The 57,536-nt window shown below is 62.6% G+C and carries 50 protein-coding genes, 2 tRNA genes and 1 pseudogene (1 of these 53 running past the window's edge); 35 read left to right on the top strand and 18 right to left on the bottom strand.

Features of this window, described 5'->3' with window-relative positions:
• The 3 genes and pseudogenes from carB to A4C63_RS25335 all read left to right on the top strand — a co-directional run.
• Window positions 1–1,806 carry the 3' portion of a carbamoyl-phosphate synthase large subunit gene (gene carB, locus A4C63_RS05235; RefSeq protein WP_063911794.1) on the top strand. The gene continues 1,416 nt to the left of window position 1, outside the view, so 1,806 of the gene's 3,222 nt are visible here — the last part of the coding sequence; its start codon lies beyond the left edge, outside the window; it ends in the stop codon at window positions 1,804–1,806.
• Complete coding sequence (gene greA / locus A4C63_RS05230; protein WP_013974292.1) at window positions 1,803–2,285, top strand: transcription elongation factor GreA; 483 nt, start codon at window positions 1,803–1,805, stop codon at window positions 2,283–2,285. Before carB ends, greA begins: the two co-directional genes overlap by 4 nt.
• Window positions 2,263–2,637 (top strand): annotated as a pseudogene (locus A4C63_RS25335) (MFS transporter); the annotation flags it as partial. The gene greA and the pseudogene A4C63_RS25335, both read left to right, overlap by 23 nt.
• Before the next feature lie 42 nt (window positions 2,638–2,679).
• On the opposite strand, the gene yhbY reads toward A4C63_RS25335, so the two are convergent.
• Window positions 2,680–2,988, bottom strand: a complete 309-nt coding sequence (gene yhbY / locus A4C63_RS05225) for a ribosome assembly RNA-binding protein YhbY (protein ID WP_003249945.1) — start codon at window positions 2,986–2,988, stop codon at window positions 2,680–2,682.
• 102 nt (window positions 2,989–3,090) lie between these two features.
• Here yhbY and rlmE point away from each other — a divergent pair, with 102 nt between their 5' ends.
• The 16 genes from rlmE to A4C63_RS05145 all read left to right on the top strand — a co-directional run bounded on the left by rlmE (window position 3,091) and on the right by A4C63_RS05145 (window position 19,070).
• Window positions 3,091–3,717 (top strand): 23S rRNA (uridine(2552)-2'-O)-methyltransferase RlmE, encoded by a 627-nt coding sequence (gene rlmE / locus A4C63_RS05220; RefSeq protein WP_025340705.1) that lies wholly within the window; start codon window positions 3,091–3,093, stop codon window positions 3,715–3,717.
• 203 nt (window positions 3,718–3,920) lie between these two features.
• Window positions 3,921–5,825 (top strand): ATP-dependent zinc metalloprotease FtsH, encoded by a 1,905-nt coding sequence (gene ftsH / locus A4C63_RS05215; RefSeq protein ID WP_015271861.1) that lies wholly within the window; start codon window positions 3,921–3,923, stop codon window positions 5,823–5,825.
• 8 nt (window positions 5,826–5,833) lie between these two features.
• The gene (gene folP, locus A4C63_RS05210) at window positions 5,834–6,685 is read left to right on the top strand and encodes a dihydropteroate synthase (protein ID WP_063911793.1); all 852 of its coding nucleotides are present in this window, start codon (window positions 5,834–5,836) and stop codon (window positions 6,683–6,685) included.
• 16 nt (window positions 6,686–6,701) lie between these two features.
• On the top strand, window positions 6,702–8,042 hold the full coding sequence (gene glmM, locus A4C63_RS05205; RefSeq protein WP_063911792.1) for a phosphoglucosamine mutase: 1,341 nt from the start codon (window positions 6,702–6,704) through the stop codon (window positions 8,040–8,042).
• Between the two features lie 65 nt (window positions 8,043–8,107).
• Window positions 8,108–8,863, top strand: coding sequence for a triose-phosphate isomerase (gene tpiA, locus A4C63_RS05200; protein ID WP_063911791.1), 756 nt, complete (start codon window positions 8,108–8,110; stop codon window positions 8,861–8,863).
• Between the two features lie 4 nt (window positions 8,864–8,867).
• Window positions 8,868–9,266, top strand: a complete 399-nt coding sequence (secG, locus tag A4C63_RS05195) for a preprotein translocase subunit SecG (protein WP_015271857.1) — start codon at window positions 8,868–8,870, stop codon at window positions 9,264–9,266.
• Between the two features lie 21 nt (window positions 9,267–9,287).
• A tRNA-Leu gene (locus A4C63_RS05190) sits at window positions 9,288–9,373 on the top strand.
• Window positions 9,374–9,473: 100 nt separating this feature from the next.
• Window positions 9,474–9,550: transfer RNA gene (locus tag A4C63_RS05185), tRNA-Met, on the top strand.
• Between the two features lie 129 nt (window positions 9,551–9,679).
• The gene (rimP, locus tag A4C63_RS05180; RefSeq protein ID WP_003249960.1) at window positions 9,680–10,138 is read left to right on the top strand and encodes a ribosome maturation factor RimP; all 459 of its coding nucleotides are present in this window, start codon (window positions 9,680–9,682) and stop codon (window positions 10,136–10,138) included.
• 59 nt (window positions 10,139–10,197) lie between these two features.
• On the top strand, window positions 10,198–11,679 hold the full coding sequence (gene nusA / locus A4C63_RS05175; RefSeq protein WP_063911790.1) for a transcription termination factor NusA: 1,482 nt from the start codon (window positions 10,198–10,200) through the stop codon (window positions 11,677–11,679).
• A gap of 27 nt (window positions 11,680–11,706) precedes the next feature.
• On the top strand, window positions 11,707–14,247 hold the full coding sequence (gene infB, locus A4C63_RS05170; protein ID WP_063911789.1) for a translation initiation factor IF-2: 2,541 nt from the start codon (window positions 11,707–11,709) through the stop codon (window positions 14,245–14,247).
• A gap of 116 nt (window positions 14,248–14,363) precedes the next feature.
• Window positions 14,364–14,762: a 30S ribosome-binding factor RbfA gene (gene rbfA, locus A4C63_RS05165; protein WP_063911788.1), complete on the top strand. Its 399-nt coding sequence runs from the start codon at window positions 14,364–14,366 to the stop codon at window positions 14,760–14,762.
• 3 nt (window positions 14,763–14,765) lie between these two features.
• On the top strand, window positions 14,766–15,683 hold the full coding sequence (gene truB / locus A4C63_RS05160) for a tRNA pseudouridine(55) synthase TruB (protein ID WP_013974284.1): 918 nt from the start codon (window positions 14,766–14,768) through the stop codon (window positions 15,681–15,683).
• A 147-nt stretch (window positions 15,684–15,830) separates the two neighbouring features.
• On the top strand, window positions 15,831–16,100 hold the full coding sequence (gene rpsO / locus A4C63_RS05155) for a 30S ribosomal protein S15 (RefSeq protein ID WP_003249971.1): 270 nt from the start codon (window positions 15,831–15,833) through the stop codon (window positions 16,098–16,100).
• 250 nt (window positions 16,101–16,350) lie between these two features.
• Complete coding sequence (gene pnp, locus A4C63_RS05150) at window positions 16,351–18,456, top strand: polyribonucleotide nucleotidyltransferase (protein WP_063911787.1); 2,106 nt, start codon at window positions 16,351–16,353, stop codon at window positions 18,454–18,456.
• 263 nt (window positions 18,457–18,719) lie between these two features.
• Entirely contained in the window at window positions 18,720–19,070 is a 351-nt protein-coding gene (locus tag A4C63_RS05145) for a BON domain-containing protein (RefSeq protein WP_063911786.1), read from the top strand.
• Window positions 19,071–19,140: 70 nt separating this feature from the next.
• On the opposite strand, the gene A4C63_RS05140 is transcribed toward A4C63_RS05145, so the two are convergent.
• Complete coding sequence (locus A4C63_RS05140) at window positions 19,141–19,443, bottom strand: putative quinol monooxygenase (RefSeq protein ID WP_063911785.1); 303 nt, start codon at window positions 19,441–19,443, stop codon at window positions 19,141–19,143.
• A 59-nt stretch (window positions 19,444–19,502) separates the two neighbouring features.
• Here A4C63_RS05140 and A4C63_RS05135 point away from each other — a divergent pair, with 59 nt between their 5' ends.
• Window positions 19,503–19,916, top strand: coding sequence for a VOC family protein (locus A4C63_RS05135; protein ID WP_063911784.1), 414 nt, complete (start codon window positions 19,503–19,505; stop codon window positions 19,914–19,916).
• A 121-nt stretch (window positions 19,917–20,037) separates the two neighbouring features.
• On the opposite strand, the gene A4C63_RS05130 is transcribed toward A4C63_RS05135, so the two are convergent.
• From A4C63_RS05130 to dksA, 13 genes are all read right to left on the bottom strand, one after another.
• Entirely contained in the window at window positions 20,038–22,974 is a 2,937-nt protein-coding gene (locus tag A4C63_RS05130) for a DUF748 domain-containing protein (RefSeq protein ID WP_063911783.1), read from the bottom strand.
• 78 nt (window positions 22,975–23,052) lie between these two features.
• Entirely contained in the window at window positions 23,053–23,922 is an 870-nt protein-coding gene (locus A4C63_RS05125; protein WP_063911782.1) for an oxygenase MpaB family protein, read from the bottom strand.
• A 42-nt stretch (window positions 23,923–23,964) separates the two neighbouring features.
• Window positions 23,965–25,899: an acetate--CoA ligase gene (gene acs, locus A4C63_RS05120; protein WP_063911781.1), complete on the bottom strand. Its 1,935-nt coding sequence runs from the start codon at window positions 25,897–25,899 to the stop codon at window positions 23,965–23,967.
• 136 nt (window positions 25,900–26,035) lie between these two features.
• Complete coding sequence (pgi, locus tag A4C63_RS05115) at window positions 26,036–27,700, bottom strand: glucose-6-phosphate isomerase (protein ID WP_063911780.1); 1,665 nt, start codon at window positions 27,698–27,700, stop codon at window positions 26,036–26,038.
• Between the two features lie 227 nt (window positions 27,701–27,927).
• Window positions 27,928–28,791, bottom strand: a complete 864-nt coding sequence (gene panC / locus A4C63_RS05110; RefSeq protein ID WP_063911779.1) for a pantoate--beta-alanine ligase — start codon at window positions 28,789–28,791, stop codon at window positions 27,928–27,930.
• Window positions 28,788–29,588 carry a 3-methyl-2-oxobutanoate hydroxymethyltransferase gene (gene panB / locus A4C63_RS05105; RefSeq protein WP_063911778.1) on the bottom strand — a complete coding sequence of 267 codons (801 nt, stop codon included), beginning with the start codon at window positions 29,586–29,588 and terminating at the stop codon, window positions 28,788–28,790. Before panB ends, panC begins: the two co-directional genes overlap by 4 nt.
• A 262-nt stretch (window positions 29,589–29,850) precedes the next feature.
• Window positions 29,851–30,330 (bottom strand): 2-amino-4-hydroxy-6-hydroxymethyldihydropteridine diphosphokinase, encoded by a 480-nt coding sequence (gene folK, locus A4C63_RS05100; protein ID WP_063911777.1) that lies wholly within the window; start codon window positions 30,328–30,330, stop codon window positions 29,851–29,853.
• Window positions 30,327–31,715, bottom strand: coding sequence for a polynucleotide adenylyltransferase PcnB (locus tag A4C63_RS05095; protein WP_063911776.1), 1,389 nt, complete (start codon window positions 31,713–31,715; stop codon window positions 30,327–30,329). The genes folK and A4C63_RS05095 overlap by 4 nt, the downstream gene beginning before the upstream one ends.
• Window positions 31,716–32,559: 844 nt before the next feature.
• Window positions 32,560–34,002: a sigma-54 dependent transcriptional regulator gene (locus tag A4C63_RS05090; RefSeq protein WP_063911775.1), complete on the bottom strand. Its 1,443-nt coding sequence runs from the start codon at window positions 34,000–34,002 to the stop codon at window positions 32,560–32,562.
• A gap of 4 nt (window positions 34,003–34,006) precedes the next feature.
• A complete protein-coding gene (locus A4C63_RS05085) occupies window positions 34,007–36,982 on the bottom strand; it encodes a sensor histidine kinase (protein ID WP_172827485.1) in 2,976 nt (991 codons plus the stop codon).
• Window positions 36,966–37,142 (bottom strand): hypothetical protein, encoded by a 177-nt coding sequence (locus A4C63_RS26235; protein ID WP_003250005.1) that lies wholly within the window; start codon window positions 37,140–37,142, stop codon window positions 36,966–36,968. The genes A4C63_RS05085 and A4C63_RS26235 overlap by 17 nt, the downstream gene beginning before the upstream one ends.
• A 243-nt stretch (window positions 37,143–37,385) precedes the next feature.
• Window positions 37,386–38,273: a tRNA glutamyl-Q(34) synthetase GluQRS gene (gene gluQRS, locus A4C63_RS05080; RefSeq protein WP_063912399.1), complete on the bottom strand. Its 888-nt coding sequence runs from the start codon at window positions 38,271–38,273 to the stop codon at window positions 37,386–37,388.
• Window positions 38,274–38,337: 64 nt separating this feature from the next.
• Window positions 38,338–38,781, bottom strand: coding sequence for an RNA polymerase-binding protein DksA (dksA, locus tag A4C63_RS05075; RefSeq protein WP_012274224.1), 444 nt, complete (start codon window positions 38,779–38,781; stop codon window positions 38,338–38,340).
• A 210-nt stretch (window positions 38,782–38,991) separates the two neighbouring features.
• Here dksA and A4C63_RS05070 point away from each other — a divergent pair, with 210 nt between their 5' ends.
• Window positions 38,992–40,164 carry a pyridoxal phosphate-dependent aminotransferase gene (locus A4C63_RS05070; protein WP_063911773.1) on the top strand — a complete coding sequence of 391 codons (1,173 nt, stop codon included), beginning with the start codon at window positions 38,992–38,994 and terminating at the stop codon, window positions 40,162–40,164.
• The gene (gene sfsA / locus A4C63_RS05065) at window positions 40,164–40,877 is read left to right on the top strand and encodes a DNA/RNA nuclease SfsA (RefSeq protein ID WP_063911772.1); all 714 of its coding nucleotides are present in this window, start codon (window positions 40,164–40,166) and stop codon (window positions 40,875–40,877) included. The genes A4C63_RS05070 and sfsA overlap by 1 nt, the downstream gene beginning before the upstream one ends.
• Here sfsA and A4C63_RS05060 read toward each other — a convergent pair.
• A complete protein-coding gene (locus tag A4C63_RS05060) occupies window positions 40,867–41,184 on the bottom strand; it encodes a Rieske (2Fe-2S) protein (protein WP_063911771.1) in 318 nt (105 codons plus the stop codon). The genes sfsA and A4C63_RS05060 overlap by 11 nt on opposite strands.
• Before the next feature lie 148 nt (window positions 41,185–41,332).
• Between A4C63_RS05060 and A4C63_RS05055 the strand changes: the two genes are divergently transcribed.
• The 4 genes from A4C63_RS05055 to A4C63_RS05040 all read left to right on the top strand — a co-directional run bounded on the left by A4C63_RS05055 (window position 41,333) and on the right by A4C63_RS05040 (window position 45,040).
• Complete coding sequence (locus A4C63_RS05055; protein WP_063911770.1) at window positions 41,333–42,217, top strand: hemin ABC transporter substrate-binding protein; 885 nt, start codon at window positions 41,333–41,335, stop codon at window positions 42,215–42,217.
• Entirely contained in the window at window positions 42,214–43,251 is a 1,038-nt protein-coding gene (locus A4C63_RS05050) for an iron ABC transporter permease (RefSeq protein ID WP_063911769.1), read from the top strand. Before A4C63_RS05055 ends, A4C63_RS05050 begins: the two co-directional genes overlap by 4 nt.
• The gene (locus tag A4C63_RS05045; RefSeq protein WP_063911768.1) at window positions 43,251–44,018 is read left to right on the top strand and encodes a heme ABC transporter ATP-binding protein; all 768 of its coding nucleotides are present in this window, start codon (window positions 43,251–43,253) and stop codon (window positions 44,016–44,018) included. Before A4C63_RS05050 ends, A4C63_RS05045 begins: the two co-directional genes overlap by 1 nt.
• 140 nt (window positions 44,019–44,158) lie before the next feature.
• The gene (locus A4C63_RS05040; protein WP_063911767.1) at window positions 44,159–45,040 is read left to right on the top strand and encodes a ChaN family lipoprotein; all 882 of its coding nucleotides are present in this window, start codon (window positions 44,159–44,161) and stop codon (window positions 45,038–45,040) included.
• Window positions 45,041–45,216: 176 nt separating this feature from the next.
• Here A4C63_RS05040 and A4C63_RS05035 read toward each other — a convergent pair whose 3' ends face one another.
• Window positions 45,217–45,495: a TfoX/Sxy family protein gene (locus tag A4C63_RS05035; RefSeq protein ID WP_013974260.1), complete on the bottom strand. Its 279-nt coding sequence runs from the start codon at window positions 45,493–45,495 to the stop codon at window positions 45,217–45,219.
• Between the two features lie 239 nt (window positions 45,496–45,734).
• Window positions 45,735–47,297 (bottom strand): bifunctional aminoglycoside phosphotransferase/ATP-binding protein, encoded by a 1,563-nt coding sequence (locus A4C63_RS05030; RefSeq protein WP_063911766.1) that lies wholly within the window; start codon window positions 47,295–47,297, stop codon window positions 45,735–45,737.
• A gap of 116 nt (window positions 47,298–47,413) precedes the next feature.
• On the opposite strand from A4C63_RS05030, the gene mrcB reads away from it, so the two are divergent.
• The 9 genes from mrcB (at window position 47,414) to msrQ (ending at window position 57,290) form a co-directional block, all read left to right on the top strand.
• On the top strand, window positions 47,414–49,735 hold the full coding sequence (mrcB, locus tag A4C63_RS05025; RefSeq protein WP_063911765.1) for a penicillin-binding protein 1B: 2,322 nt from the start codon (window positions 47,414–47,416) through the stop codon (window positions 49,733–49,735).
• Window positions 49,736–49,750: 15 nt separating this feature from the next.
• Window positions 49,751–50,554, top strand: a complete 804-nt coding sequence (locus A4C63_RS05020; RefSeq protein WP_063911764.1) for a M48 family metallopeptidase — start codon at window positions 49,751–49,753, stop codon at window positions 50,552–50,554.
• Complete coding sequence (locus A4C63_RS05015) at window positions 50,554–50,886, top strand: YqcC family protein (RefSeq protein ID WP_063911763.1); 333 nt, start codon at window positions 50,554–50,556, stop codon at window positions 50,884–50,886. The genes A4C63_RS05020 and A4C63_RS05015 overlap by 1 nt, the downstream gene beginning before the upstream one ends.
• Window positions 50,887–51,294: 408 nt before the next feature.
• The gene (locus A4C63_RS05010) at window positions 51,295–53,019 is read left to right on the top strand and encodes an acetolactate synthase 3 large subunit (RefSeq protein WP_015271834.1); all 1,725 of its coding nucleotides are present in this window, start codon (window positions 51,295–51,297) and stop codon (window positions 53,017–53,019) included.
• Between the two features lies 1 nt (window position 53,020).
• On the top strand, window positions 53,021–53,512 hold the full coding sequence (ilvN, locus tag A4C63_RS05005) for an acetolactate synthase small subunit (RefSeq protein ID WP_003250040.1): 492 nt from the start codon (window positions 53,021–53,023) through the stop codon (window positions 53,510–53,512).
• A gap of 55 nt (window positions 53,513–53,567) precedes the next feature.
• The gene (ilvC, locus tag A4C63_RS05000) at window positions 53,568–54,584 is read left to right on the top strand and encodes a ketol-acid reductoisomerase (RefSeq protein WP_013974255.1); all 1,017 of its coding nucleotides are present in this window, start codon (window positions 53,568–53,570) and stop codon (window positions 54,582–54,584) included.
• Between the two features lie 150 nt (window positions 54,585–54,734).
• On the top strand, window positions 54,735–55,586 hold the full coding sequence (gene pssA / locus A4C63_RS04995) for a CDP-diacylglycerol--serine O-phosphatidyltransferase (RefSeq protein WP_003250045.1): 852 nt from the start codon (window positions 54,735–54,737) through the stop codon (window positions 55,584–55,586).
• Window positions 55,587–55,665: 79 nt separating this feature from the next.
• Window positions 55,666–56,679 (top strand): protein-methionine-sulfoxide reductase catalytic subunit MsrP, encoded by a 1,014-nt coding sequence (gene msrP, locus A4C63_RS04990; RefSeq protein ID WP_063911762.1) that lies wholly within the window; start codon window positions 55,666–55,668, stop codon window positions 56,677–56,679.
• On the top strand, window positions 56,679–57,290 hold the full coding sequence (msrQ, locus tag A4C63_RS04985) for a protein-methionine-sulfoxide reductase heme-binding subunit MsrQ (protein WP_063911761.1): 612 nt from the start codon (window positions 56,679–56,681) through the stop codon (window positions 57,288–57,290). Before msrP ends, msrQ begins: the two co-directional genes overlap by 1 nt.
• Window positions 57,291–57,536: the final 246 nt, after the last annotated feature.

Here is a 57,536-nt window from a genome sequence, read left to right as displayed (position 1 = left end):
GAAGAGAAGGTCAAGACCCTGGCCCTGTCGTCGATCGACAAGGACTACATGCTGCGCCTCAAGCGCAAGGGCTTCTCTGACCAGCGTCTGGCCAAGCTGCTGGGTATCACCGACAAGAACCTGCGCCGTCACCGCCACAAGCTGGAAGTGTTCCCGGTGTACAAGCGCGTCGACACCTGCGCTGCCGAGTTCGCCACCGATACCGCCTACCTGTACTCTACCTACGAGGAAGAGTGCGAGGCCAACCCGTCGACCCGCGACAAGATCATGATCCTGGGTGGCGGCCCTAACCGTATCGGCCAGGGTATCGAGTTCGACTACTGCTGCGTACACGCCGCACTGGCGCTGCGTGAAGACGGCTACGAGACCATCATGGTCAACTGCAACCCGGAGACCGTCTCCACCGACTACGACACCTCCGACCGCCTGTACTTCGAGCCGCTGACCCTGGAAGACGTGCTGGAAGTGTGCCGCGTCGAGAAGCCGAAAGGCGTGATCGTCCACTACGGCGGCCAGACCCCGCTGAAGCTGGCTCGCGCCCTGGAAGAAGCCGGCGTACCGATCATCGGTACCAGCCCGGATGCCATCGACCGCGCCGAAGACCGTGAGCGCTTCCAGCAGATGGTTCAGCGCCTGAACCTGCTGCAGCCGCCAAACGCTACCGTGCGCAGCGAAGAAGAAGCCATCAGCGCTGCTGGCGGCATCGGCTACCCGCTGGTAGTGCGCCCGTCCTACGTACTGGGCGGCCGTGCCATGGAAATCGTCTACGAACTGGACGAGCTCAAGCGCTACCTGCGTGAAGCCGTACAGGTGTCCAACGACAGCCCGGTTCTGCTCGACCACTTCCTCAACTGCGCCATCGAGATGGACGTGGATGCGGTGTGCGACGGCACCGACGTGGTGATCGGCGCGATCATGCAGCACATCGAACAGGCCGGCGTTCACTCCGGTGACTCGGCGTGCTCGCTGCCACCTTACTCGCTGAGCAAGGAAGTGCAGGACGAAGTCCGCGTACAGGTCAAGAAAATGGCCCTGGAGCTGGGCGTTGTCGGCCTGATGAACGTGCAGCTGGCCCTGCAGGGCGACAAGATCTACGTGATCGAAGTCAACCCGCGCGCCTCGCGTACCGTGCCGTTCGTGTCCAAGTGCATCGGCACCTCCCTGGCAATGATCGCGGCCCGCGTCATGGCCGGCAAAACCCTGAAAGAGCTGGGCTTCACCCAGGAAATCATCCCGAACTTCTACAGCGTCAAGGAAGCCGTCTTCCCGTTCGCCAAGTTCCCGGGGGTTGACCCGATCCTCGGCCCTGAGATGAAATCGACCGGTGAAGTCATGGGTGTCGGTGACAGCTTCGGTGAAGCCTTCGCCAAGGCCCAGATGGGTGCCAGCGAAGTGCTGCCGACCGGCGGTACCGCGTTCATCAGCGTGCGTGACGACGACAAGCCGCAAGTGGCTGGCGTTGCCCGTGACCTGATCGCCCTGGGCTTCGAAGTGGTTGCAACTGCTGGCACCGCCAAGGTTATCGAAGCGGCTGGCCTGAAAGTGCGCCGTGTGAACAAGGTGACCGAAGGTCGCCCGCACGTGGTCGACATGATCAAGAACGACGAAGTGTCGCTGATCATCAACACCACCGAAGGCCGCCAGTCGATCGCCGATTCCTACTCGATTCGTCGCAATGCGCTGCAGCACAAGATTTACTGCACTACCACCATTGCGGCTGGTGAAGCCATCTGCGAGGCGCTGAAATTCGGTCCGGAAAAGACCGTTCGTCGCCTGCAGGATCTGCATGCAGGACTGAAAGCATGAGCATTACCAAGTACCCGATGACCGTCCAGGGCGCTCGCGCCCTGGAAGAGGAGCACCTGTTCCTGAGCAAGACCGAGCGCCCGCGCCTGAGCCAGGCCATCGGCGAAGCGCGCGAGCTGGGCGACCTCAAGGAAAACGCCGAATACCATGCTGCCCGTGAGGAGCAGGGCATGGTCGAGGCGCGTATCCGTGATATCGAAGGCCGCCTGCAGAACTCGGTGGTGATCGACGTGACCACTATCCCTCACACCGGCAAGGTGATTTTCGGTACCACCGTGGTACTGGCCAACACCGAAACCGATGAAGAGGTGAGCTACCAGATCGTCGGCGAGGATGAAGCCGATGTGAAACAGGGCAAGCTCTCGAGCGGAGCGCCGATTGCCCGTGCCATCATCGGCAAGGAAGAAGGTGATACTGTCGTCGTCAAGACGCCTAGCGGCACGGTCGAGTACGAGATTGTCGAAGTCAAGCACATCTGACCGGCGCCTGCGGGCGCCATCCCTCGAGGGGATCCTCTGGCAGCTGGCCCAGGTTTTCTGGGTCGGTGGCCTGTGGGTGTTTCACGTGGGGCTGGTGCCCGCGCTCAAGGTCAGTGGCCTGGCACCGCTGCTGGTGCAGGACATCGCCGGGCAGATCGACCGCTGGTTGATCGGCGTGGCGTTGCTTGGTTTGTTGACCCAGCTGGCAGTGCTGGCGAGGGTGGACGGCCTGGCGGCCTGGTGGCGGCAGTTCCGTGGCCAGATGCTGTTGCTCGGTTTCGGTGCCTGCGTGGGGTATTACACCTTGCGCTACGGAATATCCGTTGGCGAGCGCTGGCAGTTGCTCTGTTTCCGGCCTTGTGTTGCGATGGGCTGCGCAGCAGCCCCTTTGCCGTTACTTGTAACGGTGGATGTTGGACAGCTGCTTGTTCGGCTGTGGGTTCTTGCGGTAGATCAGCGCTTTCTTGCCGATGGTCTGCACCAGCTCGGCACGGCCGGCCTTGCACAGTTCGGCAATGGTCTCGGCCCGCTCTTCGCGGTCTTCCGAGCGAATTTCGACCTTGATCAGCTCATGGTCGACCAGGGCGCGCTCCAGTTCGGCGATGACGCCTTCATTCAAACCGTTGCCAGCAACGATCAGGACCGGCTTGAGGTCATGACCAATGGACTTGTATTGCTTCTTCTGCTCGTTATTGAGCGGCATAATCTGACCCTTTCCGTCTGATTCTGTAAAATTGACCGGCATTTTACCCGAGGGCCACCGGCTCCGCCCAGTCAATCACGACGCATATCATCGAGGTGCCCCGTGGTACAACGTTCCAAAAGCAGCGCAAACTGGCTGCGAGAGCATTTCAACGATCCTTTTGTGAAACAGGCACAAAAGGATGGCTACCGCTCGCGTGCGAGCTACAAACTGTTGGAGATTCAGGAAAAGGACCGGCTGATCCGCCCAGGCATGAGCGTGATCGACCTCGGTGCGGCTCCTGGTGGCTGGTCGCAGGTGACCAGTCGTCTGATTGGTGGCCAGGGCCGCCTGATCGCGTCCGACATCCTGGAAATGGATTCGATCCCGGATGTGACCTTCATTCAGGGCGATTTCACCCATGATGAAGTGCTGCAGCGCATTCTCGAGGCGGTCGGCGATTCGCACGTAGACCTTGTGATTTCCGACATGGCCCCCAATATGAGTGGTACGCCCGCGGTGGACATGCCGCGTGCCATGTTCCTCTGCGAGCTGGCCCTCGATCTGGCAACCCGCGTGCTAAAGCCCGGCGGCGACTTCCTGATCAAGATTTTCCAGGGTGAAGGTTTTGACGTGTACCTCAAGGACGTGCGCAGCAAGTTCGACAAGGTACAGATGCGCAAACCGTCGTCGTCGCGTGACCGTTCCCGCGAGCAGTACCTGCTGGGCAGGGGTTTCAAAGGGGCATGAAAGGCGTGAAGCGGGGTGGCCGATAGTTATTTCCAATCGGCCGCTGCGTCAGGATCGTCCGAACTTCGTGTAGTCTAGCTTTCACAAAGGGTTACAGACGGTGCCTGCGGCTGCGTAGGTAATGTAGTAAGTTAGGGCGATGAATATCATGCGAGGAACGGCTGCGTCGTGCGCCGACCTCAGAGGGTAGCGAATTGAACGACATGGCAAAGAATCTGATCCTGTGGTTGATCATCGCAGCTGTCCTGGTGACGGTGATGAACAACTTCTCCAGCCCTAACGAGCCGCAGACCCTCAACTATTCCGACTTCATCCAGCAGGTCAAGGATGGCAAGGTCGAGCGTGTGACCGTCGACGGCTACATCATTACCGGCAAGCGCGCCGACGGCGACAACTTCAAGACCGTGCGCCCGGCCATTACCGACAACGGCCTGATCGGCGACCTGGTCGACAACCACGTCATCATCGAAGGCAAGCAGCCTGAGCAGCAGAGCATCTGGACCCAGCTGCTGGTGGCCAGCTTCCCGATCCTGGTGATCATTGCCGTGTTCATGTTCTTCATGCGCCAGATGCAGGGCGGTGCGGGCGGCAAAGGCGGGCCGATGAGCTTCGGCAAGAGCAAGGCGCGTCTGCTGTCCGAAGACCAGGTCAAGACCACCCTGGCCGACGTTGCAGGCTGCGACGAAGCCAAGGAAGAGGTTGGCGAGCTGGTCGAGTTCCTGCGCGATCCGGGCAAGTTCCAGCGCCTGGGTGGCCGTATCCCGCGTGGCGTGCTGATGGTCGGCCCGCCCGGTACCGGTAAGACCCTGCTGGCCAAGGCCATCGCCGGCGAGGCGAAGGTGCCGTTCTTCACCATTTCCGGTTCGGACTTCGTGGAAATGTTCGTCGGTGTCGGTGCCAGCCGTGTGCGCGACATGTTCGAGCAGGCCAAGAAGCACGCCCCGTGCATCATCTTCATCGACGAGATCGACGCCGTTGGTCGCCATCGTGGCGCCGGCATGGGCGGCGGTCACGACGAGCGTGAGCAAACCCTCAACCAGCTGCTGGTGGAGATGGACGGCTTCGAGATGAACGATGGCATCATCGTCATCGCCGCCACCAACCGTCCGGATGTGCTCGACCCGGCGCTGCTGCGCCCCGGCCGCTTCGACCGCCAGGTGGTGGTCGGCCTGCCGGACATTCGTGGTCGCGAACAGATCCTCAAGGTACACATGCGCAAGGTACCGGTCGGCGAGAACGTCAATCCGGCGGTCATCGCCCGCGGTACCCCTGGTTTCTCCGGTGCAGACCTGGCCAACCTGGTCAACGAGGCCTCGCTGTTTGCCGCGCGCGCCAACAAGCGCCTGGTCGAAATGAAAGAGTTCGAGCTGGCCAAGGACAAGATCATGATGGGCGCCGAGCGCAAGACCATGGTCATGTCCGAGAAAGAAAAGCAGAACACTGCCTACCACGAGGCTGGTCACGCCATTGTCGGTCGCCTGGTGCCTGAGCACGATCCGGTCTACAAGGTTTCGATCATTCCGCGTGGTCGTGCCCTGGGCGTGACCATGTTCCTGCCCGAAGAGGACCGCTACAGCCTGTCCAAGCGTGCACTGATCAGCCAGATTTGCTCGCTGTACGGTGGCCGTATTGCCGAGGAAATGACCCTGGGCTTCGACGGTGTCACTACCGGTGCGTCCAACGACATCATGCGTGCCAGCCAGATCGCCCGCAACATGGTGACCAAGTGGGGCCTTTCCGAAAAACTCGGCCCGCTGATGTACGCCGAGGAAGAAGGCGAGGTGTTCCTGGGCCGCAGTGCTGCCAGCCAGCACGCCAGCGTTTCCGGCGAAACCGCCAAACTGATCGACTCGGAAGTGCGCAGCATCATCGACCAGTGCTACGCCACGGCCAAGCAGCTGCTTACCGACAACCGTGACAAGCTCGATGCCATGGCCGAAGCGCTGATGAAGTACGAGACCATCGATGCCGAGCAGATTGACGATATCATGGCCGGCCGTACCCCACGCGAACCGCGCGATTGGGATGATGACTCTGCTTCGGGCAAGCCTGCCGCCCAGGGTGATCGCCCAGAATCGCCGATCGGCGGTCCAGCGGCTCAACACTAAGGGCATCTATGAGCTCAGTGCAGTACCCGACCCGGTTGCCTTGCGGCAACCGGGTTCTTGATTTGTCGCGTACCCATGTCATGGGTATTCTCAATATCACCCCTGATTCCTTCTCCGATGGCGGGCGCTTCAGCCGGCGCGACGAGGCGTTGCGTCATGCCGAAGCGATGGTTGCTGCAGGCGCCACGCTGATCGACATCGGCGGCGAGTCCACGCGGCCGGGCGCGCGCGCGGTATCGGTGACCGAGGAACTGGAGCGGGTGGCACCCATGGTCGAGGCGATCAACAGCCGCCTCGATGTGGTCATCTCGGTCGATACCTCCACGCCAGCGGTCATGCGTGAATCGGCGCGCCTCGGTGCCGGGCTGATCAACGACGTGCGAGCCCTGGAGCGCGATGGCGCCCTGGACGCGGCCGCGGATACCGGCCTGCCGGTGTGCCTCATGCACATGCGCGGCGAGCCGGGTAACATGCAGGACGACCCACATTACGAAGATGTGACCGTCGAGGTTACGCGTTATCTTGAGCAGCGAATGGCCGCCTGTGCTGCGGCGGGCATCGACGCTAACAGAATCATTCTTGATCCGGGCTTCGGTTTCGCCAAGACACTGGCGCACAACCTTAGCCTGTTCAAGCACATGGAAGCGCTCTATCGCCTTGGGCGCCCGCTGCTGGTGGGTGTTTCACGAAAGAGCATGATCGGCCTGACGCTGGAACGTCCGGTCGGCGAGCGCTTGTACGGCAGCCTTGCGCTGGCGGCGTTGGCCATGACCAAGGGGGCGAGCATTCTTCGTGTCCATGACGTGGCCGAAACCGTTGATGTAGTGCGCATGATCGCTGCGGTGCAAAACGCCGAATAAGAACATTGGAGCCCCTATGAGCAGAAAATACTTTGGTACCGACGGCATTCGTGGCCGCGTCGGCGAATACCCGATCACGCCTGACTTCATGCTGAAGCTTGGCTGGGCGGCCGGCATGGCCTTCCGCAAGCAAGGCCACTGCCGGGTGCTGGTGGGCAAGGACACGCGTATCTCCGGTTACATGTTCGAGTCCGCACTCGAAGCCGGCCTGTCCGCGGCGGGTGCCGACGTGATGCTGCTCGGGCCGATGCCGACACCGGCCATCGCCTACCTGACGCGTACCTTCCATGCCGAAGCCGGCATCGTCATCAGTGCCTCGCACAACCCGCACGATGACAACGGCATCAAGTTCTTCTCGGGCCAGGGGACCAAGTTGCCAGACGAAGTCGAGCTGATGATCGAGGAGTTGCTCGACCAGCCGATGACCGTTGTCGAGTCGGGCAAGCTGGGCAAGGTTTCGCGCATCAACGATGCCGCCGGCCGCTACATCGAGTTCTGCAAGAGCAGCGTGCCGACCAGCACCAGCTTCGACGGCCTCAAGCTGGTTGTCGATTGCGCCCACGGTGCCACCTACAAGGTTGCGCCAAGCGTGTTCCGTGAGCTGGGTGCCGAGGTAACCGTCCTGCACGCTCAGCCCGACGGCCTGAACATCAACGAAGGCTGCGGCTCGACCCACATCGAATCGCTGCAGGCTGCCGTGCTGGTGGGCCATGCCGACCTGGGCATCGCTTTCGACGGTGACGGCGATCGCGTGTTGATGGTCGACCATACCGGTGCCATCGTCGATGGTGACGAGCTGCTGTTCATCATCGCCCGCGACCTGCAGGACCGTGGCAAGCTGCAGGGCGGGGTAGTGGGCACGCTGATGAGCAACCTGGGCCTGGAGCTTGCGCTGAAAGACCTGGATATCCCGTTCGTGCGGGCCAAGGTCGGCGACCGCTACGTCATGGCCGAGCTGCTGGAGCGTGAGTGGCTGGTCGGTGGTGAAAACTCCGGTCACGTCGTGTGCTGCAACCACACCACCACGGGGGATGCGATCATCGCTGCCCTGCAGGTGCTGATGGCGCTCAAGCGCCGCGGCGAAACCCTGGCCCAGGCCCGTCAGGCCCTGCGCAAGTGCCCGCAGGTGCTGATCAACGTGCGCTATGGTGCCAGCAAGGTCGACCCGCTGGAGCACCCGTCGGTCAAGGAAGCCAGTGCCAAGGTGACCGAGGCCTTGGCTGGCCGCGGCCGCGTGCTGCTGCGCAAATCCGGTACCGAACCGTTGGTGCGGGTGATGGTCGAGGGCGAGGACGAAAGCCAGGTGCGTGCGCACGCAGAAGCGCTGGCCAAACTGGTCGGCGAAGTTTGTGTCTGAAGGCGCTTGCCAGCGCAGATAGGGTTGGGTACTATCTGCGCCCACTTTGACCGACGAGGTAAAGCATGCGTCGCCCTATGGTAGCTGGTAACTGGAAGATGCACGGTACCCGCGCTAGCGTCGCTGAGCTGACCGAAGGCTTGAGAAATCTGGCCTTGCCGAGCGGAGTGGAAGTCGCAGTTTTTCCACCGGCCTTGTTCATCAATCAAGTGATCGATGGTCTAGCAGGTAAGGGAATTACTGTCGGCGCACAGAATTCTGCAGTACAGCCCGAACAGGGTGCGCTGACCGGAGAAGTTGCTCCGGAACAGCTGGTTGAAGCAGGTTGCAAGTTGGTGTTGATTGGTCATTCGGAGCGTCGCCAGATCATTGGTGAAACCGACGAAGTGCTCAATCGCAAGTTTGCAGCGGCCCAGGCCAAAGGTTTGAAGCCAGTGCTTTGCATCGGGGAAACCCTTGAAGAGCGCGAGGCTGGCAAAACGCTCGAAGTTGTCGGGCGTCAACTAAGCAGTATCATCGAAGCATTCGGTGTTAAGGCTTTTGCCAATGCAGTAATTGCCTATGAGCCTGTATGGGCCATTGGCACTGGCCTTACGGCCACGCCACAGCAGGCCCAGGATGTGCACGCCGCCATCCGTGGCCAGCTGGCGGCAGAAGATGCTGAAGTGGCTGCGAAGGTGCAGTTGCTCTACGGCGGCAGCGTGAAGGCGGCCAATGCGGCCGAACTGTTCGGCATGCCGGATATCGATGGGGGGCTCATTGGTGGAGCTTCCCTGAACGCAGACGAATTCGGTGCAATTTGTCGCGCCGCAGGAAACTGAACAAATGCTGGAAACAGTCATCGTTGTTTTTCATCTGTTGGCAGCGCTGTCGCTTGTAGTGCTGGTTCTGTTGCAACAGGGTAAGGGTGCGGAAGCAGGTGCATCTTTCGGCGCGGGTGCTTCAAATACCGTGTTCGGGAGCCAGGGCTCTGCAACGTTCCTGAGTAAATTAACTGCTATACTCGCTGCCACTTTCTTTTTGACAGCACTTGGGTTAGGATACTTCGCGAAGCAACAAGCTCACCAGCTTAGCCAAGCGGGTCTTCCGGATCCAGCAGTGCTAGAAGTGAAAGAGCCGCAGAAACCGGCAGTTAATGATGATGTACCGGTGCTCCAGCAGCAGAAGAGCGAAACCACTCCTAACACGGGTGATGTACCTCCTCCGGCACAAGAGCAGAAGTAACGGGTTTCAAGTAGTAGTATTGCCGAGGTGGTGGAATTGGTAGACACGCAACCTTGAGGTGGTTGTGCCCATAGGGTGTAGGGGTTCGAGTCCCCTTCTCGGTACCAATTAAAGCTTGAGAGCCCGCTTTAGCGGGCTTTCTTGCAGGTGAAGGTTCGGATTTGACCCTCAACAGGGTTCGGTCTTATACTTTTGCCCCAGCTTTGTCGCGGGGTGGAGCAGCTTGGTAGCTCGTCGGGCTCATAACCCGAAGGTCGTTGGTTCAAATCCAGCCCCCGCAACCAGCTTCAGCGGAGCCCCTTTTCAGGGGCTTTTTGCTAACCGAACAGTTTCGGCGTCGTTGTCCAACGGCGCTTTCAGGGATGGGCGCTTCGCCCATTTTTTATTTGCACAGCATGCACGAGGGGGTTCAGGTGTCGAGCAAGCTAGAACAGTTGCAGGCCTTGTTGGCCCCGGTTGTCGAGGGTCTGGGCTATCAGTGCTGGGGGATCGAATACGTTTCCCAGGGTAAGCATTCGGTACTGCGCATCTACATCGACAAGGAAGGCGGCATCCTGGTGGACGACTGCGAAGCGGTCAGCCGTCAGGCCAGCGCAATTCTCGATGTGGAAGATCCGATCAGCAGTGAATACACCCTCGAGGTGTCTTCTCCAGGCATGGATCGCCCACTGTTCACTCTGGAACAGTTTGCCTCGCATGCCGGCGAACAAGTGAAGATCAAGCTGCGCTCACCCTTCGAGGGTCGTCGTAACTTCCAGGGCCTTCTCCGCGGTGTGGAGGAGCAGGACGTGGTGGTCCAGGTGGACAATCAAGAGTTCCTGTTGCCGATCGACTCGATCGACAAGGCCAATATTATTCCCAGTTTTGACTGAGACGTGCCGGGCCCGGCGGACGATCCGGGCCCAATGGCTTGCGCAAGGCGAGGCGTACGATGAGCAAAGAAGTACTGCTGGTTGTTGAATCGGTATCCAACGAAAAAGGTGTACCGCCCGGCGTCATTTTCGAGGCGCTGGAAGTGGCACTGGCCACTGCAACCAAAAAACGTTTTGAAGACGAAGTCGACCTGCGTGTGGAAATCAACCGCCACACCGGTAGCTACGAGACCTTCCGTCGCTGGACTGTGGTCGACGAAGCCGATCTTGATGATCCGGCAATCGAGACCTGGTTGAGCAAGATTCACGAAACCCACCCTGATGCCAAGGTTGGTGACGTGATCGAAGAGAAGATCGAGTCCATCGAGTTCGGTCGTATCGCCGCCCAGACCGCCAAGCAGGTCATCGTGCAGAAGGTCCGTGAGGCCGAGCGTGCCCAGGTGGTCGATGCCTACCGCGAGCGCGTTGGCGAAATCATCTCCGGTACCGTGAAAAAAGTTACCCGCGACAACGTCATCGTTGACCTGGGCAACAACGCCGAGGCCCTGCTGGCCCGCGAAGACATCATTCCGCGTGAAACCTTCCGTGTCGGCGTGCGCCTGCGTGCGCTGCTCAAGGAAATTCGCACTGAAAACCGTGGCCCTCAGCTGATCCTGTCGCGCACCGCGCCACAGATGCTGATCGAGCTTTTCCGCATTGAAGTGCCGGAAATTGCCGAGGGCCTGATCGAAGTCATGGCTGCTTCCCGTGATCCGGGTTCGCGAGCCAAGATCGCCGTCCGCTCCAAGGACAAGCGTATCGACCCGCAAGGTGCCTGTATCGGCATGCGTGGCTCGCGCGTCCAGGCCGTATCCGGGGAGCTGGGTGGTGAGCGTGTGGATATCGTCCTGTGGGACGATAACCCGGCGCAGTTCGTCATCAACGCCATGTCGCCGGCTGAAGTCGCGGCGATCATCGTTGATGAAGATGCCCATGCCATGGACATCGCCGTTGCCGAGGACAACCTGGCCCAGGCCATTGGTCGTGGCGGTCAGAACGTTCGCCTGGCCAGTCAGCTGACCGGCTGGACCCTGAACGTGATGACCGAGAAGGACATCCAGGCCAAGCAGCAGGCCGAAACCGGTGACATCCTGCGTAATTTCATCGATGAACTGGAAGTCGACGAGGAGCTGGCCCAAGTGCTGGTCGACGAAGGCTTCACCAGCCTCGAAGAAATTGCCTACGTACCGTTGGAAGAAATGCTCAACATCGATGGCTTTGACGAAGATATCGTCAACGAGCTCCGCGCTCGAGCCAAGGACCGTTTGTTGACCAAGGCCATCGCTACCGAAGAAAAACTGGCAGACGCCCATCCGGCTGAAGACCTGCTCTCCCTCGAGGGCATGGACAAGGACTTGGCGGCGGAACTGGCGGTGCGCGGCGTGGTTAACCGCGAAGACCTGGCCGAGCAGTCGATAGACGATCTGCTCGACATCGACGGCATCGACGAAGAGCGTGCCGGCAAGTTGATCATGGCCGCCCGAGCCCACTGGTTCGAGTAATTAGGCGCGGCCTGAGGAGAGAAGTGCATGACGCAAGTCACGGTGAAAGAACTGGCCCAAGAGGTCGAGGCACCGGTAGAGCGCCTGCTGCAGCAGATGCGTGAGGCAGGTCTGCCGCACACCGACGCCGGTCAGGTAGTGACCGACAATGAGAAGCAGACCCTGCTGACTCATTTGAAGAGCAGCCACAAGAGCAAGGCGGAAGAGCCGCGCAAGATTACCTTGCAGCGCAAAACCACCAGCACCCTGCGTGTCGCCGGTAGCAAGAGCATCAGCGTAGAAGTACGCAAGAAGAAAGTATTCGTGCAGCGTAGCCCGGAAGAAATCCAGGCTGAGCAGAAGCGTGAGCTGGAAGAGCGCCGCGCGGCTGAAAATGCCGCTCGCGAGAAGGTCGAGGCCGAAGTTCGCCAGCGTAACGAAGAGCAGGCTCGCCGTCAGGCTACCGAAACCGCTGCTGTAGCCCCTGCGCCTGCCGCCAAGCCAGAGGCGGCGCCTGCCGCTGCCCCGGCTCCGGTAGTTGCCGACGCCCCGGCCTCCGAAGACGCTGCAGCCCGTGCTGCCGAGCGCAAGAAGGACGAAGCCCGTCGCAACGAAGGCCGCACCCGTGACGAAGACCGTCGGGGTGGCGAGCGTCGTGGCGAAGCCCCGCGCGTGTCGATCAAGGTCAAGGTCAAGGAGAAGGAAAAGGCCCCGACTCCACGTGCCGCACCGCGCACCACCGATGAAGAGAGCGATGGCGTACGCCGTGGCCGCGGTGGCAAGAGCAAGCTGAAGAAACGCAACCAGCACGGCTTCCAGAACCCGACCGGTCCAGTCATCCGTGACGTGACCATCGGCGAGACCATCACCGTCTCGGAACTGGCCCAGCAGATGTCGGTCAAGGCCGCTGAAGTGGTCAAGTTCATGTTCAAGCTGGGTACCCCGGTCACCATCAACCAGGTGCTTGACCAGGAAACCGCTCAGCTGGTCGCCGAAGAACTGGGCCACAAAGTGACCCTGGTCAGCGATACCGCCCTGGAAGACTCCCTGGCCGAATCGCTGAAGTTCGAAGGTGAAGTGGAATCGCGTGCGCCGGTCGTTACCGTCATGGGTCACGTTGACCACGGTAAGACCTCGCTGCTCGACTACATCCGTCGTGCCAAGGTTGCCGCTGGCGAAGCCGGTGGTATTACCCAGCACATCGGTGCCTATCACGTGGAAACCGACCGCGGCATGGTCACCTTCCTCGATACCCCAGGCCATGCTGCGTTCACCGCAATGCGTGCCCGTGGTGCCAAGGCTACCGACATCGTCATCCTGGTGGTGGCGGCGGACGACGGCGTGATGCCGCAAACCCGCGAAGCCGTTCAGCACGCCAAGGCAGCTGGCGTTCCGCTGGTGGTCGCGGTGAACAAGATCGACAAGCCGGGTGCCGACATCGACCGCATCCGCAACGAACTGGCCGTCGAAGGCGTCACCTCCGAGGACTGGGGTGGTGACACTCCGTTCGTCAAGGTTTCGGCGAAGATGGGTACCGGCGTCGACGAACTGCTCGAAGCGGTCCTGCTGCAGGCCGAGATTCTCGAGCTGACCGCTACCCCGACCGCTCCAGGTCGTGGTGTGGTTGTCGAATCGCGCCTGGACAAGGGCCGTGGCCCGGTGGCGACCATCCTGGTTCAGGACGGTACCCTGCGTCAGGGCGACATGGTGCTGTGCGGTTCCAACTATGGCCGCGTGCGCGCCATGCTCGACGAGAACGGCAAGCCTGTGAAGGAAGCCGGCCCGTCGATCCCGGTCGAAATCCTCGGCCTGGACGGTACCCCGGAAGCCGGTGACGAGCTGTCCGTGGTTGCCGACGAGAAGAAGGCCCGTGAAGTTGCCCTGTTCCGTCAAGGCAAGTACCGCGAGGTCAAGCTGGCCCGTGCTCACGCCGGCAAGCTGGAAAACATCTTCGAGACCATGGGTCAGGAAGAGAAGAAGACCCTCAACATCGTCCTCAAGACCGACGTGCGTGGTTCCCTGGAAGCACTGCAGGGTTCGCTGTCGGGCTTGGGCAACGACGAAGTTCAGGTGCGCGTGATCGGTGGCGGCGTCGGTGGTATCACCGAAAGCGACGCCAACCTGGCGCTGGCTTCGAATGCAGTACTGTTCGGCTTCAACGTGCGTGCCGATGCCGGCGCGCGCAAGATCGTCGAGCAGGAAGGTCTGGATATGCGTTACTACAACGTGATCTACGACATCATCGAAGACGTCAAGAAGGCCCTGACCGGCATGCTCGGCAGCGATGTTCGCGAGAACATCCTGGGTGTCGCCGAAGTGCGTGACGTGTTCCGTTCGCCGAAGTTCGGCGCCATCGCTGGCTGTATGGTCATCGAGGGTACCGTGTACCGCAACCGTCCGATCCGCGTACTGCGTGAAGACGTTGTGATCTTCGAAGGCGAGCTGGAGTCGCTGCGTCGCTTCAAGGACGACGCCTCCGAAGTGCGTAACGGCATGGAGTGCGGTATTGGCGTGAAGAGCTACAACGACGTCAAGGTCGGCGACAAGATCGAAGTCTTCGAGAAAGTCCAGGTGGCTCGTACCCTGTAAGGGGCGAGCGTGGTGCAGGCCCCGCCCCAGGGCGGCTGGCAGCGCCTCTGAAGGTAGCGCCCGGTCAGGCTTCAGCTTGACCGGGCGTTTGCCGCTTTAAGTTACAGGTAGCAAGAATGGCAAAAGAATATAGCCGTACCCAACGCATCGGCGACCAGATGCAGCGCGAGCTGTCGGAGTTGATCCGCCGTGAAGTCAAAGACCCGCGCGTCGGCCTGGTGACCATCACTGCCGTCGACGTCAGCCGCGACCTTGGCCACGCCAAGGTGTTCATCACCGTGATGGGCCAGGACGGCGCCGACGCCGTACCGCAGACCCTCAAGGCCCTGACCAGCGCCGCGAGCTTCCTGCGCCTGCACCTGGGCCGTGTGATGCAACTGCGCAGCGTGCCGCAACTGCATTTCCACTTCGACGAGAGCGTCAGCCGTGGTGCCCACCTGTCGGCACTGATCGAGCGCGCGGTCGCCGAAGACCGTCAGCACAAGGATGCCGACCAGCCGGACGCCGAGGAGTAAGCGGTGGCCCAGGTCAAACGTATCCGCCGCAACGTCAGCGGCATCATCCTGCTCGACAAGCCGCTGGGCTTCACCTCCAACGCCGCCCTGCAAAAGGTGCGCTGGCTGCTCAATGCGGAAAAGGCCGGCCACACCGGCAGCCTCGACCCGCTGGCAACCGGCGTGCTGCCGCTGTGCTTTGGCGAAGCGACCAAGTTTTCGCAGTACCTGCTCGATTCCGACAAGGGCTACGAAACGGTCATGCAGATGGGGCAGACTACCAACACCGGCGATGCCGAAGGTGAGGTGCTGCAGACCCGCGAGGTGACCGTTGGTCGCGCCGACATCGAGGCCCTGCTGCCACGTTTTCGTGGCCAGATCAGCCAGATACCGCCGATGTACTCGGCGCTCAAGCGTGACGGCCAGCCGCTGTACAAGCTGGCACGTGCAGGAGAGGTAGTGGAGCGCGAGGCGCGTTCTGTTACTATTGGCCGCTTGGAGTTGCTCGAGTGCGAAGGCACCCGTGCACGGTTGAGCGTAGGATGCAGCAAAGGCACCTATATCCGTACCCTGGTGGAGGATATTGGCGAGGCCCTTGGTTGCGGCGCTTATGTCGCCGAGCTGCGCAGGACCCAGGCCGGGCCCTTCGCGCTGGCACAGACGGTCACCCTCGAGGAACTCGAACAGGCCCACGCCGAAGGCGGCAACGAAGCGCTCGACCGCTTCCTGATGCCCTCGGACAGCGGCCTGCAGGACTGGCCGCTGGTGTGCCTGTCCGAGCACAGTGCGTTCTACTGGTTGCATGGGCAGGCGGTACGCGCGCCGGACGCGCCACAATTTGGCATGGTCCGGGTACAGGATCACAATGCACGCTTCATCGGTATCGGTGAAGTGAGCGAAGACGGGCGCATTGCGCCGCGTCGGCTGATTCGGTCGGAATGACCGAAACCGGGGGGCCAGGCAGTTGCCGAACCCCACGGCATCAAGGGTGGCTGTCAGTAGGCACGGTCACACCTTTTTTATTAATACAGGGATTAGTCCCTGGCCTATTGGACCCCGCATGCGGGATCCGTTATCAGGAGAAGCCACATGGCCCTCAGCGTTGAAGAAAAAGCTCAGATCGTTGCCGAATACCAGCAAGCCGCCGGCGATACCGGTAGCCCGGAAGTGCAGGTTGCTCTGCTGACCGCCAACATCAACAAGCTGCAAGGCCACTTCAAGGCCAACGACAAAGACCACCACTCCCGTCGTGGTCTGATCCGTATGGTCAACCAGCGTCGTAAGCTGCTGGACTACCTGAAGGGCAAAGACACCACTCGTTACAGCGCCCTGATCGGTCGCCTGGGCCTGCGTCGCTAATAGCGGCCTGGTCAGTGGTGTGCATGGCGTGTCGCAGGCTTCGACAGGGCTGTTTTGCAGCGCTGCCGTTGGACACGCCACGCGTATCTCCGAGGTTGGCAGCCTGGCAATGCTGAGCGGTTTTTCCGCTTGGTGCCAGGCTCCCAGCCTCGTGTTGTATCTGGACGGTCAATGGGGCCGATTCCCCGTTCTGCCCAAGAATTCGCAAGAAACCAGTTCCCCCAAGAGCCACTGAAAAAGGTAGGAAACCGTGAACCCGGTAATCAAGACTTTCCAGTTCGGTCAATCGACCGTTACTCTCGAAACGGGCCGCATTGCCCGTCAGGCAACCGGCGCCGTGCTGGTTACCGTCGACAACGACGTCACCGTGCTGGTGACTGTGGTAGGCGCCAAACAGGCTGATCCAGGCAAGGGCTTCTTCCCGCTGTCGGTTCACTACCAGGAAAAGACCTACGCCGCCGGCAAGATCCCGGGTGGCTTCTTCAAGCGTGAAGGCCGTCCTTCCGAGAAAGAGACCCTGACCTCGCGCCTGATCGACCGTCCGATCCGTCCGCTGTTCCCGGAAGGCTTCATGAACGAAGTGCAGGTTGTCTGCACCGTGGTTTCCACCAGCAAGAAGACCGACCCGGACATCGCTGCGATGATCGGTACCTCGGCTGCCCTGGCCATTTCCGGCATCCCGTTCGAAGGCCCGATCGGTGCCGCGCGCGTTGCCTTCCACGAAAGCACCGGCTACCTGCTGAACCCGACCTACGAGCAACTGGCTGCCTCGAGCCTGGACATGGTCGTTGCCGGTACCGAATCGGCTGTACTGATGGTTGAATCGGAAGCCAAAGAGCTGACCGAAGACCAGATGCTGGGCGCTGTACTGTTCGCCCACGACGAATTCCAGGCCGTGATCCAGGCGGTCAAGGAACTGGCCGCCGAAGCCGGCAAGCCGACCTGGGACTGGCAGCCAGCCCCGGCCAACGTCGAGCTGATGAACCTGGTGCGTGGCGAGTTCGGCGAAGCCGTTTCGCAGGCCTACACCATCACCCAGAAGGCTGACCGCTACAACCGCCTGGGCCAACTGCGTGACGAGGCTGTTGCCCGTCTGAGCAACGAAGAGACCGGCCCGTCCGCCGGTGCCATCAAAGAGATCTTCGGCGAGCTGGAATACCGCACCGTCCGCGAGAACATCGTCAACGGCAAACCGCGTATCGACGGCCGTGACACCCGCACCGTGCGCCCATTGAACATCGAAGTCGGTGTGTTGCCGAAGACCCACGGCTCGGCGCTGTTCACCCGTGGCGAAACCCAGGCCCTGGTCGTCGCGACCCTGGGTACTGCCCGTGACGCCCAGCTGCTGGACACCCTGGAAGGCGAGAAGAAAGACCCGTTCATGCTGCACTACAACTTCCCGCCGTTCTCGGTGGGTGAGTGCGGCCGCATGGGCGGCGCCGGCCGTCGTGAAATCGGCCACGGCCGCCTGGCCCGTCGTGGCGTGCAGGCCATGCTGCCGAGTGACAGCGACTTCCCGTACACTATCCGCGTGGTCTCGGAAATCACCGAGTCCAACGGCTCCAGCTCCATGGCTTCGGTCTGCGGTGCTTCCCTGGCCCTGATGGACGCCGGTGTACCGATGAAGGCACCGGTTGCCGGTATCGCCATGGGCCTAGTCAAGGAAGGTGACAAGTTCGCCGTCCTGACCGACATCCTGGGTGACGAAGACCACCTGGGCGACATGGACTTCAAGGTCGCCGGTACCGCCAAGGGTGTTACCGCGCTGCAGATGGACATCAAGATCAACGGCATCACCGAAGAGATCATGGAAATCGCCCTGGGCCAGGCCCTGGAAGCGCGCCTGAACATCCTCGGCCAGATGAACCAGATCATCGCCCAGTCGCGTAGCGAGCTGTCGGCCAACGCTCCGACCATGATCGCGATGAAGATCGACACCGACAAGATCCGTGACGTCATCGGTAAAGGCGGCGCCACCATTCGCGCCATCTGCGAAGAGACCAAGGCTTCGATCGACATCGAAGACGACGGCTCGATCAAGATCTTCGGCGAAACCAAGGAAGCGGCAGATGCTGCCAAGCAGCGCATCCTGGGCATCACCGCCGAGGCCGAGATCGGCAAGATCTACGTCGGCAAGGTCGAGCGCATCGTCGACTTCGGTGCCTTCGTCAACATCCTGCCTGGCAAGGACGGCCTGGTGCACATCTCCATGCTGAGCGATGCTCGCGTCGAGAAAGTCACCGACATCCTCAAGGAAGGCCAGGAAGTCGAAGTACTGGTACTGGACGTGGACAACCGCGGCCGTATCAAGCTGTCGATCAAGGACGTTGCCGCGGCCAAGGCCTCGGGCGTCTAAGCGACTGCCACGCAACAGGAAAAGGGCCCTTAGGGGCCCTTTTTTCATGGGTGAAAGGGAACCTTTTGCGGACTTGCATCTTGCATGCAGGATTATCGTGCGGATTGCAAAATGCACGACTCCGGGAATGCTTGCTGTTTGCTAAGTGATTGATTTGAAAGGAAACAGGCTAAACGGAATAGCTGGCATAGCGCATGCAGCTATCCTCATACCTGTCGCCAGGATGTACGGCGCAGACCTTTCGAAAAACAGGAGTGACCCCTATGAAGAAGTTCGCCATTGCTGCCGCTACTGCTACCGCTCTGACCCTGACCATGGCTAACGCGGCATTCGCCCAGCAGTCCACCCAGGCCCCGATGACGCTGGCGGCCGGTGAGGTGACCAAGACCAAGGAAGCAGCCTCCGATACCTGGATCACTACCAAGGTAAAGGCTGACCTGATGACCGAGAAAGGTGTGCCTGGTGGCGATATCAAGGTCGAAACCAACAAGGGTGTCGTGTCGCTGTCTTCTGACACGGCGGTGACCGCAGCACAGAAAGAGGCGGCCATTGCCATCGCCAAGAAGATCAAGGGCGTGCAGGCCGTGTCGGCTGATGGCCTGAAGTCCGAATAAGGAATGTCCCGTCGGCCAAACGGATTTGGCCACCCATTCAAGAAGGGGCTGCACAGCAGCCCCTCTTCACTTAAAACACCGGATTCCGCGCAATCACATCACTCTCGAAGCATTCCTGCTCAAGGATCAAGGGCTCAACCAACGGCCGACTGTCGCGGAAATGCGCGGTCTGGGTATGCGCTTCGTACGCCGCATCATCACGGTAGATCTCGTACAGGTAGATCACCTCCGGGTCGACCCGGTCCTGCGATACATCGAACACCAGGCAGCCAGGTTCGGTGGCGACGGAAGCCGCGGCATTGACCTTGATCGCGGTCAGGAAATCCTCGGCGCAACCGGGCTTCACACGGGTCTTGATGAACAGGCTATACACAAGGCGCTCCTTTTGTTTTAAATTCAGATGTGAATTGTATACAAAAAGGAGCCTCGCCAATGTCCGAATTGCCTGTACGCCCTGGCCGCCTGAACGGCCTGCGCCATATCGCCTTGTTGGTGCCCAATCTGGAGGAGTGCGAACGCTTCTACGTCGATGTGCTGGGCATGGAAGTGCTGAACCGCGCCAATGAAGACCTGGTGTATCTCACGTGTGGTAACGACAACCTGTCGCTGGGGCGCGGGGCAGGGGCGGCCAATGGTTTGCAGACCCTGGACCACTTTGGGTTCATCGTCGATAGCGTGGAGGAGCTGGAGGCCTGGTACCAGTACTTCAAGGCCCACGGCGTGACCTTGCTGGACCGGCCGTTCAACCATGGTGACGGGGCGCGCAGCTTCCACCTGCTGGACCCGGCGGGGAACAAGGTGCAGCCGCTGTATCACCCGGCGGTGTCGGGGCAGCGGTTGGTGTGAAGCCTGTGCCGGCCTCTTCGCGGGCTTGCCCGCTCCCACAGGGACCGCACACAGTTCAAGGCCTGTGCAGTACCTGTGGGAGCGGGCAAGCCCGCGAAGAGGCCAGACCTGCTAGTAGAGATTATTCGGCATCCAGATGCATCGGTGTCACCACCCGCCCATCGCTCTCGGCCCGGCCCAGGTTGGTATCGATGAAGTACACCCGGTCATCTTCCAGCTGGCCCTTGTCCACCAGGTAATCCTTGATGCTGCTGGCCCGCTCCTGGCCCAGTGTGCGCAGCAGCGCGGTACTCTCGGCCCAGGACTTGATCACCGCCTCGCGCAGCTTGGCGGTGCGCTCGTCGCGGCCCAGTTGCTCCCATTCGGCAGGCGGCTGCTGCTTCAGGCGGTTACGGTAGATGCCTTCGAGCATCGCCGGTTTGTCGCTGTCGTCGACCACCAGCATCGAGGCATTGGCCGGCACTTTGTCACCGCGACGTTGCAGGATCTTGTACCAGGTGGCCTGGTACTCACGCTCCAGGCGCTGCTGGGCGATCAGCGGGCCATCGCTGGCCTGGGCGCTGGTGCCTTCGATTTCCAGGCGCAGTTCCGGGCGCTCCTTCAGGGCCGATGCCAGTTTGTCCAGTGATGCCTTGGCGTCGCCACTGAGCTCGCTGGAGCCTGGGGCGAAGGCCACGTTGCCCAGGTCTTCCGAGCCACTGCCGGCAACCAGCCCGCCAATGAACTTGAACGGCGCCTGTGCCGCGCGCAACACCAGGTTGCGCAGGGTTTGCCAGACGATCGGCATCACGCTGAACTGCGGGTTGTTGAGGTCGCCGGACACCGGCAGCTCGATCGAGATCTTGCCTTCGGTATCTTTCAGCAGCGCCACCGCCAGGCGGATCGGCAAGTCCACTGCGTCCGGGCTATCGACCTTCTCGCCCAACTGCAACTGCTCCACCACCACCTTGTTCTCGGCCTTCAGCTGGCCGTTGGTGATCAGGTAGTGCAGGTCGAGGTTGAGCCGGCCCTTGCGGATACGGAAGCCGGCGAACTTGCCGGAGTAGGGTGTCAGTGTGGTCAGCTCGACCCGCTTGAAGCTGGTGGCGATGTCCAGGCTGGCCAGCGGGTTGAACGGGTTGAGGGCGCCTTTGATGGTGACCGGCGCGTAGCGGTCGACCTTGCCCTTGACGTCGACCTTGGCCGGCACCGGCTTGCGGTTGTCGATGGTGCCGATCTTGCCGTTGAGCTGCTGGATGGCCGTGGCGAAGTTGGGGGTAAGGGACAGGTCGGCGAAGTTGGCCGAGCCGTCGTTGATGTCGATCTGGCCGATGTGGATGCCCAGCGGCTTGTCATTGCTGGCTGCGGTCGGCTTGGCCTGGCTGGTCGCCGGGGCACCGGCCGGCTGCGGGATCAGCAGGTCATTGATGTTGGTGGTGCGGTCTTCATTGATGATGAAGCGCGCATAGGGCTGCAACAGGGTTACCTTGTCGATCGACAGCGCATCGCCGTGCACGTAGGACAGGCCGTCGACGTTCACCTGCTGCCATTTGACGAAGTCGCGGCTCTTGATGGTGTCGAGGGTGTGCAGCTGGCTGACCTGTGCCTTGCCGGTAACGCTGAAGGCTAGCGGTGCGGTGTTTTTCAGGTCGACCTTGAGGTCGCTGGCGAGCATGCCGCTGCGCAGCTCCAGCAGGATGAACGGGCTGATATAGGCCTGGGCCACCCGCAGGTCGATGTCGCGGCTGCTCACGTCCAGCTTGGCCCATATGGGCGCCAGGTTGACCTGGCCGGCCGCCTGCAGTTTGCCCTGCTTGCCCACGCCGGTATCGAGCTTGAGGGTGAAGGGCGACTGGTTGAGGCTGTCGAAACCTTGCAGGTCGGCGTTGAGCGGGCCGACGTCCAGGGCTACCGGCTCTTTATGGGTGCGGTCTGCCAAGTGCACCAGGTAGTTACGCAGTTGCACGTCCTTGAGCAGCACCTGCCAGGGCTTGCCCGGCTCCTTGGCGGCTTGTTGTTCCGGTGTGGGTTCGGCGGCGGCCGGCTCGGCCTTTTCCTTCGGCGTGGCCTTGGCCGGCTGGCTGGCGAACAGCTTCTGCCAGTCGAGCTGGCCGTCCTTTTCCAGTGCGGCCCAGGTTTCCAGTTTTTCGCTGCGGATCTTGCCCACGGTGACCAGTTGCTTGACCAGGTCGACGGAGGTCTCGCTCACTTCCAGGCTGGCCAGGCGCGCCAGCGGGCGACCATCCGGAGCCTTGATGGCGAACGGTGCAATGCGCACCGACGCGTTGTCCAGCAACAGTTCGGTCTGCTTGGCGAGGTTGAGCTTGTAGTGAGTGTCGAGGCTGACCACGCCGTTTTCCAGCACCAGTGGTACGGCATCGCGTACATAGGGCCAGAACGCCTTCATGTTGCCGTCGGTGACCTTCAGTGTGCCTTCAGAGGCGATCGGCGACAGGCTCAGGGTGCCTTTCCAATCGATGCGCCCGCCGTTGGGGCCGATGGCCACCAGGTTCATGTCAGCATTGTCGTTGGGCAAGGTGCTGAGGTTATTCAGCTCCAGGTTCATGTTGTCGTAGAGGAACTCGATCGGCTCGCTCGGGCGCAGGTCCTCGAAGTGCAGGTAACCGTCGCTGAGCTTGATGCTGCCGATGCGCAGCGGGAACGGGTCGCTGGGCGGCTCGTCGGGCTTGGCTTCGCTTGGGGGCAACTTGAACAGGCGGGTCAGGTTGAGGGTACCGTCCTTGGCGAACAGCACTTCGTTGCGTGGTTTGACCAGTTCCACCGCGTCCAGGTGCAGGGCACCGCTCCACAGGCTGTCGAGCGAGAGGTTGGCGTACAGCCGGTCGAAGCCGACCTGCTCCTTGCCCGGCTCGCCGATCTGCAGGCCCCACAGCGTCAGCTCGAGGCTGAAGGGGTTGAGCTCGATCCGTTCGAGGTGGGCAGGTACGGTTGCGTACTGGGCCAACTGCTGGTTGGCGATGCGCAGCGCGACACCGGGGAGGATGAGAAAGCCGAGAAGGCTGTAGAGGGCTACGAGGGCCAGAAGTGCGCCAGCGGCGCGAGTCAATCCTTTGTACATGTGTCGCTTCGTCTGTCTAAGCAGGAGAGCTTGGAGTATGGCACGTTAAATCAGTTCCGCTGAGGCGACCATTTGATCTCATTCGATGCCCATGCGCCGTTTGGCCCGGTGTGCCGAGCCGTCGCGCATCGCCCAGCGCAGTATCGGTGCGGTGCGCTGCAGGCCCAGGCGGATCATGCGCCGCTGCAAAGGGCCGTGCTGCAGGCCGAGCATGGCCTGGGCCCAGGCCGGCAGCAGGTCGATGCCGGCGTGCAGCATCAGCTTGCCCACCGGCTGTGCCAGGCGGCTGGGAGCCGGGGCGTCGAGCAGGATGTCGACCACTTGGTGACTACGGGCATCGCATTGCAACTGCGGGCGCATGTGCTGCAGGTAATCCTCGACCTGTTGGCACGAGCGTGGCACGTCGCGGGCACCAAGGCGCTCGGCGATCAGCGCGATCTCGGCGTAGTAGGCATCCTGCTCGGCGCGCGCAAGGTGCGGGTTGCGGTAACGCAGGTGGGCGGCGAGGAAGCTGCTGACTTCCGCCACATGCACCCAGGTCAGCAGGTTCGGGTCGCTGGCTGCATACGGGCGGCCATCTGGCGCGGTGCCGGTCACCTGCAGGTGGATGGTGCGCACCTTGTCGATCAGCCACTCGGCATCGCGGGTGGCACCGAAGGTGGTGCCGGAGATGAACTGGCTGGTGCGGCGCAGGCGGCCGAGCAGGTCTTCACGGAAGTTGGAATGGTCCCACACCCCTGCCAGGGCCAGCGGGTGCAGCAACTGCAGCATGAGGGCGCTGATGCCACCGACCAGCATGCTCGGGAAGTCGCCATGTACCCGCCAGCTGATGCTGTGCGGGCCGAACAGGCCGGGGTCGCCCTTGGGCGATTCCAGGTCGAGCTGGCCGAGGGCCAGCCCGGTGAGGCTCATGACCTGGGTTTCGATGCGACGGCGAAGGGCTTCCATGGCGACCTGTGGTTCAGGGCGGCCATGAACAGCGGCCGCCGGTTACTGGTTGAGGCGTTTGTCGATCAGGCCCTGCACCACGCTGGGGTCTGCCAGGGTCGAGGTATCGCCCAGGTTGTCCAGTTCGTTGCAGGCGATTTTGCGCAGTATACGCCGCATGATCTTGCCTGAGCGTGTCTTGGGCAGCGCCGGGGCCCACTGGATCAGCTCGGGCTTGGCAAAACTGCCGATTTCCTTGCTGACCAGCGCCAGCAGCTCGGCCTTGAGCGCCTCGTCCGGCGTCACGCCATTCATGGGCGTGACAAAGGCATACACGCCCTGGCCCTTGAGGTCGTGGGGGTAACCGACCACGGCCGCTTCGGCGACACTGTCATGCAGCACCAGCGCGCTTTCCACTTCGGCGGTACCGATGCGGTGGCCGGAAACGTTGATCACGTCATCGATACGCCCGGTGATCCAGTAGTCACCATCGGCATCGCGGCGGGCACCGTCGCCGGTAAAGTAATAGCCGGGCATCGGCTTGAAGTAGGTGTCGACCATGCGCTGATGGTCGCCATAGACGCTACGGATCTGCCCGGGCCAGCTGGCCTTGATGACCAGCAGGCCGGCACCGGGGCCTTCGATGAGCTTGCCCTTTTCGTCCAGCAGCACCGGTTGCACGCCGAACATGGGCTGGGTGGCACAGCCGGGCTTGAGCACCTGCGCGCCGGGCAGCGGGGTGATCATGATGCCGCCGGTTTCGGTTTGCCACCAGGTATCGACGATGGGGCAGCGCTGCTGCCCGACTGCCTCGAAGTACCACTCCCAGGCTTCGGGGTTGATCGGCTCGCCGACGCTGCCAAGCAGGCGCAGGCTCTGCCGTGAGGTGCCTTGCAGTGGCCCGTCGCCTTCGCGCATCAAGGCACGCAGGGCGGTCGGGGCGGTGTAGAAGATGTTCACCTTATGCTTGTCCACCACCTGCCAGAAGCGTGAGGTATCCGGGTAGTTGGGCACGCCTTCGAACATCAGCGAGACCGCGCCATTGGCCAGCGGGCCATAGACGATGTAGCTGTGGCCGGTGACCCAGCCGACATCGGCGGTGCACCAGAACACCTCGCCTTCACGGTAGTCGAACACCACCTTGAAGGTGAGGGTGGCCTGCAGCAGGTAGCCGCCGGTGGTGTGCAGCACGCCCTTGGGTTTGCCGGTGCTGCCGGAGGTGTAGAGGATGAACAGCGGGTCTTCGGCGCCCATTGGCTCGGGGGCGCAGTCGTCGCCGGCCTTTTCCGTTGCCTCGTGGTACCAGAGGTCACGGCCTTCGGCCCAGGCAACATCGCCGCCGGTGCGGCGCACCACGAACACGCTGCTGACCGCAGGGCAACTGGCCAGGGCCTTGTCGACGTTCTGTTTCAGCGGGATGCGCTTGCCGCCGCGCACGCCTTCATCGGCGGTGATCACTGTGCGGCAGTCGGCATCGAGGATACGGTCGCGCAGGGCGTCGGGCGAGAAGCCGCCGAACACCACCGAGTGGATGGCACCGATACGGGTGCAGGCACGCATGGCGAAGGCGGCCTCGGGGATCATCGGCATGTAGATGCACACCCGGTCGCCTTTCTTCACCCCGCGTGCTTTCAGCGCATTGGCCAGGTGGCAGACCTGGCGGTGCAGTTCGCGGTAGGTGATGGCCTTGGAATCCTTGGGATCGTCGCCTTCCCACAGCAGGGCGGTCTGTTCGCTGCGCTGGGCCAGGTGGCGATCGATGCAGTTGTAGCTGACGTTGAGCTGGCCGCCATCGAACCAGCGGGCATTACCGGTCTTCAGGTCGCATCGCTGCACGCTCGACCAGGGCTTGATCCAGTCCAGGCGCTTGGCCTGTTCGGCCCAGAAGGTGTCGGGGTCATCCACCGACTGGCGGTAGAGGCGGCGGTACTCGTCGGGGGTGAGGGCGGCGGACTGGCTGACGGCCAGGGCCTGGGGATAGTTGCGGATATCGAACATGGCGGGTGGTCCTGCTCTTGTGAGGGGCGATGGACTGCAACGGCTATTCGATAGGACAGTGTAGCTGGGAGAGGTGTTCAACCTGTGCCGGCCTCTTCGCGGGCTTGCCCGCGAAGAAGCTGGCGAAGGTTTCAGATCAACCGCGGTGACGGCCGCGGAAATAGTTGATCAGGCCTTGGGTGGAACCGTCTTCGGCGCTGTCTTCCAGGCTTCCTACAAGACGCTGGTAAACGCCCTTGCCCAGCTCCTTGCCCAGTTCCACGCCCCACTGGTCGAAGGCGTTGATGCCCCAGATCACGCTCTGTACGAAGACCTTGTGCTCGTACATCGCCACCAGTGCGCCCAGGCGACGCGGGCTGATGCGTTCCACCACCAGGGTGTTGCTCGGGCGGTTGCCCGGGATCACCTTGTGCGGGGCCAGTTTTTCGATGTCCGCTTCGTTCAGGCCTTTGCCACGCAGCTCGGCTTCGGCTTCCTCGCGGGTTTTGCCCAGCATCAGCGCCTGGCTCTGCGACAGGCAATTGGCGTACAGCCACTGATGATGGTCGGCCACCGGGTTGAAGCTCACCACCGGCACGATGAAGTCGGCCGGAATCAGCTGGGTGCCTTGGTGCAGCAACTGGTGGTAGGCGTGCTGCCCGTTGCAGCCGACACCACCCCAGATCACCGGGCCGGTATCGGTCTTCACCGGGGTGCCGTCCTGCAGCACGCTCTTGCCGTTGGACTCCATGTCCAGCTGTTGCAGGTGCTTGGTGATGTTGCGCAGGTAGTGGTCGTACGGCAGGATCGCGTGGCTCTGAGCGCCCCAGAAGTTGCCGTACCACACGCCCAGCAGCGCCAGCAGCACTGGCATGTTCTTGTCGAACGGTGCGGTCTGGAAGTGCTGGTCCATGGTGTAGGCACCGGACAGCAGTTCCTTGAAGTTGGCGGTACCGATGGCCAGGGCGATCGGCAGGCCGATGGCCGACCACAGCGAGTAGCGCCCGCCCACCCAGTCCCACATCGGGAAGATGTTCTCTTCGCGGATGCCGAAGGCCACGGCGGCGGCCTTGTTGCTGGAGACGGCGATGAAGTGGCGGTACAGCTCGGCTTCCGAGCCGCCCTGGGCCAGGTACCAGGTACGCGCGGCCATGGCGTTCTTCAGGGTCTCGAGCGTGTTGAACGACTTCGACGAGACGATGAACAGGGTGGTTTCGGCGCGCAGGTTGGCCGACAGCTCGTGGAACTCACTGCCGTCGATGTTCGCCAGGTAGTGGCAGCGCACGCCACGCTGGGCGTAAGGCAGCAGCGCCTCGGAGACCAGCTCGGGGCCGAGGAACGAGCCACCAATGCCGATGTTGACCACGTCGGTGATCGGTTTTTCACTGTAGCCGCGCCACAGGCCGTCATGGATGCGGCCGACCAGCTCGGTGATCTGGTTGAGCACCTTGTGCACTTCCGGCATGACGTTCACGCCGTTGACGCTGAGCTTGTCGCCTACCGGCCGGCGCAGGGCGGTGTGCAGTACCGGGCGACCTTCGGAGGCGTTGATGATTTCGCCGCTGAACATCGACTTGATGGCGTCTTGCAGGCCCACTTCGTTGGCCAGGTTGACCAGCAGGTCGCGGCTTTGTTCGGTGATCAGGTTTTTCGAGTAGTCGAGGAACAGGCCGCAGCAGCTCAGGGAGAACTGGTCGAAGCGCTTGGCATCGGCGGCGAAGGCTTCGCGCATGCTGAAACCTTGCATGGCGTCGCGGTGTTGCTGGAGCGCCTGCCAGGCGGGCAGGGCCGTCACATCGTGGGGTGTACGGTAATACGCCATTGCGCGGGGTTCCCTTGGTGCGTGATGAGGCCTTGGACACGGCAGTCATTGCCGGGTTCAGGCTGGCACCATTATAGGCAAAGGCCACTTGCAGGGAATGGGTATGGCGGGGGAATTTGGAGGCGATTTGCCCCTCTTCGCAGCACAAGGCTGCTCCTACAACAGAAGGTGATTTTCTGTAGGAGCAGCCTTGTGCTGCGAATGGGCTGCAAGGCAGCCCCGGGCTGTTACGCGGTCTTTTCTTCCAGATGCAGGTACAGGTTGTCGATCAACCGTGTGTTACCCAGGTAAGCCGCCGCAATCACGACCAGGTCTCGATCATCGATCACCGCCGGGCGCAGGCTCACGGCATGGCGCACTTCCAGGTAATCCGGCCGGAAACCAGCGGCAGTCAACTGCGCCTGGCCTTCGGCAACCAGCGCGGCAAAGTCCCGCTGGCCACGGCCGATGCCAGCAGCGATGTGCTGCAGGGTGCGGTACAACGCTGGCGCCGCAGCACGTTGCTCAGGCGTGAGGTAGCCATTGCGCGACGACAGCGCCAGGCCGTCTTCGGCCCGCACGGTGGGCTCACCGATGATCTGGATCGGCATGTTCAGGTCGCGCACCATGGCACGGATCACCGCCAGCTGCTGGAAGTCCTTTTCGCCGAACACGGCAAGGTCGGGCTGGACCATGTTGAACAGCTTGCTGACCACGGTGGCCACGCCCTCGAAATGCCCGGGTCGGCTGGCGCCGCACAGGCCTTCGGAAAGGTGGGGCACGCTGACGCGGGTTTGCACGCTCATGCCGTCGGGGTACATCTCTTCGACGGTAGGCGCGAACAGCAAATTGCAGCCGGCCTGAAGCAGGCGCTCCTGGTCGGCGGCCAAGGTGCGCGGGTACTTGTCGAGGTCTTCGTTGGCACCGAACTGCAGCGGGTTGACGAAGATGCTGGCGACCACGAAATCGGCGCGCTGCGCGGCCTTGGTCACCAGGGCGGCATGGCCGCTGTGCAGGTTGCCCATGGTCGGTACGAAGCCGATGCGCTTGCCTTCACCGCGGGCGCGGGCGACTGCGGCGCGCAGTTCGCGGACGGTCTTGACTGTATTCATGCACTGAATCCGTGTTCGCTGCCTGGGAAGCTGACTTGCTTGACTGCCTCGACGTAAGCGACGAGGGCGCTGTGGATATCCGGCTGGCCTTGCATGAAGTTCTTCACGAACTTCGGTACCCGGCCGCTCAGCGACAGGCCGAGCATGTCGTGCAGGACCAGTACCTGGCCATCGGTGCCGCTGCCGGCGCCAATGCCGATCACCGGGATGCCCACGGCATTGGTGATTTCCGCCGCTAGTTCACTAGGTACGCATTCGAGCAGCAGCATGGCCGCTCCGGCTTGCTCCAGGGCGATGGCGTCGGCGCGCATCTGCCGGGCCTGGGCTTCCTGGCGGCCCTGGACCTTGTAACCGCCCAGCACGTTGACAGTTTGCGGGGTCAGGCCCATGTGCGCGCACACCGGCACGCCACGCTCGGCCAGCAGGCGGATGGTCTCGGCCAGCCAGGCAGCGCCTTCGATCTTGATCATGTGGGCGCCAGCCTGCATCAGCGTGGCGCTGTTGGCAAAGGCTTGCTCCGGGGTGGCATGCGCCATGAACGGCAGGTCGGCGAGGATCAGTGCGCCGTCGTTGCCACGTTTGACGCTGGCGGTGTGGTAGGCCATGTCCGCGGTGGTCACCGGCAGTGTGCTGTCGTGGCCTTGCAGGACCATCCCCAGCGAGTCACCCACCAGCAACACTTCGACACCGGCCTGGCTGGCGGCCCTGGCGAAGGTCGCGTCGTAGCAGGTCAGCATGGTGATTTTTTCACCCTTGGCCTTGAGGCCATTGAGGGTGGTCAGGGTTACTTCAGGCATGTAGGAAATTCCTCGTTCAGGCGCTGTAAAAAACGACTGCATTCAACGCGTGTAGTCATCTTCCGGAGCGGCACATCATCGCGCGTGATGTTCGGGCACAGGTCCGTCCGGGCCTAAATACGGGTATGCGGCACTTTGGTGCCACACGGGACGCCTATAGTCGTGAGCGAGGTGGGGGAAGTCAATCACCCTGTTACCGCATTGTTACGATCAGGGTGTTACTGGCGTTACCGCGCCAGTGTGCAAGGCTGGAACGCCCGGTTTACAGGCGTTCCAGGCCGACGAACGGGCAGTCGTCGAGCAGTTGCGCGAGGGCGCGGCCATCGGCCAGGCGGAAATCGCCCGGTACCAGTTCAGCCAGTGGGTACAGCACGAAAGGCCGGGCATGCATGTGGTAATGCGGCACTTTCAGGCGCGGCTCGTCGAGCACCTGGTCGCCGAACAGCAGGATGTCCAGGTCCAGTGTGCGCGGGCCCCAGCGCTCCTTGCGCACGCGGCCCTGACCGTTCTCGATGGCCTGCAGTGCATCGAGCAGGGCCAGCGGCGGCAGGGCAGTGTCCAGCGCAGCGACGGCGTTGGTATAGCGCGGCTGGCCGGGCAGCAGCGAATCACTGGTGTACAGGGCCGAGGCAGCCACCAGCCGCGTGGCTTCGACCTGGTCGAGGGCCTGCAAGGCGCTGCGCAGCTGCTCGGCAGGTGCGTCCAGGTTGCTGCCCAGGCCGATATAGGCGCGGGTACTCACTCGAACGCCTCGTCGCCACTGCGCTTGCGTTTGCCACCGTTACGCTTGCGTTTGCGCGGGCCGGCGCCGGTGCCTTCGTCACGGCTGCCCAGCTCGCGGATCATCTCGCGGCGCTCGCTGTCGTTGGCATCCTGGTAGTCGGTCCACCACTGGCCGAGGTCATCGGTTTCTTCCCCGGCGCTTTCCCGCAGCAGCAGGAAGTCGTAGCCGGCACGGAAGCGCGGGTTGTCCAGCAGCACGTCGGCGCGCTTGCCGCTGCGGCGTGGCAGGCGCTCCTGCATGTCCCAGATCTCGCGGATCGGCAGGGTGAAGCGCTTGGGGATGGCGATGCGCGCGCATTGCTCGGCGATCAGGTCGTGGGCCGCACCGTTCATGGCCGGGATCGGCGGCACGCCCTGGTTCTGCAGGTGCAGCACGCGGGCCGGCAGGGCTGGCCACAGCAGCGCGGCGAAGAGGAACGCCGGGGTTACCGGTTTGCCTTGCTTCACGCGCAGGTCGGTGTTGTTCAGCGCCTGGCTGATCAGCGTGTGGGTGTAGGTCGGGCGCTCGTCCAGGGCATGCGAACTGGCCGGGAACAGCGGCTCGAACAACTGCAAGTCGACCAGCATTTCGAAGACGATGGCGCCCTGGCCAGAAAGGAACAGCTTGAGGCTCTCTTCGAACAGGCGCGCTGGCGGAATCTCGCGCAGCAGCGGGGCCAGTTCGCGAATCGGCTGGACCGTGTGCTTTTCGATGCCGAAGTCGAGCTTGGCGGCGAAACGCACCGCGCGCAGCATGCGCACCGGGTCTTCCTGGTAGCGGTGTGTAGGGTCGCCGATCAGGCGCAGCAGGCGGTTGCGGATATCGTGCACGCCATTGGCGTAGTCGAGGATGCGCTCGCTGACCGGGTCGTAGTACAGGGCATTGATGGTGAAGTCGCGACGTTGCGCGTCTTCTTCCAGGGTGCCGTATACGTTGTCACGCAGGATGCGGCCACTGGCATTGTGCGACGAACGGTGGCTGTCGCCCTGGTCGTCTTCCGAATGGTGGGCGCGGAAGGTGGCGACTTCGATGATCTCACGGCCGAAATGCACGTGGACCAGCTTGAAGCGGCGACCAATGATGCGCGCGTTGCGGAACTCGGCACGGACCTGTTCGGGGGTGGCACTGGTGGCGACGTCGAAGTCTTTCGGCGTGATGCCCAGCATCAGGTCGCGGACACAGCCACCGACCAGGTAAGCCTGGTAGCCGGCGCTCTGCAGGCGTTCCACGATGTTCACCGCGTGGCGGCTGAACTGGTGGCGCTGCAGCGAGTGCTGGCTCTTGTTGATCACCTCAGGCGTGGTGCGCCTGTGGTGCGGGCCCGGTACGGGCGGGCGAAACGACTGGAACAGCTTCTTCAGCATGGGATGCACTGTTTGAAGGAATGTTCGGCCAAGAATAGGAGAATGGCCGCATGATGGGCGGGGATTCTAGCATTTACTCAAGGAATGGTGTAGGCGGGTAGCAGGATGCCTGCGGGAGGGTAGAAACGACAAGGGGAGCCTAAGCTCCCCAAGAAGTCGTTGCGTGCTCTTATTGTTTTTTTGCTGGGCTTCTTGTTTTTGTTGAGCGCCCTGTCCACAAATCTCGAAGCTTGTGGACGACCCCCAATCCAGGGGTTAAGAGCAAACGGATTGCTTTGGTCGCTGATGTCACGTTGATCTGTTGATCCAACCAGTTCAGGCGCTGCTTTTTAGTGCAGTTTTTGTTGTTCTCTGCCTGGTTGTGGGGCAAGCCCCAAACACGCATCCTCTCCAAAAGAATCAGTTAGCTGCGCCTCCGCCGTCTTGTTTTTATTGTGCGTGAGCCGTTTCGTCTTGTTCTTATTCTGAGTTGCAGTGCTTGTTATTGTTCTTGTACCAGACATATAGCAGGTGTCGTGCCAACTTTTACAAACCTATTAAAATCAATGGGTTGAAGAGGTGTGACAGATTTTTCGGGGCTGAAAATGTCGAAATTTCGTTACCGTACGCCTCGGGAACTGTTACGGCGGAAAGCTTGGGTAACAGATTTTTGCGGGGGCTGAGGTGTTACCTGGGGTGTGTGCGCTGGCTTTGCCGGCCCTTTCGCGGGCACGCCCGCTCCCACAGGTATTGCATCACCCTTGAGGGCAACGAAATTCCTGTGGGAGCGGGCGTGCCCGCGAAGAGGCCGGAACGGCTGGCAGAGAGCGATCAGGGCGGGGGCACTCCCGCCCAGGCAACGCGGTTACTCGCTGGTAGCGTTGCTCTTGCGCCGCGGGATGCCCAGGCGCTGGCGACGTTCCCACAGGCACTTGCGGCTGACCCCGAGCTTGCGGGCCAGCTCGGTCTCGGTCATGTGGTCCTGGTGCTCGAGCACGAAGTGCTGGAAGTAGTCCTCCAGCGACAAGTCCTCGGTCGGCTCATGGCTGGCATTGGCCGCACTGGCCACGGCCAGGGCGTTGTCGAGGATTTCGTCGTCCTCCAGGTCGCCCAGTTCGATGTCGATGCCCAGCAGGTCGGCGGAAATTTCGGCGCTCTCGCTGAGGATCACCGCACGCTCAACGGCGTTTTCCAGCTCTCGCACGTTACCCGGCCAGCTGTAGTGACGAATGGCCTGCTCGGCTTCGGCCGAGAAGTGCAGGTCGTCGCGGCCGATGCGCGCGCTCTGGCGGGCGAGGAAGGCGCTGGCGATCTCGTTGACGTCGCTGCCGCGCTCGCGCAGGGCAGGCAGTTTCAGGGCGATCACGTGCAGGCGGTAATACAGGTCTTCACGGAACTGGCCGGCCTTGGCCAGGTTCTTCAGGTCGCGGTGGGTCGCGGCGATCAGGCGCACATCGACCTTTTGCGACTGTACCGAACCCACCCGGCGAATCTCGCCTTCCTGCAGCACGCGCAGCAGGCGGGCCTGGGCTTCCAGCGGCAGTTCGCCGATTTCGTCGAGGAACAGGGTACCGCCATCGGCTGCTTCCACCAGGCCTGCGCGCCCGGCGCTGGCGCCGGTGAACGCACCTTTTTCGTGGCCGAACAGCTCGGACTCGATCAGTGTCTCGGGGATGGCTGCGCAGTTCACCGAAATCATCGGTGCCTTGGCCCGGCGCGACAGGTTGTGCAGGGCGCGTGCGACCAGCTCTTTACCGGTGCCCGACTCGCCCTGGATCAGCACGTTGGAGTCGGTGGGCGCGACTTTGCGGATCTTGCTGTACATGTCCTGCATCGGCGGGCACGAGCCGATGATGCCGATTTCGCCATTGGCGGCTGCCGCGCTGCCTTTGTCGGCCGGGGCGGCCTTGCCATTGGTGGCGCGTGGCTCGGCCGCCGGTGCGGTGGCCGGGGCATTCTGCCGATCGCGCAGGATGCGCGCCACGGCTTGCAACATCTCGTCGTGGTCGAAGGGCTTGGCAATGTAGTCCACCGCGCCCATTTTCATCGAGTCTACCGCCGAGCGCAGGCTGGCGTAGCTGGTCATGATCAGCACCGGGGTGCCTTGGCCGAGCTTGATCAGTTCGGTGCCGGGCGCGCCTGGCAGGCGCAGGTCGCTGACGATCAGGTCGAAGGTGGCAATGCTGAAGCGTTCCTGGGCTTCCTGCACCGAGCCGGCTTCGCTGACCTGGTACTGGTTCCGCTCGAGCAGACGACGCAAGGCCGAGCGGATGATGGTTTCGTCTTCGACGATCAGAATGTGCGGCATTGATTCAATTCTCTCGACGGTCTCGAATTTCAGGGGACGTCGCTACGACATGCCGGGGCAGGGTCACGCGGATCCGGGTGCCACGTTGCCGTTCGATATCGGCCGGGCTGTCGATGGTGATTTGCCCATAATGCTCTTCCACGATGGAATAGACCAGAGCGAGCCCCAGTCCGGTTCCTTCGCCCGGGTCCTTGGTGGTGAAGAAGGGTTCGAACAGGCGGTCCATGATGTTCTTCGGTATCCCGCTGCCCTCATCCTCGACGATCAGGTCGACGGTGTGTTCGCTGACTTCGCTGCGCACGCGCACGGCGCTGCCGGGCTTTGATGCGTCGCGGGCGTTGGAGAGCAGATTGATCAGCACCTGGGCCAGGCGCTGCGGGTCCCCTTCGGCCCAGTGCTCCGGGTCGCAGAGGTTGAAGAACTGTACTTCGAAATTGCGCCGGTTCAACGCCAGCAGACCAATGGCGTCCTGCGCCACTTCGGCCAGGCATACCGGCTCTTCGCTGTTCTGGTGGCTGCCGCCGGCATGGGCGAAGCTCATCAGCGACTGGACGATGCGCGATACCCGCTTGGTCTGTTCAAGAATCTGGCTGGACAGTTCGATGATCTCGCCATCGCCCTCACGCTCCTCGCGCAGGTTCTGCGCCAGGCAGGCGATGCCGGTGATCGGGTTGCCGATCTCGTGGGCCACGCCGGCGGCCAGGCGGCCGATGCTGGCCAGGCGCTCGGAGTGCACCAGCTTGTCCTCCAGCGCCTGGGTTTCGGTAAGGTCCTCCACCAGCAGCACCAGGCCGCTGTTACCCGGGGCCAGCGGCTCGTCGATAGCGGCCTTGTGCAGGTTCAGCCAACGCGGCTGGCCGTCCAGCGCCAGGCGCTGCTTGTGCAGGTGCTCGTCGGGCACGTTGATGAAGCCTTGCAGCAGTCCGCGCCAAGGTTCGTCGATGGTGACCAGGCGCGAGCCGACCACGTGCTTGGCGGCGATGCCGGTGAGCTCTTCCATGGCCTTGTTCCACATCAGGATTTCCTGGTCCTTGGCCAGCGAACAGACGCCCATGGGCAGTTCCTGCAGGGTCTGGCGGTGGTAGCGGCGCAGGGCGTCGAGCTCGGCGGCCAGGCCGGTCAGGCGCGAGTGGTAGTCTTCCAGGCGGCTTTCGATGAAGTGGATGTCCTCGGTCACGTAGTTTTCGTTACCGGACTTGTACGGCAGGAAGGTCTCGACCATGTCCTGGGCCACGCTCGGCCCCATCAGGCCGGACAGGTTGGCCTCGATACGGTCGCGCAGGCGGCGCAAGGCATAGGGGCGGCGCTCGTCGAACGGCAGGTAGAGGTCGCGCAGGGCCTGCTCCACTTCCTTCTGCGCGGCCTTGGCGCCCAGCGGCTTGGCCAGCTGGGTGGCGAACTCCTGTGGTGAGGCGGCATGCAGCTCGCGGCGTTGCGGGCGGCGCACGTTGTCCACCGCGCAGGCTTCGGCGGCGCTGACCTCTTCATTGCTGGCGTTGGTGAACAGTGAAATCAGGGTGAACAACAGCACGTTGGCCGCCAGCGAGGCGATGGCCGCCATGTGCCAGCTGGTGTCGTCCAGCACGTAGATCATGTCCAGCAGCGGGATGTAGAAGCCCTGCAGGTTGCCCAGCAGTGGCAAAAGCATGGTCACCATCCACACCAGGGTGCCGGCCAGTAGGCCGGCGATGAAGCCTCGGCGGTTGGCAGTCGGCCAGTACAGCACCGACAGCACGCCCGGCAGGAACTGCAACGTGGCGACGAAGGCGACGATGCCCAGGTTGGCGAGGCTCTGGTGGTTGTTCTGGGTCAGGTAGAACATGAACCCGGCGGTGATGATGGCGACGATCAGCGCGCGGCGGGTCCACTTCAGCCAGCGGTAGATGTTGCCTTCGGCCGGCGGCTGGTACAGCGGCAGCACCAGGTGGTTGAGGGCCATGCCAGACAGCGCCAGGGTGGTGACGATGATCAACCCGCTGGCGGCCGACAAGCCGCCGATGTAGGCCAGCAGCGCCAGTGCCTGGTTGTTGGCGGCAATCCCAAGGCCCAGGGTGAAGTACTCGGGGTTGGTGCTGGCGCCCAGGCGCAGGCCGGCCCACAGCACCAGCGGCACAGCCAGGCTCATCAGCAGCAGGAACAGCGGCAGGCCCCAGCTGGCGCTGACCAGCGAGCGTGGGTTGAGGTTTTCGGTGAAGGCCATGTGGTACATGTGCGGCATGACGATGGCCGAGGCGAAGAACACCAGCAGCAGGGTACGCCATGGGCCTTCCTGCAGCGGGGTATGCAGGGCAGCCAGGGCGGTCTGGTTTTGCAACAGCCACACTTCCAGTTCGTGCGGGCCGCCGAACACGCCATACAGGGCGTACAGGCCGATACCGCCCAGGGCCAGCAGCTTGATCACCGACTCGAAGGCGATGGCGAACACCAGCCCTTCGTGCTTTTCGCGTGTGGCGATGTGCCGCGAGCCGAAGAAGATGGTGAACAGGATGATCAGCGTACAGAAAGCGAAGGCTACCCGGGCCTTGACCGGCTCACCGGTGAGGATGCTGATCGAGTCGGCCACCGCCTGGATCTGCAGGGCCAGCAAGGGCAGCACGCCGATCAGCATGATGATGGTTGTCAGCGCCCCGGCCCAGGTACTGCGGAAGCGGAACGCCAGCAGGTCGGCCAGCGAGGAGAGCTGGTAGGTGCGGGTGATCTTCAGGATCGGGTAGAGCAGTACCGGCGCCAGCAGGAACGCGCCGGACACCCCCAGGTAACAGGCAAGGAAGCCGTAGCCGTACTGGTAGGCCAGGCCCACCGAACCATAGAAGGCCCAGGCACTGGCGTACACACCCAGCGACAGGGTGTAGGTCAGCGGGTGGCGAATGATAGAACGCGGGATCAGCCCCCGCTCGCTGATCCAGGCCACGCCGAACAGCACCATGAGGTACGCGGCGCTGATCAGGATCATCTGGGTCAGGCTAAAGCTCATCGGCATCTCGTTGGCTCTGCAGGATGAAGGTGACGACGATCAGGATCAGCCAGAGCAGGTAAGGGCGATACCAGGCTCCGGTCGGTTCGATCCACCAGTCCATGATGGCCGGGGAGAACAGGTAGATCCCCACGACCAGAAGCAGGACCAAACGATAGATGTACATGCTGGCCTCGATGGTTGGGCGCTGCGGGCTTGGACTTATTATTGGCGCAAATGGCTGGGGGGATGCTAGCGGGAATCCATAGGGTTCGCCAAGGGGTTGAATTTATTGGGCTTTTGTTTTTGATGGGGGTTGCCTGTGCCGGCCTCTTCGCGGGCGCGCCCGTTCCCACAGGTAAACCACAAATCTTGAAGGTGGTGTAGTTCCTGTGGGAGCGGGCGTGCCCGCGAAGAGGCCGCTAATGCCTCAGCGCAAATCAGCCTCCGGCACCGTGGTCCGCTGCGCAATCGCCTCGGGCCGCCACTGCTTGCGCGCCACCGCCAGCACTTCAGCCGGCGTTGCCAGCAACAACTCGGGGTCTGCTTCCTGCCCCAGCGCCCGCAACGCCCGCAGCAACAGCGGTGTCGCCTGGTCTGCCTGCAGCGGCGGCGAGCGGTACGACTTGCCCAGCTTGTGCCCGTCCGGCTGCACGATCAGCGGAATATGCAGGTAACGCGGCTGCGAGAAGCCCAGCAACTCTTGCAGGTACAGCTGGCGCGGGGTGTTGTCGAGCAGGTCGGCGCCACGCACGATGTCGGTAACACCTTGCCAGGCATCGTCCAGCACCACCGCCAACTGATAGGCATACAGCCCGTCGCGGCGCTGGATGACGAAGTCGCCCACCTCACGCCCCAGGTGTTGCTGGTACTCGCCCTGCACCCGGTCGGTAAAGCGGTAGATCAACTCCGGCACGCGCAAGCGGATTGCCGCACCTTCACGGGCATGCCCGGCGTTGCGGCACAGGCCTGGGTAGATACCGTTGTAACCCTCCAGCTGCTTGCGCGAGCAGGTGCAGGCGTAGGCCAGGCCCATGTTGAACAGGCGGTCGACCACTGCGGCATAGGCATCATGCCGCTGGCTCTGGAATACCACCTCGCCATCCCACTCCAGGCCGTAGCGCTCCAGGGTCTGCAGGATCGCATCACGGGCACCGAGCATTTCTCGGGGAGGATCGGTGTCTTCCATGCGCAGCAGCCAGCGGCCGTTGACGGCGCGGGCATCGAGCCAGGAGGCGAGGGCGGCGACCAGCGAGCCGAAGTGCAGGAAGCCGCTGGGGGTGGGGGCGAAACGCCCGATGTAGCTGGAGTCGGTCATGGTCAGGCTGGGCATATAAATGAAACGGGGCGCATGATGCGCCCCGTTCAGGTGGAAAGAAAGATCAGCCTTTGCCGACCGTTTTTTCCTTTTTCTCGGCGATTTCCTTGCAGTCGAAGCACAGGTCGGCGGTAGGGCGCGCCTCCAGGCGACGCAGGCCGATTTCGATACCGCACGATTCGCACCAGCCGTACTCGTCGGCCTTGATCTTGTCGAGGGTCTTGTCGATCTTCTTGATCAGCTTGCGCTCGCGGTCACGGTTGCGCAGCTCCAGGGCGAATTCTTCTTCCTGGCTGGCACGGTCGGCCGGGTCTGGGAAGTTGGCTGCTTCGTCCTTCATGTGGTCCACAGTGCGGTCCACACTGGTCATCAGCTCTTGCTTCCAGGCGCCAAGAAGCTTGGTGAAGTGCTTTTTCATGGGCTCGCCCATGTACTCTTCACCCTTGGTTTCTACGTAGGGCTCGACACCGTACATGGTCTGGGCTTTTTGCTTTTCTACGGTGGACATGAATAGACCGCCTCTCACTCATCTGATCCAATGCGCAGGCTGCTCCATCTCCGGCACCCGCCGGCCCTGCGACTGCGAGCCGCCGAACTTACCAGATAGATCAGGGGTGCGCTACCCCGCCCTATCTTGGTAATTGACAGCGGCGCGAGCCGCACGTTCGGTAGCGTGCAGAGGTAGAATCTCCAGTTTAGACCCAATTGAGAGAAGGTCATGGCCCACCCCTACAGTGCGCGCAGCCGCGCCATCGAACCCTTCCACGTCATGGCGCTGCTGGCCCGGGCCAACGAGCTGCAGGCGGCCGGACACGACGTGATCCACCTGGAAATCGGCGAACCGGACTTCACCACGGCCGCGCCCATCGTTGCCGCCGGCCAGGCGGCACTGGCCGCCGGGCACACCCGCTACACCGCCGCACGCGGCCTGCCGGCGCTGCGCGAAGCCATTGCCGGCTTCTATGGTCAGCGTTATGGCCTGAGTATCGACCCTGAACGCATCCTCATCACCCCGGGTGGCTCTGGTGCGCTATTGCTGGCCAGCAGCCTGCTGGTCGACCCGGGCAAGCACTGGCTGCTGGCCGACCCGGGCTACCCGTGCAACCGCCACTTCCTGCGCCTGGTCGAGGGCGGGGCGCAGTTGGTGCCAGTGGGCCCGGATGTGAACTACCAGCTGACCGCCGACCTTGTCGACCGCTACTGGGACAAGGACACGGTCGGTGCCCTGGTCGCCTCGCCGGCCAACCCGACCGGCACCGTGCTGGGGCGTGACGAGCTTGCCAGCCTGTCCCACGCCACCCGCGAACGGCATGGCCACCTGGTAGTGGACGAGATCTACCACGGGCTGACCTATGGCATGGACGCACCCAGCGTGCTGGAAGTGGACGACTCGGCATTCGTCCTGAATAGTTTTTCCAAGTATTTCGGCATGACCGGTTGGCGCCTCGGTTGGCTGGTAGCGCCCCCTGGCGCGGTGGCCGACCTGGAGAAGCTGGCACAAAACCTGTACATCAGTGCGCCAAGCATGGCCCAGCATGCCGCGCTGGCGTGTTTCCAGCCCGAAACCCTGGCCATTTTCGAGGAGCGCCGCGCCGAGTTCGCCCGCCGTCGCGACTACCTGTTGCCCGCCCTGCGCGAACTGGGCTTCCGCATTGCCGTCGAGCCGCAGGGTGCGTTCTACCTGTATGCCGACATCAGTGCCTTTGGCGGTGACGCGTTCGCCTTCTGTCGGCACTTCCTGGAGACCGAGCACCTGGCCTTCACCCCGGGCCTGGACTTCGGCCGCCACCTGGCCGGGCACCATGTGCGCTTTGCCTACACCCAGAGCCTGCCGCGCCTGGAAGAGGCAGTGCAGCGGATTGCCCGCGGCCTGCGGAGCTGGCAAGGCTGATGCAGTTCCATCCCGCACTCGAACAGGGCCGCCTGCTGCGCCGCTACAAGCGCTTTCTGGCGGATATCGAACTGCCCGGCGGCGAGCAACTGACCATTCACTGCCCGAACACCGGCTCCATGCTCAACTGCATGCGTGATGGCGGGCAGGTGTGGTTCAGCCGCTCCAATGACCCAAAGCGCAAGTTGCCAGGCACCTGGGAAATCAGCGAAACCCCGCAGGGGCGGCTGGCCTGTGTGAATACCGGGCGGGCCAATACGCTGGTCGAAGAGGCCCTTCGTGCCGGCATTATCGCCGAACTGGCCGGTTTCAGCGCGCTCAGGCGTGAAGTGGCCTACGGCGAGGAAGGCAGCCGCATCGACTTTCGTCTGGAGTTCGACGGTGCCCCGGCCTATGTCGAGGTCAAGAGCGTGACCCTGGGCTACCCCGACAGCACGGTCGCGGCCTTCCCTGATGCGGTGACCCAGCGCGGTGCCAAGCACTTGCGCGAGTTGGCGAAGCTGGCCAGGCAGGGCGTGCGGGCGGTGCAGCTGTATTGCGTGAACCTGACTGGTATCGACGCCGTGCGCCCGGCCGAGGAAATCGATGCGGCCTATGCCCAGGCCTTGCGCGCGGCGGTGGCGGACGGGGTGGAGGTGCTGGCCTACGGTACGCGCCTGGACGCTGAAGGTATCGTCATCGACCGCCGCCTGCCGGTGCTGCTTACTCCTTGAACCAGATGCCCTGGCTGTCCTCGTGGCAGCCCAGGGCCTGCAGTTGCTCGCCCTCGCACGGCCCGGCCACGCATTCGCCGCTTTCGATCAGGAACAGTGCGCCATGATGGGCGCAATGGATCAGGCTGGCGCTGTCATCGAGAAACGCATCCTCTGCCCAGTTCAGCGGGATGCCACGGTGCGGGCAACGGTTGCGGTAGAGGTACACCTGGCCCTGGCGGCGCACGCCGAACAGTTCGATGCCGTCTACGCTGAAGGCGCGGCCTTGGCCTTCGGCCAAGCCGTGTGAGGTACAAAGGAAGTGCATGGCAAGGACGACTCGTGAAACAAGGGGTGGCTTGACGCATCAATGCGAATAATTATCAAATTGCTCGCATTCGCTGCGCCCGGCTGCCTATGGTGCGCAGTTCCGTCGCCCGCCACAAGGCGCGCGGCCCGCCTGCAGAAGGAACCCGATGATGCGCCGTCCTGTCGCCTTGTTCGCCCTGTGCGCAAGCCTTGTGCTCTCCAACCAGGCCTTGGCGGCCGAGATGCCGCAGCGTTGGGTCAGCGCTGGTGGCGCACTGAGCGAATGGATCAGCGCGTTGGGCGGTGAAGCGCGGTTGGTGGGTGTGGACACCACCAGCCAGCACCCTTCATCGCTGAAGTTACTGCCCAGCGTCGGCTACCAGCGGCAGCTGTCGGCGGAAGGCATTCTCAGCCTGCGCCCGGATGTGCTGGTGGGCACCGAGGAGATGGGCCCGCCACCGGTACTGGCGCAAATCCGCAAGGCTGGCGTGCGGGTCGAACTGTTCTCCAGCAAGGCCGAGCTGGCGGCGGTGGATGAAAACCTCAAGCACCTGGGGCAGTTGCTGGGCGCCGAACGGCAAGCCGCGGTGTTGGCGTCGGGCTACCACCAGAAGCTCGATGCCTTGCAGGCCAAGGTCAGGCAGGCCCAGGCCGGACAGAATGCGCCAGGGGTGTTGCTACTGGTCGGGCATGCCGGGGCCAAGCCGCTGATCGCCGGGCAGGGCACCACCGGTGACTGGCTGCTGAGCCAGGCAGGCGGGCGCAACCTGGCGGAACATCAGGGCTACAAGAATTTCTCCAGCGAAGCACTGGCGGCGCTGGACCCGGATGTGATCGTGTTTTCCGACCGGGCGCTGGCCGATGAGCCGGCCTTGCAGGCGTTGCTGAAAGAAAACCCCGCACTGGCGGCCTCGCGCGCCGTGCGCGAGAAGCGCCTGGTGTCGCTTGACCCGACGCTGCTGGTCGGCGGGCTCGGGCCGCGCCTGCCGGCAACCCTGCAGTCGCTGGCGGCCACCTTCTACCCGGCTGCCAAGGCCAGCCTCGCTCAATGAAGCAGCGGGTCCAGCCACGCACGCTGTTAATCTGCCTGAGCCTGTTGTGCCTTTTGGCGGTCTGGTTGTCATTGGCCCTGGGGCCGGTCAGCCTGCCGCTGTTCGATACCCTGCGTGCCGGCCTGCGCCTGCTGGGGCTGCCCATCGCCGCTGATGGCCTGCAGCAGGCCGAGATGATCCTCGGCCAGATCCGCCTGCCGCGCACCTTGCTGGGGTTGGCGGTGGGCGCGGTGCTGGCGTTGTCCGGGGTGGCCATGCAGGGGCTATTCCGTAACCCGTTGGCCGACCCCGGGCTGGTAGGGGTTGCCGCCGGTGCGGCGGTGGGCGCGGCGGTGGCCATCGTTGGCGGCAGCTGGCTGGGCGGCATGCCGGATATGCTTGCCCCTTACCTGTTGTCGCTGTGCGCTTTCATCGGCGGGCTGGGTGTGACTGCGCTGGTCTATCGCCTGGGGCGGCGCGACGGCCAGACCAACGTTGCCACGATGCTGCTGGCCGGTGTGGCCATGACCGCGCTGGGCGGGGCTGCCGTGGGGTTGTTTTCCTACCTGGCCGATGATGCCACCCTGCGTACGCTGACCTTCTGGAACCTGGGCAGCCTCAACGGTGCCAGTTACCAGCGGCTATGGCCGTTGCTGCTGGTGGCAGCGGGTGTGGCGGTATGGCTGCCACGCCGGGCCAAGGCGCTGAATGCCATGCTGCTGGGTGAGTCGGAGGCGCGCCACCTGGGCATCGATGTGGAGCGACTCAAGCGCGAGCTGGTGTTCTGCACGGCGCTGGGTGTGGGTGCGGCGGTGGCCGCTGCCGGGCTGATCGGCTTCATCGGCCTGGTGGTGCCGCACCTGGTACGCCTGCTGGCCGGGCCTGACCATCGTGTGGTGCTGCCAGCTTCCTTGTTGGCCGGCGGCGTGCTGATGCTGTTCGCCGATTTGGCGGCGCGGCTGCTGCTGGCGCCTGCCGAGCTGCCGATTGGCATCGTCACGTCCTTTATCGGTGCGCCGTTCTTCCTTTTCTTGCTGATACGAGGACGCAGCTGATGTTGCAAGCCGAGGGCCTGCACTTGCGGCGGGGCAGCAACGAAGTGCTGCATGACATTCATCTGCAGCTGAGCCCGGGGCAGGTGGTAGGTGTGCTCGGCCCCAACGGCGCCGGCAAGAGCAGCCTGCTGGGTGTGCTGTGTGGTGAGCTGGCGCCCGATCGCGGGCGGGTGACGCTACAGGGCAGGCCACTGGCCGACTGGGCCGGGCAGGAACGGGCCAGGCGCCTGGCGGTGTTGCCGCAGGTGTCCAGCCTGGGGTTCTCGTTCCGGGTCGAGGAAGTGGTGGGCATGGGGCGCATGCCCCATGGCACCGGGCAGCGGCGCGACGCGGAAATCGTCGAGGCGGCCTTGCGGGCGGCGGATGCCTGGCACCTGATAGAGCGCAGTTACCTGGCGTTGTCTGGCGGCGAGCGGCAAAGGGTGCACCTGGCCAGGGTGCTGGCGCAGCTGTGGCCGGGCGAAGCAGGCACTGCGCTGCTGCTCGACGAGCCGACCTCGATGCTCGACCCGCTGCACCAGCACACCACCCTGGAAGCCGTGCGCCGCTTTGCCGACCGTGGCGCCGCGGTGCTGGTGATCCTGCATGACCTGAACCTGGCGGCGCGCTACTGTGACCGTATCCTGCTGCTGGAGCAGGGGCGCTGCCATGCCTTTGCCGCGCCCGAAGCAGTGCTGACGCCGGCGGCGTTGAAGGCGGTATACGGGATCGATGTACTGGTTCAGGCGCACCCGGAGCGTGGGCATCCGCTGATCATCACCCGCTAACACTGGCGCGATCTTTGTAGGAGCAGCCTTGTGCTGCGAAGAGGCCGGTACTGACAATGCATGTCTGCTGCCCATACCGGCCTTTTCGCAGCACAAGGCTGCTCCTACATACTCCGGTCAGGCCGTGAGAGGAGATACACATGCGACATCCGCTGCTGTCCGTTTTCTCGCTGTGCCTGGGGCTGGTACTGGGTGGCTGCCAGGCCAGCCTGCCACCGCTGCCCGCTTGGCAGAGCAGTGAAGGGCGCAGCCATGCCGAGCTGGGACATATCGTCGATCTTGCCAGTGGCCAGCTGATCAGCCCTGAGCAGCTGGTGCAGCACCTGTCTGCCGCCCCCCGGGTGCTGGTCGGCGAGAAACACGACAACTCCGACCATCACGCACTGCAGCTGTGGCTGCTGCGTGCCTTGCAAGGCCAACGCGCGCAGGGCAGCCTGCTGCTGGAGATGTTGCAGCCCGAGCAGCAACCGCTGCTGGACAAGCTCGCGGGGCAACCTTTGCCGGCAGACCTGCCCAAGGCCATGGCCTGGCAGGACGGCTGGGATTGGCAGCTGTACGGGCCAATCGTGACTGAAGCCTTGCAGCAGCGGGTGCCTTTGCTGTCCGCCAACCTCTCACCTGGCGAGATGCGCCAGGCCTATCGCCAGCCGGCTTCGTTAATGGGCGAACGGTCCAATGCGCCGACGGTCAAGGCCGCCCTGCTGGAGCAGGTGCGCGCCGGACATTGCGGGATGCTGCCGGAAAGCCAGCTGCCGGCAATGCTGGCCGTGCAGCAGCAGCGCGACCGGCGCATGGCCGAGCGCTTGCTGGCGGCGCCGCAGCCGGCACTGCTGTTGGCCGGGGCTTATCACGTGCGCAAGGACCTGGGTGTGCCGTTGCACCTGGCTGACCTGCAAGCGCAGGGGGAGAGCAAGGTACTGCTGCTGGTTGAGGTGGGTGAGCAGGTCGAGGCGGGCGAGGCTGACTATGTGTGGTACACAGCGGCGATGCCGGAGCAGGACTATTGCGCACAACTGCGGTGACAGGCTGCAAAGGGAAAAAAAGACCCGGCAAATTGCCGGGTCAATAACCGTGATTAGCCTGATGAGGAGATAATCTGAGAGTCCGAACCAGGGGCTCTTAGCTTATCCAACCAGTCTCGCGACCAGTTGCGATAATCATAACCATTCTCATTTCGACGTCAATCCCCTTCCTCTGATTATTTTTGATTTTTTTGCGCGGGGCTTTTCGCATCCAGTTGTTGGTTGAGCGCTTCTTTGCGTTCGAGCGGCAAATCGTTCCAGTGCATGTCCAGCAGGGCGCCTTCAATGGCATACAACAGCACCTTCGATGCGCGGAACCCTCGCGTCTTCACGGCCTGGTACGCACCCACCGCGCCCAGGCGGCGTAGATCCGATGCACTGTGGATGCCGGCTGCATGCAGCCACTGCGCAGAGGTCTTGCCAAGATTCTTAAGATGCTGCAATTCATCGTTCATCGAGCCTCCTTGCGATGGCTGAACGGGGATTGGGGGATAAATCGCGAGCAGGTCAGAGAGGAGTGTAGCGGGCGTTAGGAAATGCGCGGCCTTTTGCCATCGGGGGCGACGAGATGTCCTCAGGGCATATGCGCTGCCTGTGCCGGCCTCTACGCGGGTGAACCCGCTCCTACAGGGCAGTGGTGTACCTGTGGGAGCGGGCAAGCCCGCGAAGAGGCCGGCGCAGGAAAGATGTGAGCTTACAGCCCAGGCAGGCGCTGGCGAATCTGCTCGATCACCTGGTCCATGCTACCGGCACTCTGGGTATCGACGCGGGTGCTCTGTTCCAGTTCCTGTGCATCCAGCGGTTCACGGCTGGCCTGCTGGGCCTTGACCACCTCCAGGGTCGCATCCGACGGGTCGGTGTTTTCTGCCTGGCGCTGCTCCAGCCAGCTGGCGATGACCGCATCCGGCGCATGACAGTCGAGGATCAGGAACGGCACCCCGGTCTGGCTGGCGATGTCCGCCGCGGCCTGGCGCTGCTCACGCTTGAGGTAGGTGGCATCCAGCACCACCGGGAAGCCGGCACGCAGCACGGTCGCCGCCACCTCGTGCAGGCGCTGGTAAGTCGCGACACTGGCGTCCTGGTCATAGATGCCAGTACTCAGCTGACCAGCGTCAGCCTGTTGCTGTTCGCCGAACAGGCGCTTGCGCTCCACGTCCGAACGCACGCGGACGGCGCCCAGGGCCTCGACCATGCGCATGGCCACGTGGCTTTTGCCCACCGCTGAAACACCGTGGGTAATGGCCAGCAGGCGCGACGGGATGGCGCTGTAGCTTTCTGCCAGGTTGGCATAGTTGCGGTAGGTGCGCAGGGTGGTGGCGCGCTGCACGCCATCGGCATCGGCCGGCATGCTGAACAGCGCCACCTTGGCCCGCACCAGCGCGCGGTAGGCTTTGTAGAAGTTGAGCAGTTCCAGGCCTTCGTAGTCGCCGGTCAGTTCCAGGTACTGGCTGATGAAGCGCCGGGCCAGGCATTTCAGGCCACGGTCTTCCAGGTCCATGGCCAGGAAGCTGGTGTCGGCATACACGTCGGTCAGGCGGAACGGTTCGTTGAACTCGATGCAGTCGAAGATCACCACCTTGCCATCGATCAGGGTGGCGTTGCCCAGGTGGATGTCACCGTGGCATTCACGGATGAAACCATTGGCCTTGCGCTTTTCCAGCAGGCCATGCAGGCGCTCGAAACTGCTGCGTGCCCAGGCCTGCAGGGCGTCGAGCTGTTGCAGGTCGGCCTTGTCGCTGAGGAACGGGCGAATCTGCTCGAAGTTCTGCTCCACCGGCGCCATCACGCTGTCTGGTGTGCCCAGTGGGTGCTCCACCGGCACACGCGGGGCCTGCAGGTGGAATTCGGCGATCTGCCGGGCCATCTGGTCGATGTGCGCAGCATTCAGCTCGCCATTGGCCTGCAGGGTGTTGAGCATCTGCCCCTGGGGGAACTGGCGCATCTTCAGCACGTATTCGATGGCTTCGCCTTCACCACCGATCTGTGGTGCGTCAACGCTGCCGGTGATCGGCAACACTTCCAGGTACAGACCGTCGGTCAGGCGCTGGTTCAGGCGCAATTCTTCGTTACAGAAATGCTGGCGCTGGCTCAGGCCGGTGAAGTCGAGGAAGCCGAAGTTCATTGGCTTCTTGATCTTGTAGGCATACTCGCCTGTGAGCAGGACCCAGGAGATATGCGTCTCGATGAGCTGGAACCCATCCACGGGATGAGGGTACAGGGCTGGGTTCTGCAACGCAGTGATAAGGGCTTGGCTCACGGGAAATCCTTCCGGGGGCAGGGAATTCGAATGCGCCATTATGGTCAATGGTGCCGTCCCTGCCTACCGCCGTGGGCGTCTGCCCAGCCTTTATAAAGTGCGTATAATCCGCCGTCATGACCCGAACCCGAAATCCCCGTACCCCTCAGAAACGCCCGACCGGCCGCTCCCGCGCCTGGCTGGGCTGGGCTTTGAAGCTCAGCCTGGTCGGCCTGGTGATCGTCGCCGGCTTCGCGGTTTACCTCGATGCCATCGTCCAGGAGAAGTTCTCCGGCAAGCGCTGGACCATCCCGGCCAAGGTGTATGCCCGGCCGCTGGAGCTGTTCACCGGCCAGAAGCTGAGCAAGAATGACTTCCTCACCGAGCTGGACGCGCTCGGCTACCGGCGTGAAAGCGCGGCCAACGGCCCGGGTGCGGCGGCAGTCAACGGCAATACCGTCGAGCTCAATACCCGTGGCTTCCAGTTCTACGAGGGCATGGAGCCGGCGCAGTTCGTGCGTGTGCGCTTCTCCGGCGATTACGTGGCGGGCCTTTCCGGCGCCAACGGCAAGACGCTCGACGTAGTGCGCCTGGAGCCACTGATGATCGGCGGCATCTACCCGAAAAACCTCGAAGACCGCATCCTGATCAAGATCGACCAGGTGCCGCCGTACCTGCTCGAAACCCTGGTGGCGACGGAGGACCGCGATTTCTACAGCCACTTCGGAGTGTCGCCCAAGTCCATCGCCCGGGCCATGTGGGTCAACACCTCGGCAGGTTCCATGCGCCAAGGTGGCAGTACTCTGACCCAGCAGCTGGTGAAGAACTTCTACCTCACCAGCGAGCGCAGCCTCAGCCGCAAGCTGACCGAGGCGATGATGGCCGTGCTGCTGGAGCTGCACTACGACAAGCGCGAGATCCTCGAGGCCTACCTCAACGAGGTGTTCGTCGGCCAGGATGGCCAGCGTGCGGTGCACGGCTTCGGCCTTGCCAGCCAGTTCTTCTTCAGCCAACCGCTGTCGGAACTGAAACTGCACCAGATCGCCTTGCTGGTGGGCATGGTCAAGGGGCCGTCCTACTACAACCCGCGTCGCTACCCCGACCGCGCCCTGGCCCGACGCAACCTGGTGCTCGACCTGGTGGCCGAGCAGGGCGTGGCCAGCCAGGCAGAAGTCGATGCAGCGAAGAAGATGCCGCTGGGCGTGACCAAGCGCGGCAGCCTGGCCGACAGCTCGTTCCCGGCCTTCCTCGACCTGGTCAAGCGTCAGCTGCGCCAGGACTACCGCGATGAAGACTTGACCGAAGAAGGCCTGCGCATCTTCACCAGCTTCGACCCGATCCTGCAGATGAAGGCCGAAACCTCGATGAGCGAGACTTTCAAGCGCCTGGCAGGCCGCAAGGGTGCTGACGAGGTGGAGTCGGCGATGGTCGTGACCAACCCGGAAACCGGTGAAGTGCAGGCGCTGATCGGCAGCCGCCAGGCCGGCTTCGCCGGCTTCAACCGCGCCATCGATGCCGTGCGGCCGATCGGCTCGCTGGTCAAGCCGGCGGTGTACCTGACCGCGCTGGAGCAACCGACCAAGTACACCCTGACCAGCTGGGTGCAGGACGAGCCGTTCTCGGTCAAAGGTGCCGACGGCCAGGTCTGGCGCCCGCAAAACTATGACCGCCGCCCGCATGGCACCATCTATCTGTATCAGGGGCTGGCCAACTCCTACAACCTGTCGACTGCCAAGATCGGCCTGGAAGTAGGCGTGCCCAACGTGATCAAGACCATTGGCCGGCTGGGCGTTAATGTCGACTGGCCGGCTTTCCCGGCCATGCTGCTGGGTGCCGGCGGCATGTCGCCGATGCAGGTCGCGACCATGTACCAGACCATCGCCAACGGCGGCTTCAACACCCCGATGCGCGGTATCCGCAGCGTGCTCACCGCCGAGGGTGAGCCGCTCAAGCGCTACCCGTTCCAGATCCAGCAAACCTTCGATCCGGGGGCCATCTACCTGGTGCAGAACGCCATGCAGCGGGTGATGCGCGAAGGTACCGGCCGTTCGGTGTACAACACGTTGCCGCGAAACCTTACCCTGGCGGGCAAGACCGGTACCAGTAACGATTCGCGCGACAGCTGGTTCTCCGGCTTCAGCCAGGACCTGCTGGCCGTGGTGTGGATGGGCCGTGACGATAACGGCAAAACGCCATTTACCGGCGCCACCGGTGCCCTGCAGGTGTGGACCAGCTTCATGAAGAAGGCCGACCCGCTGCCGCTGGACATGCCGCAACCGGACAACGTGGTGCAGGCCTGGATCGACCCGTACAGTGGCCATGGTTCTGATGGCAGCTGTCCGGGAGCGGTGCAGATGCCGTATATTCGCGGCAGTGAACCGCCCGCCGGCGCGACCTGTGGCGGCGAGCAGGATCCAGTTGAATCGGTCATGGACTGGGTCAAGGGCTGGATGAATTAAGCACAGGCTGCATTGATGAGGTGTGACGTGAACAAGTGGCTGTTTCCTGCCGTGACGGCGCTGGCGGTGCTCCAGGGGTGCGCCAGCGTCCCACGCGGCAATATTCCGGTGGTCGACTCGAGCACCCGCGTATCCAACAGTGAACGCGTGACGGCCAACCGCTCTGCGGGTGGCTATAACGCCGGCACCGCGCAGGCGCAAACGCTGCCTGAGGACTCCGGCGTCACCGTGATGATCCCGCAGGGCGCTGGCGCTTCGGGCATCCAGACGTTTCCGGCGGCCAATGGCGCGGCGCCGATCAGCACCTCGCCAATTACCCCGGGGCCGATCACCACAGAGCCGCTAAGTTCGGCACCGATGACCACCAACCCCAACCCGATCGCCGACGAACCCTTCGACATCGCGGCGATGAACAGCACCCCGCAAGGCACCAGCGCGCCAACCGGTATCCCACGTAGCAGCGCTGCTGCGGGTGGCCTGTCGGCTGATGAGCAACTGGACGGCCCGGTGCTGGCGCTGCTGACCACCGCGAAGACGCAGCAGGGCAGTGGTGACTTCAACGGTGCCGCCTCGAGCCTGGAGCGCGCCCAGCGCATTGCCCCGCGCGAGCCGCAGGTGCTGTACCGCCTGGCCCAGGTGCGCCTGTCGCAAGGTGATGCGCCGCAGGCCGAGCAGCTGGCGCGTCGCGCCCTGACTTACGCCAACGGCCGCCCGAGCCTGCAGGCCGAGCTGTGGAACACCATCGCCCAGGCCCGAGACAAGCAGGGTGACAGCGCTGGCGCCGCACTGGCCCGGCAAAAAGCCCGGGTCAATTCGTGATGATCGAGCAGCGCATTCTGGATATTGCCGACCACCTGCTGCTGATCGAGCGAGAGCTGCAGGTGCAAGGCTGGTGGGATGACGAGCCGCCAAGCGATGAGGCACTGGGCAGCACGGTGCCTTTTGCTGTCGATACCCTCAGTTTCGAACAGTGGCTGCAATGGATCTTCCTGCCACGCATGAAGATCATCATCGAGCTGGGCCAGCCGCTGCCCAGCGCCTCCGGCATCCTGGTCATGGCTGAAACCGTGTTTACCGACCGGCCAGAGCAAAGTCGTGAGCTACGCCGCCTGTTGGCAGCATTTGACCAATTGATTGCTCCTTCCGCCTGATTTCTTCAGTTTTTCCTTCAAGGGCCGCAGATTGTGGCCCTTTTTTGTGGAAATCTTATTAATTCTGCTGCTGAAGCGATTTTTAGTGGTGGCAGGAATTCATCTTGGGGAAAAATTGGCAATAATTTTTCTTGACTTGTTGGCGCCGAATCAGAAGAATCCAATCTCCGCTGTAGAGGGACTGCCAGAAGCAGACCCGCTAAGCAGATCATGAGGCGCACACCCGCGCCGACCTGTTACACCCCGCAACGCGTTACCTCGCGCTGGGTGGGAAAACCCCGCAACACTCTGGGGCGCTCCCAATACTTGCTCAGTCAGTGCTGACGTTCGCTCATGCTCTGCTTGGCAGTAAACCTATTAAGACCCGTCCAGTGAGGGCGGTATTCTGGCGTTTTAGAGGTGAACAACGTGGAGCTTTTATCTGGCGCTGAGATGGTCGTCCGCTTCTTGCGTGACGAAGGCGTTAAGCACATCTACGGGTACCCTGGTGGTGCTCTCCTGCATGTTTACGACGCGCTGTTCAAGGAACCGGAAGTCGAGCACATCCTGGTTCGTCATGAGCAGGCAGCTACCCATATGGCGGACGGCTACGCCCGCGCCACCGGCAAGGCCGGCGTGGTGCTGGTAACCTCCGGCCCGGGCGCGACCAATGCCATCACCGGTATTGCCACCGCCTACATGGATTCGATTCCGATGGTCATCCTGTCCGGCCAGGTGCCTAGCACCATGGTGGGGACCGATGCCTTCCAGGAAACCGACATGATCGGTATTTCGCGGCCGATCGTGAAGCACAGCTTCATGATCAAACATGCCAGCGAAATCCCCGAAGTTCTGAAAAAAGCATTCTACCTGGCGCAATCCGGTCGCCCAGGTCCGGTCGTGGTCGACATTCCAAAAGATATGACCAACCCGGCCGAGAAGTTCGAATACGTCTACCCGAAAAAGGTCAAGCTGCGCTCCTACAGCCCGGCGGTACGCGGCCACTCCGGCCAGATCCGCAAGGCTGCCGAAATGCTGCTGGCGGCCAAGCGCCCGATCGTCTACTCCGGTGGCGGCGTGATTCTCGGTGGTGGCTCCGAAGCCCTGACCGAAATCGCCAAGTCGCTGAACCTGCCGGTCACCAATACCCTGATGGGTCTGGGTGGCTTCCCGGGTACCGACCGCCAGTTCCTCGGCATGCTTGGCATGCACGGCAGCTTTACTGCCAACATGGCCATGCACCATGCCGACGTCATCTTCGCCGTCGGTGCCCGCTTTGACGACCGCGTGGTCAACGGCCCGGCCAAGTTCTGCCCGAATGCCAAGATCATCCACATCGACATCGACCCGGCGTCGATCTCCAAGATGATCAAGGCCGACGTGCCAATCGTCGGCCCAGTCGACAGCGTGCTCAGCGAAATGCTCGGCATCCTCAAGGAAATCGGCGAGCAGCCTGACAAGGCGGCGCTGGATGCCTGGTGGAAGCAGATCGACGAATGGCGTGGCAATGGCGAGCTGTTCCCTTACGACAAGGGCGACGGTAATGTCATCAAGCCGCAGAAAGTCATCGAGACCCTGTGCGAAGTGACCAATGGCGATGCCTTCGTCACCTCCGACGTGGGCCAGCATCAGATGTTCGCGGCACAGTACTACCGCTTCAACAAGCCGAACCGCTGGATCAACTCCGGTGGCCTGGGCACCATGGGCTTCGGCTTCCCGGCGGCGATGGGCGTCAAGCTCAACTTCCCGGACCAGGACGTGGCTTGCGTGACCGGCGAAGGCAGCATCCAGATGAACATCCAGGAGCTGTCCACCTGCATGCAGTACGGCCTGCCGGTGAAGATCGTCAACCTGAACAACGGTGTGTTGGGAATGGTCCGCCAGTGGCAGGACATGGCCTACAACGGTCGTCACTCGCACTCGTACGTCGAGTCGTTGCCTGATTTCATCAAGCTGGCCGAGGCCTATGGCCATGTGGGTATCCGCATCACCAGCCTGAAGGACCTCAAGCCGAAGCTGGAAGAAGCGTTTGCGATGAAGGACCGCCTGGTGTTCATCGACATCGCGGTTGACCGCAGTGAGCACGTCTATCCGATGCAGATCAAGGATGGCTCGATGCGTGACATGTGGCTGAGCAAGACGGAGCGTACCTGATATGCGGCACATCATTTCCCTGCTGCTGGAAAACGAACCAGGTGCGTTGTCCCGTGTGGTCGGCCTGTTCTCCCAGCGTAACTACAACATTGAAAGCCTGACCGTGGCGCCGACCGAAGACCCGACCCTGTCGCGTCTGACGCTGACCACTGTTGGCCATGACGAAGTGATCGAGCAGATCACCAAGAACCTGAACAAGCTGGTTGAAGTGGTCAAGCTTGTCGACCTCTCGGAAAGCGCCCATATCGAGCGTGAACTGATGCTGGTCAAGGTCAAGGCCACCGGTGCCCAGCGTGCCGAGATCAAGCGCACCACGGATATCTTCCGTGGCCAGATCGTCGATGTGACCGCCAGCGTGTACACCGTACAGCTGAGCGGCACCAGCGACAAACTGGACAGCTTTATCCAGGCGATCGGCACTGCATCGATTCTCGAAACCGTGCGCAGTGGCGTTACCGGCATTGCCCGTGGCGACAAAGTGCTCAGCATCTAAATTCAAAAATTAGCGATGGCTCCGCAGGGGCCGAGATATAACCAGGGGTATTTTCATGAAAGTTTTCTACGATAAAGACTGCGACCTTTCCATCATCCAGGGTAAGAAAGTCGCCATCATCGGTTACGGTTCCCAGGGCCACGCTCAGGCGTGCAACCTGAAGGACTCCGGTGTAGATGTCACCATCGGTCTGCGTAAAGGTTCGGCCACCGTTGCCAAGGCAGAAGCCCACGGCCTGAAAGTGACCGACGTTGCCTCTGCCGTCGCTGCTGCCGACCTGGTCATGATCCTGACCCCGGACGAATTCCAGGGCCAGCTGTACAAGCAGGAAATCGAGCCGAACATCAAGAAGGGCGCTACCCTGGCCTTCTCCCACGGCTTCTCGATCCACTACAACCAGGTCGTTCCGCGTGCCGACCTCGACGTGATCATGATCGCGCCGAAAGCCCCGGGCCACACCGTGCGTTCCGAGTTCGTGAAGGGTGGCGGCATCCCTGACCTGATCGCTATCTACCAGGACGCTTCGGGCAACGCCAAGAACGTCGCCCTGTCCTACGCTTCGGGTGTGGGCGGTGGCCGTACCGGCATCATCGAAACCACCTTCAAGGACGAGACCGAAACCGACCTGTTCGGTGAGCAGGCCGTTCTGTGCGGCGGTACCGTCGAGCTGGTCAAGGCCGGTTTCGAAACCCTGGTCGAAGCTGGCTACGCGCCGGAAATGGCCTACTTCGAGTGCCTGCACGAGCTGAAGCTGATCGTTGACCTCATGTACGAAGGCGGCATCGCCAACATGAACTACTCGATCTCCAACAACGCCGAGTACGGTGAGTACGTAACCGGTCCGGAAGTCATCAACGAAGAATCCCGCAAGGCCATGCGCAACGCCCTGAAGCGCATCCAGGACGGCGAGTACGCGAAGATGTTCATCTCCGAAGGTGCTACCAACTACCCATCGATGACCGCCAAGCGCCGCAACAACGCCGCTCACGGCATCGAAATCATCGGCGAGCAACTGCGCTCGATGATGCCGTGGATCTCGGCTAACAAAATCGTCGACAAGACCAAGAACTAAGTCTTATCGAAAGATGAAAAACGCGGCTTCGGCCGCGTTTTTTCGTTCTGACAGTCAGCTTCTGGTATAAAGCAGACCAGTGGCCTGCCGTCAGAACCTGTTTTGCAGGCCCGTGTCGAACATTTTCCATCCTGTTGCAAGGTACCCTCCATGAGCGAACGTCCCGAAGAGCCGAACAAGCCCTCCGACGCCGAAAGCCTGCTACCTGTCGATGAGCACGTTGAAGAAGGGCATGACGCCGAAGGGCGCAAAGTGCGCCATCGCGGCATCTATCTGTTGCCCAACCTGTTTACCACCGCCAACCTGTTTGCCGGTTTCTATTCCATCATCAGCTCGATGAGCGCGCAGAGCGCCCTGAGCGCCGGTGACCCGCGCGAGGCGAGCAAGTACTTTGCCTTTGCTGCCATCGCCATTTTCGTGGCCATGGTGCTCGACGGCCTCGACGGCCGTGTAGCGCGCATGACCAACACCCAGAGCGCCTTTGGTGCCGAGTACGACTCGCTGTCGGACATGGTCGCCTTTGGTGTGGCTCCGGCCTTGCTGGCCTTTGGCTGGGCGCTGGGCGACATGGGCAAGGTTGGCTGGATGGTCGCCTTCATCTATGTGGCCGGTGCAGCACTGCGCCTGGCACGCTTCAACACCCAGGTCGGCACCGCCGACAAGCGCTACTTCATCGGCCTGGCCAGCCCGGCTGCCGCGGGCGTGGTCGCGGGTACCGTGTGGGCGTTCAGTGACTACGGCATCCAGGGCTCCAAGCTGTCGTTCCTGGTAGCGCTGCTGGTGGCTGCTGCCGGCATGCTGATGGTCAGCAACATCAAGTACAACAGCTTCAAGGAATTGGACCTCAAGGGCCGGGTGCCGTTCGTGGCGATCCTGGCCGTGGTGCTGGTGTTTGCCGTGGTGTTCAGCGACCCGCCGCGTATCCTGCTGCTGATCTTCCTTGCCTATGCGGCTTCGGGGCCGATCCAGTTCCTGCTGAAGGCACGCCGTCGCAAAGCGTGACAATCATTTAATGCTGGAATAACCCGCCGGCTCCATAGTCTTACTGGTACATCCGTAATCCAGTACTGTGGAGCCGCTCATGCTCATCAAGCTACCCAGGTCTTCCGAGTGCAAGGCGTCGGAGATCACCCCCGAAGGCATCTACCTCTCCCGTCGTACCCTGCTGGGTGGCTCGTTGGCCGGCCTGGCCCTGGGCGCTTTGCCGGGCATGACGCGTGCAACCGAGGCTAGCCGTTACGCCGATGTCGAGGCGGGCAAGGCGCCGGGCTGGTTCAATGAAAAGCTCGCGGCCACGCAATGGCAGGCAGTAACGGTCAAAGGGGAGGCAATCACACCGTTCAAGGATGCCACCCACTACAACAACTTCTATGAGTTCGGGCCCGACAAGGGCGACCCGGCGGCCAATGGCGAAAGCCTGAAAACCGAACCGTGGAGCGTTGTGGTCGATGGTGAAGTGGGTAAGCCCGGGCGCTATGCGCTGGAGGACTTCGTCAAACCGTACCAGCTCGAGGAGCGCATCTACCGGCTGCGTTGCGTAGAGGCATGGTCGATGGTCATTCCGTGGCTGGGCTTTCCGTTGGCGCAGGTGCTCAAGCAGGTCGAGCCGACTTCCAGGGCGCGTTATGTGCGCTTCGAAACCCTGAAGGATCCGGAGCACATGCCAGGGCAGCGTTCGGGGTTCGCCTTGATCGACTGGCCGTATAGAGAAGGCTTGCGCCTGGATGAGGCGATGCATCCGTTGGCGATCATGGCGGTCGGGATGTATGGGCGGGAGCTGCCCAGTCAGAATGGTGCGCCGTTGCGGCTGGTGGTGCCGTGGAAGTATGGTTTCAAGAGCATCAAGTCGATCGTGCGTATCAGCTTGGTGGCCGAGCAGCCCGGTACCACCTGGGAAGGACTGGCGCCGGATGAATATGGTTTCTATGCCAATGTGAACCCGACGGTCGACCACCCGCGTTGGAGCCAGGCGCGCGAGCGGCGGCTGCCCAGCGGGCTGTTCAGTCCAAATGTGCGGGAAACCCAGATGTTCAATGGCTATGCCGATGAAGTGGCGTCGCTGTATACCGGGCTCGATCTGCGGAAGAACTATTGATGCGTTACCCCTGGTTTCGTCTGGCCATCTTTGTCGTGGGGTGCCTGTTCCCGGTGTGGTGGTTGTATGAGGCAGCGATGAATCTGCTGGGGCCTGATCCCGGGAAGATCATGATGGACCGCCTTGGGCTCGGGGCGCTGACCTTTCTACTGGTTACCTTGAGCATGACGCCGCTGCAGAAACTGACGGGCTGGTCTGGCTGGATCGTGGTGCGCCGGCAGCTGGGGTTGTGGGTGTTTGCCTATATCGTGCTGCACATCCTGGCTTATCTGTTCTTTATCCTTGGGTTGGACTGGGGGCAGTTGGCGGTGGAGTTGCGCAAGCGGCCCTACATTATTGTGGGTGCGCTTGGGTTTCTTGGGTTGCTGGCCCTGGCGGTTACCTCGAATCGGTATAGCCAGCGGCGGCTGGGGGCGAGGTGGAAGAAGCTGCACCGGTTGGTGTACGTGATACTTGGGTTGGGTTTGCTGCATTTTCTGTGGATCGTGCGCTCGGATCTGCGGGAGTGGGCGATCTATGCGGTTATTGGGGGGGTGTTGATGGTGTTGCGGGTTCCTGCGGTTTCGCGGGTGCTGCCCAGGGTTGGGCGGAGGCAGGGGAGGGCGGTTTGAGAGCGGGGTGGGGCTGCCAAGGGCCTGTCTTGAGATGGCATTGGCTTTGAGAGGTGCCTGCCTTGTGTTTTCTGGCGCCTACAAGATCGAGCGCCGCCCGCGCGGCGCTCGATCTCATAGGCGCAGAAGGTGTTGTGGCGAACACCTGGTGGCCTTGATGTGGTCTTTTCCCCTGATATTTCAATTTCTTGAAATTAAAGGTTGACGCCCCTTCGAATCCCCTTATAATGCGCCCCACTTCCAGCG

The sequence above is a fragment of the Pseudomonas sp. p21 genome, from assembly GCF_001642705.1.
In the GTDB taxonomy this organism is placed as follows: Bacteria; Pseudomonadota; Gammaproteobacteria; order Pseudomonadales; family Pseudomonadaceae; genus Aquipseudomonas.
Note: the sequence above shows the minus strand (reverse complement) of the source record. Positions and strands in the feature narration are given on the sequence as shown.

Coding starts and splice junctions, on each gene's coding strand:
- greA (WP_013974292.1), top strand. CDS start 1,803: ATGAGCATTACCAAGTACCCGATGACCGTCCAGGGCGCTCGCGCCCTG.
- yhbY (WP_003249945.1), bottom strand. CDS start 2,988: ATGCCGCTCAATAACGAGCAGAAGAAGCAATACAAGTCCATTGGTCAT.
- ftsH (WP_015271861.1), top strand. CDS start 3,921: ATGGCAAAGAATCTGATCCTGTGGTTGATCATCGCAGCTGTCCTGGTG.
- folP (WP_063911793.1), top strand. CDS start 5,834: ATGAGCTCAGTGCAGTACCCGACCCGGTTGCCTTGCGGCAACCGGGTT.
- glmM (WP_063911792.1), top strand. CDS start 6,702: ATGAGCAGAAAATACTTTGGTACCGACGGCATTCGTGGCCGCGTCGGC.
- tpiA (WP_063911791.1), top strand. CDS start 8,108: ATGCGTCGCCCTATGGTAGCTGGTAACTGGAAGATGCACGGTACCCGC.
- secG (WP_015271857.1), top strand. CDS start 8,868: ATGCTGGAAACAGTCATCGTTGTTTTTCATCTGTTGGCAGCGCTGTCG.
- nusA (WP_063911790.1), top strand. CDS start 10,198: ATGAGCAAAGAAGTACTGCTGGTTGTTGAATCGGTATCCAACGAAAAA.
- infB (WP_063911789.1), top strand. CDS start 11,707: ATGACGCAAGTCACGGTGAAAGAACTGGCCCAAGAGGTCGAGGCACCG.
- rbfA (WP_063911788.1), top strand. CDS start 14,364: ATGGCAAAAGAATATAGCCGTACCCAACGCATCGGCGACCAGATGCAG.
- rpsO (WP_003249971.1), top strand. CDS start 15,831: ATGGCCCTCAGCGTTGAAGAAAAAGCTCAGATCGTTGCCGAATACCAG.
- A4C63_RS05145 (WP_063911786.1), top strand. CDS start 18,720: ATGAAGAAGTTCGCCATTGCTGCCGCTACTGCTACCGCTCTGACCCTG.
- A4C63_RS05135 (WP_063911784.1), top strand. CDS start 19,503: ATGTCCGAATTGCCTGTACGCCCTGGCCGCCTGAACGGCCTGCGCCAT.
- A4C63_RS05130 (WP_063911783.1), bottom strand. CDS start 22,974: ATGTACAAAGGATTGACTCGCGCCGCTGGCGCACTTCTGGCCCTCGTA.
- A4C63_RS05125 (WP_063911782.1), bottom strand. CDS start 23,922: ATGGAAGCCCTTCGCCGTCGCATCGAAACCCAGGTCATGAGCCTCACC.
- acs (WP_063911781.1), bottom strand. CDS start 25,899: ATGTTCGATATCCGCAACTATCCCCAGGCCCTGGCCGTCAGCCAGTCC.
- pgi (WP_063911780.1), bottom strand. CDS start 27,700: ATGGCGTATTACCGTACACCCCACGATGTGACGGCCCTGCCCGCCTGG.
- panC (WP_063911779.1), bottom strand. CDS start 28,791: ATGAATACAGTCAAGACCGTCCGCGAACTGCGCGCCGCAGTCGCCCGC.
- panB (WP_063911778.1), bottom strand. CDS start 29,588: ATGCCTGAAGTAACCCTGACCACCCTCAATGGCCTCAAGGCCAAGGGT.
- A4C63_RS05095 (WP_063911776.1), bottom strand. CDS start 31,715: ATGCTGAAGAAGCTGTTCCAGTCGTTTCGCCCGCCCGTACCGGGCCCG.
- A4C63_RS05090 (WP_063911775.1), bottom strand. CDS start 34,002: ATGCCGCACATTCTGATCGTCGAAGACGAAACCATCATCCGCTCGGCC.
- A4C63_RS05085 (WP_172827485.1), bottom strand. CDS start 36,982: ATGCCGATGAGCTTTAGCCTGACCCAGATGATCCTGATCAGCGCCGCG.
- A4C63_RS26235 (WP_003250005.1), bottom strand. CDS start 37,142: ATGTACATCTATCGTTTGGTCCTGCTTCTGGTCGTGGGGATCTACCTG.
- gluQRS (WP_063912399.1), bottom strand. CDS start 38,273: ATGACCGACTCCAGCTACATCGGGCGTTTCGCCCCCACCCCCAGCGGC.
- dksA (WP_012274224.1), bottom strand. CDS start 38,781: ATGTCCACCGTAGAAAAGCAAAAAGCCCAGACCATGTACGGTGTCGAG.
- A4C63_RS05070 (WP_063911773.1), top strand. CDS start 38,992: ATGGCCCACCCCTACAGTGCGCGCAGCCGCGCCATCGAACCCTTCCAC.
- sfsA (WP_063911772.1), top strand. CDS start 40,164: ATGCAGTTCCATCCCGCACTCGAACAGGGCCGCCTGCTGCGCCGCTAC.
- A4C63_RS05060 (WP_063911771.1), bottom strand. CDS start 41,184: ATGCACTTCCTTTGTACCTCACACGGCTTGGCCGAAGGCCAAGGCCGC.
- A4C63_RS05055 (WP_063911770.1), top strand. CDS start 41,333: ATGATGCGCCGTCCTGTCGCCTTGTTCGCCCTGTGCGCAAGCCTTGTG.
- A4C63_RS05050 (WP_063911769.1), top strand. CDS start 42,214: ATGAAGCAGCGGGTCCAGCCACGCACGCTGTTAATCTGCCTGAGCCTG.
- A4C63_RS05045 (WP_063911768.1), top strand. CDS start 43,251: ATGTTGCAAGCCGAGGGCCTGCACTTGCGGCGGGGCAGCAACGAAGTG.
- A4C63_RS05040 (WP_063911767.1), top strand. CDS start 44,159: ATGCGACATCCGCTGCTGTCCGTTTTCTCGCTGTGCCTGGGGCTGGTA.
- A4C63_RS05035 (WP_013974260.1), bottom strand. CDS start 45,495: ATGAACGATGAATTGCAGCATCTTAAGAATCTTGGCAAGACCTCTGCG.
- mrcB (WP_063911765.1), top strand. CDS start 47,414: ATGACCCGAACCCGAAATCCCCGTACCCCTCAGAAACGCCCGACCGGC.
- A4C63_RS05020 (WP_063911764.1), top strand. CDS start 49,751: ATGAGGTGTGACGTGAACAAGTGGCTGTTTCCTGCCGTGACGGCGCTG.
- A4C63_RS05015 (WP_063911763.1), top strand. CDS start 50,554: ATGATCGAGCAGCGCATTCTGGATATTGCCGACCACCTGCTGCTGATC.
- ilvN (WP_003250040.1), top strand. CDS start 53,021: ATGCGGCACATCATTTCCCTGCTGCTGGAAAACGAACCAGGTGCGTTG.
- ilvC (WP_013974255.1), top strand. CDS start 53,568: ATGAAAGTTTTCTACGATAAAGACTGCGACCTTTCCATCATCCAGGGT.
- pssA (WP_003250045.1), top strand. CDS start 54,735: ATGAGCGAACGTCCCGAAGAGCCGAACAAGCCCTCCGACGCCGAAAGC.
- msrP (WP_063911762.1), top strand. CDS start 55,666: ATGCTCATCAAGCTACCCAGGTCTTCCGAGTGCAAGGCGTCGGAGATC.
- msrQ (WP_063911761.1), top strand. CDS start 56,679: ATGCGTTACCCCTGGTTTCGTCTGGCCATCTTTGTCGTGGGGTGCCTG.